At 60.6% G+C, this 57671-nt stretch carries 42 protein-coding genes, 1 tRNA gene and 11 pseudogenes (1 of these 54 running past the window's edge); 27 read left to right on the top strand and 27 right to left on the bottom strand.

Annotation, left to right across the window (positions count from 1 at the left end; genetic code table 11):
- Together JCM25146_RS18055 and JCM25146_RS18050 are read right to left on the bottom strand one after the other, a co-directional pair.
- Window positions 1-354, bottom strand: a pseudogene (locus tag JCM25146_RS18055) (ABC transporter ATP-binding protein) (it extends 434 nt beyond the left edge of the window).
- 11 nt (window positions 355-365) lie between these two features.
- Window positions 366-1150 (bottom strand): annotated as a pseudogene (locus tag JCM25146_RS18050) (MlaE family ABC transporter permease).
- A gap of 212 nt (window positions 1151-1362) precedes the next feature.
- On the opposite strand from JCM25146_RS18050, the gene radA reads away from it, so the two are divergent.
- The 4 genes from radA to JCM25146_RS07700 all read left to right on the top strand — a co-directional run bounded on the left by radA (window position 1363) and on the right by JCM25146_RS07700 (window position 6437).
- Window positions 1363-2754 (top strand): DNA repair protein RadA, encoded by a 1392-nt coding sequence (gene radA / locus JCM25146_RS07715; protein WP_025827082.1) that lies wholly within the window; start codon window positions 1363-1365, stop codon window positions 2752-2754.
- Window positions 2755-2821: 67 nt separating this feature from the next.
- Window positions 2822-2895: transfer RNA gene (locus tag JCM25146_RS07710), tRNA-Gly, on the top strand.
- 818 nt (window positions 2896-3713) lie between these two features.
- The gene (locus tag JCM25146_RS18040; protein ID WP_242400994.1) at window positions 3714-4997 is read left to right on the top strand and encodes a hypothetical protein; all 1284 of its coding nucleotides are present in this window, start codon (window positions 3714-3716) and stop codon (window positions 4995-4997) included.
- A 69-nt stretch (window positions 4998-5066) separates the two neighbouring features.
- The gene (locus tag JCM25146_RS07700; RefSeq protein WP_025827081.1) at window positions 5067-6437 is read left to right on the top strand and encodes an amino acid permease; all 1371 of its coding nucleotides are present in this window, start codon (window positions 5067-5069) and stop codon (window positions 6435-6437) included.
- A gap of 92 nt (window positions 6438-6529) precedes the next feature.
- Here JCM25146_RS07700 and JCM25146_RS18035 read toward each other — a convergent pair.
- The 3 genes and pseudogenes from JCM25146_RS18035 to JCM25146_RS07685 form a co-directional block, all read right to left on the bottom strand.
- Window positions 6530-7212 (bottom strand): annotated as a pseudogene (locus tag JCM25146_RS18035) (YoaK family protein).
- Between the two features lie 203 nt (window positions 7213-7415).
- Window positions 7416-11141, bottom strand: coding sequence for a bifunctional proline dehydrogenase/L-glutamate gamma-semialdehyde dehydrogenase PutA (putA, locus tag JCM25146_RS07690; protein ID WP_025827080.1), 3726 nt, complete (start codon window positions 11139-11141; stop codon window positions 7416-7418).
- 104 nt (window positions 11142-11245) lie between these two features.
- Entirely contained in the window at window positions 11246-11950 is a 705-nt protein-coding gene (locus JCM25146_RS07685) for a GntR family transcriptional regulator (RefSeq protein ID WP_025827078.1), read from the bottom strand.
- A 564-nt stretch (window positions 11951-12514) separates the two neighbouring features.
- Between JCM25146_RS07685 and JCM25146_RS07675 the strand changes: the two genes are divergently transcribed.
- Both JCM25146_RS07675 and acs read left to right on the top strand, forming a co-directional pair.
- Window positions 12515-12955: a hypothetical protein gene (locus JCM25146_RS07675; protein WP_025827074.1), complete on the top strand. Its 441-nt coding sequence runs from the start codon at window positions 12515-12517 to the stop codon at window positions 12953-12955.
- A gap of 249 nt (window positions 12956-13204) precedes the next feature.
- A pseudogene (gene acs, locus JCM25146_RS18030) lies at window positions 13205-15102 on the top strand (acetate--CoA ligase).
- A gap of 46 nt (window positions 15103-15148) precedes the next feature.
- Here the strand turns inward: acs and JCM25146_RS07665 are convergent.
- The gene (locus tag JCM25146_RS07665) at window positions 15149-15397 is read right to left on the bottom strand and encodes a DUF1653 domain-containing protein (RefSeq protein ID WP_025827072.1); all 249 of its coding nucleotides are present in this window, start codon (window positions 15395-15397) and stop codon (window positions 15149-15151) included.
- Window positions 15398-15456: 59 nt separating this feature from the next.
- Between JCM25146_RS07665 and JCM25146_RS07660 the strand changes: the two genes are divergently transcribed.
- Window positions 15457-16023 (top strand): hypothetical protein, encoded by a 567-nt coding sequence (locus JCM25146_RS07660; RefSeq protein WP_051544119.1) that lies wholly within the window; start codon window positions 15457-15459, stop codon window positions 16021-16023.
- 128 nt (window positions 16024-16151) lie between these two features.
- On the top strand, window positions 16152-16322 hold the full coding sequence (locus JCM25146_RS22420; RefSeq protein WP_159101970.1) for a hypothetical protein: 171 nt from the start codon (window positions 16152-16154) through the stop codon (window positions 16320-16322).
- Window positions 16323-16358: 36 nt separating this feature from the next.
- Here the strand turns inward: JCM25146_RS22420 and JCM25146_RS07650 are convergent, their stop codons facing one another.
- Window positions 16359-17324 (bottom strand): SAM-dependent methyltransferase, encoded by a 966-nt coding sequence (locus tag JCM25146_RS07650; protein ID WP_025827068.1) that lies wholly within the window; start codon window positions 17322-17324, stop codon window positions 16359-16361.
- Window positions 17321-17635, bottom strand: coding sequence for a DUF423 domain-containing protein (locus JCM25146_RS07645; RefSeq protein WP_242400992.1), 315 nt, complete (start codon window positions 17633-17635; stop codon window positions 17321-17323). The genes JCM25146_RS07650 and JCM25146_RS07645 overlap by 4 nt, the downstream gene beginning before the upstream one ends.
- A 204-nt stretch (window positions 17636-17839) precedes the next feature.
- Between JCM25146_RS07645 and JCM25146_RS07640 the strand changes: the two genes are divergently transcribed.
- The 3 genes from JCM25146_RS07640 (at window position 17840) to JCM25146_RS07625 (ending at window position 19829) form a co-directional block, all read left to right on the top strand.
- Window positions 17840-18418, top strand: coding sequence for a cob(I)yrinic acid a,c-diamide adenosyltransferase (locus JCM25146_RS07640; RefSeq protein WP_025827064.1), 579 nt, complete (start codon window positions 17840-17842; stop codon window positions 18416-18418).
- A gap of 322 nt (window positions 18419-18740) precedes the next feature.
- The gene (locus JCM25146_RS18020; protein WP_242400991.1) at window positions 18741-19331 is read left to right on the top strand and encodes a hypothetical protein; all 591 of its coding nucleotides are present in this window, start codon (window positions 18741-18743) and stop codon (window positions 19329-19331) included.
- Between the two features lie 33 nt (window positions 19332-19364).
- Window positions 19365-19829: a hypothetical protein gene (locus JCM25146_RS07625; RefSeq protein WP_025827062.1), complete on the top strand. Its 465-nt coding sequence runs from the start codon at window positions 19365-19367 to the stop codon at window positions 19827-19829.
- Between the two features lie 94 nt (window positions 19830-19923).
- Here JCM25146_RS07625 and JCM25146_RS07620 read toward each other — a convergent pair whose 3' ends face one another.
- The 4 genes and pseudogenes from JCM25146_RS07620 to cysQ form a co-directional block, all read right to left on the bottom strand.
- Window positions 19924-21318 (bottom strand): FAD-binding oxidoreductase, encoded by a 1395-nt coding sequence (locus JCM25146_RS07620; RefSeq protein ID WP_035372194.1) that lies wholly within the window; start codon window positions 21316-21318, stop codon window positions 19924-19926.
- 99 nt (window positions 21319-21417) lie between these two features.
- On the bottom strand, window positions 21418-21981 hold the full coding sequence (locus JCM25146_RS07615; protein ID WP_025827059.1) for a hypothetical protein: 564 nt from the start codon (window positions 21979-21981) through the stop codon (window positions 21418-21420).
- A pseudogene (locus JCM25146_RS18015) lies at window positions 21978-22978 on the bottom strand (L-threonylcarbamoyladenylate synthase). Before JCM25146_RS18015 ends, JCM25146_RS07615 begins: the two are co-directional and overlap by 4 nt.
- Window positions 22979-23086: 108 nt before the next feature.
- Window positions 23087-23856, bottom strand: a pseudogene (cysQ, locus tag JCM25146_RS18010) (3'(2'),5'-bisphosphate nucleotidase CysQ).
- Window positions 23857-24016: 160 nt separating this feature from the next.
- Between cysQ and JCM25146_RS07600 the strand changes: the two are divergent.
- On the top strand, window positions 24017-25489 hold the full coding sequence (locus JCM25146_RS07600; protein ID WP_025827057.1) for a leucyl aminopeptidase: 1473 nt from the start codon (window positions 24017-24019) through the stop codon (window positions 25487-25489).
- A 69-nt stretch (window positions 25490-25558) separates the two neighbouring features.
- Here JCM25146_RS07600 and JCM25146_RS07595 read toward each other — a convergent pair whose 3' ends face one another.
- The gene (locus JCM25146_RS07595) at window positions 25559-26005 is read right to left on the bottom strand and encodes a DNA polymerase III subunit chi (protein ID WP_025827055.1); all 447 of its coding nucleotides are present in this window, start codon (window positions 26003-26005) and stop codon (window positions 25559-25561) included.
- 100 nt (window positions 26006-26105) lie between these two features.
- Between JCM25146_RS07595 and JCM25146_RS07590 the strand changes: the two genes are divergently transcribed.
- Window positions 26106-26960, top strand: coding sequence for an aldo/keto reductase (locus JCM25146_RS07590; RefSeq protein WP_025827053.1), 855 nt, complete (start codon window positions 26106-26108; stop codon window positions 26958-26960).
- 120 nt (window positions 26961-27080) lie between these two features.
- On the opposite strand, the pseudogene JCM25146_RS18005 reads toward JCM25146_RS07590, so the two are convergent.
- The 7 genes and pseudogenes from JCM25146_RS18005 to JCM25146_RS07555 all read right to left on the bottom strand — a co-directional run bounded on the left by JCM25146_RS18005 (window position 27081) and on the right by JCM25146_RS07555 (window position 35653).
- Window positions 27081-28197, bottom strand: a pseudogene (locus JCM25146_RS18005) (S1C family serine protease).
- 210 nt (window positions 28198-28407) lie between these two features.
- A pseudogene (gene hrpB / locus JCM25146_RS18000) lies at window positions 28408-30987 on the bottom strand (ATP-dependent helicase HrpB).
- A 93-nt stretch (window positions 30988-31080) separates the two neighbouring features.
- Window positions 31081-31995, bottom strand: coding sequence for a hypothetical protein (locus tag JCM25146_RS23645; RefSeq protein WP_025827051.1), 915 nt, complete (start codon window positions 31993-31995; stop codon window positions 31081-31083).
- 124 nt (window positions 31996-32119) lie between these two features.
- Entirely contained in the window at window positions 32120-33088 is a 969-nt protein-coding gene (gene hslO, locus JCM25146_RS07570; RefSeq protein WP_025827049.1) for an Hsp33 family molecular chaperone HslO, read from the bottom strand.
- Between the two features lie 34 nt (window positions 33089-33122).
- On the bottom strand, window positions 33123-33440 hold the full coding sequence (locus JCM25146_RS20720) for a hypothetical protein (protein WP_025827047.1): 318 nt from the start codon (window positions 33438-33440) through the stop codon (window positions 33123-33125).
- A gap of 4 nt (window positions 33441-33444) precedes the next feature.
- Window positions 33445-34442: pseudogene (gene argF, locus JCM25146_RS17995) on the bottom strand (ornithine carbamoyltransferase).
- A complete protein-coding gene (locus JCM25146_RS07555; protein WP_025827045.1) occupies window positions 34439-35653 on the bottom strand; it encodes an aspartate aminotransferase family protein in 1215 nt (404 codons plus the stop codon). The pseudogene argF and the gene JCM25146_RS07555 overlap by 4 nt, the downstream one beginning before the upstream one ends.
- Before the next feature lie 265 nt (window positions 35654-35918).
- On the opposite strand from JCM25146_RS07555, the gene JCM25146_RS07550 reads away from it, so the two are divergent.
- The 12 genes from JCM25146_RS07550 (at window position 35919) to JCM25146_RS07495 (ending at window position 47987) form a co-directional block, all read left to right on the top strand.
- Window positions 35919-36548: a RecX family transcriptional regulator gene (locus tag JCM25146_RS07550; RefSeq protein ID WP_408734911.1), complete on the top strand. Its 630-nt coding sequence runs from the start codon at window positions 35919-35921 to the stop codon at window positions 36546-36548.
- Window positions 36545-37015, top strand: a complete 471-nt coding sequence (locus JCM25146_RS07545; RefSeq protein WP_025827041.1) for a CHAP domain-containing protein — start codon at window positions 36545-36547, stop codon at window positions 37013-37015. The genes JCM25146_RS07550 and JCM25146_RS07545 overlap by 4 nt, the downstream gene beginning before the upstream one ends.
- Window positions 37016-37143: 128 nt before the next feature.
- Window positions 37144-37395, top strand: coding sequence for a twin-arginine translocase TatA/TatE family subunit (locus JCM25146_RS07540; protein WP_025827039.1), 252 nt, complete (start codon window positions 37144-37146; stop codon window positions 37393-37395).
- Window positions 37396-37422: 27 nt separating this feature from the next.
- Window positions 37423-38046, top strand: coding sequence for a methylthioribulose 1-phosphate dehydratase (locus JCM25146_RS07535; RefSeq protein ID WP_025827037.1), 624 nt, complete (start codon window positions 37423-37425; stop codon window positions 38044-38046).
- Window positions 38043-38588, top strand: coding sequence for a 1,2-dihydroxy-3-keto-5-methylthiopentene dioxygenase (locus JCM25146_RS07530; protein WP_025827035.1), 546 nt, complete (start codon window positions 38043-38045; stop codon window positions 38586-38588). The genes JCM25146_RS07535 and JCM25146_RS07530 overlap by 4 nt, the downstream gene beginning before the upstream one ends.
- A gap of 14 nt (window positions 38589-38602) precedes the next feature.
- Window positions 38603-39316 carry an acireductone synthase gene (mtnC, locus tag JCM25146_RS07525; RefSeq protein ID WP_025827032.1) on the top strand — a complete coding sequence of 238 codons (714 nt, stop codon included), beginning with the start codon at window positions 38603-38605 and terminating at the stop codon, window positions 39314-39316.
- A 7-nt stretch (window positions 39317-39323) separates the two neighbouring features.
- Entirely contained in the window at window positions 39324-40268 is a 945-nt protein-coding gene (locus tag JCM25146_RS07520) for a bifunctional riboflavin kinase/FAD synthetase (protein WP_025827030.1), read from the top strand.
- 155 nt (window positions 40269-40423) lie between these two features.
- Window positions 40424-43342, top strand: a complete 2919-nt coding sequence (gene ileS / locus JCM25146_RS07515) for an isoleucine--tRNA ligase (protein ID WP_025827028.1) — start codon at window positions 40424-40426, stop codon at window positions 43340-43342.
- Between the two features lie 11 nt (window positions 43343-43353).
- Entirely contained in the window at window positions 43354-43836 is a 483-nt protein-coding gene (gene lspA / locus JCM25146_RS07510) for a signal peptidase II (RefSeq protein ID WP_035372203.1), read from the top strand.
- Window positions 43837-43892: 56 nt separating this feature from the next.
- Window positions 43893-44414, top strand: a complete 522-nt coding sequence (locus JCM25146_RS07505) for a DUF3035 domain-containing protein (RefSeq protein WP_081774786.1) — start codon at window positions 43893-43895, stop codon at window positions 44412-44414.
- A gap of 15 nt (window positions 44415-44429) precedes the next feature.
- On the top strand, window positions 44430-46349 hold the full coding sequence (mutL, locus tag JCM25146_RS07500; RefSeq protein WP_025827023.1) for a DNA mismatch repair endonuclease MutL: 1920 nt from the start codon (window positions 44430-44432) through the stop codon (window positions 46347-46349).
- A gap of 117 nt (window positions 46350-46466) precedes the next feature.
- Window positions 46467-47987 carry a complex I subunit 4 family protein gene (locus JCM25146_RS07495; RefSeq protein ID WP_025827021.1) on the top strand — a complete coding sequence of 507 codons (1521 nt, stop codon included), beginning with the start codon at window positions 46467-46469 and terminating at the stop codon, window positions 47985-47987.
- A 172-nt stretch (window positions 47988-48159) separates the two neighbouring features.
- Here the strand turns inward: JCM25146_RS07495 and JCM25146_RS17990 are convergent, their stop codons facing one another.
- From JCM25146_RS17990 to JCM25146_RS07480, 3 genes and pseudogenes are all read right to left on the bottom strand, one after another.
- Window positions 48160-48915, bottom strand: a complete 756-nt coding sequence (locus tag JCM25146_RS17990; protein ID WP_242400990.1) for an EamA family transporter — start codon at window positions 48913-48915, stop codon at window positions 48160-48162.
- A 57-nt stretch (window positions 48916-48972) separates the two neighbouring features.
- A pseudogene (gene parE, locus JCM25146_RS17985) lies at window positions 48973-50996 on the bottom strand (DNA topoisomerase IV subunit B).
- 94 nt (window positions 50997-51090) lie between these two features.
- A complete protein-coding gene (locus tag JCM25146_RS07480) occupies window positions 51091-51609 on the bottom strand; it encodes a hypothetical protein (RefSeq protein ID WP_025827019.1) in 519 nt (172 codons plus the stop codon).
- Between the two features lie 379 nt (window positions 51610-51988).
- On the opposite strand from JCM25146_RS07480, the gene JCM25146_RS07475 reads away from it, so the two are divergent.
- Window positions 51989-52528: an Ig-like domain-containing protein gene (locus JCM25146_RS07475; RefSeq protein WP_025827018.1), complete on the top strand. Its 540-nt coding sequence runs from the start codon at window positions 51989-51991 to the stop codon at window positions 52526-52528.
- A 97-nt stretch (window positions 52529-52625) separates the two neighbouring features.
- Here the strand turns inward: JCM25146_RS07475 and JCM25146_RS07470 are convergent, their stop codons facing one another.
- Window positions 52626-53075, bottom strand: coding sequence for an RrF2 family transcriptional regulator (locus JCM25146_RS07470; RefSeq protein ID WP_025827017.1), 450 nt, complete (start codon window positions 53073-53075; stop codon window positions 52626-52628).
- 154 nt (window positions 53076-53229) lie between these two features.
- Between JCM25146_RS07470 and cysK the strand changes: the two genes are divergently transcribed.
- Window positions 53230-54216 (top strand): cysteine synthase A, encoded by a 987-nt coding sequence (gene cysK / locus JCM25146_RS07465; protein ID WP_025827016.1) that lies wholly within the window; start codon window positions 53230-53232, stop codon window positions 54214-54216.
- 86 nt (window positions 54217-54302) lie between these two features.
- Here cysK and JCM25146_RS07460 read toward each other — a convergent pair whose 3' ends face one another.
- From JCM25146_RS07460 to JCM25146_RS17980, 3 genes and pseudogenes are all read right to left on the bottom strand, one after another.
- Window positions 54303-55538: an OmpA family protein gene (locus JCM25146_RS07460; protein WP_025827014.1), complete on the bottom strand. Its 1236-nt coding sequence runs from the start codon at window positions 55536-55538 to the stop codon at window positions 54303-54305.
- Between the two features lie 130 nt (window positions 55539-55668).
- A complete protein-coding gene (locus JCM25146_RS07455) occupies window positions 55669-56016 on the bottom strand; it encodes a DUF1491 family protein (protein ID WP_025827012.1) in 348 nt (115 codons plus the stop codon).
- Window positions 56013-57671, bottom strand: a pseudogene (locus tag JCM25146_RS17980) (S41 family peptidase); the annotation flags it as partial. The pseudogene JCM25146_RS17980 and the gene JCM25146_RS07455, both read right to left, overlap by 4 nt.

The raw sequence follows: 57671 nt of genomic DNA, 5'->3' as shown, positions 1-57671 counted from the left end.
CTTGTTGAGTGCGAGCAGGCCGAAGGTCACGTTTTCCCAGACTGGCAGGCTGTCAAACAGTGCGCCGTTCTGGAACAGCATGCCAATTTCGCTGCGGAGCTGGTCACGCCGCTTGGCGGAGGCTGCCAGAACATCCTCGCCATCAATTTCGATAGAGCCAGAATCCGGGGTCATCAACCCCAGAATACAGCGCAGCAGGACGGATTTGCCCGAGCCCGAACCGCCAATAATGACAAACGACGTTCCCTTGGGCACATCAAGCGAAATGCCGTCGAGCACCTTTTTATCCCCGAAGGATTTGTGCAGGTCGCGGATGCGGATCTTGGGGGGAGCACTGGTCATGCTCTGGTCCATGGCTGCGGCACTCATTGTGAGAAAAACAGGTCGGTAATCAGGTAGTCAAAGGCAAGCAGCAGAATGGACGCCACCACCACGGCCGATGTGGTGGCCGAGCCCACGCCCTCGGCCCCGCCTTTGCTGTTGTAGCCGTAATAGCAGCCCATCAGCGCGATCAGGAACCCGAACAGGGCAGCTTTGACCAGCCCGACCGTGACGTCCATGACCTTAACGGAGTTCATTGTCGCCGTAATATAGGCCGTGGATGAAAAACCGAGCTTGACCACAGCAACCGTAAAGCCCCCCGCAACTCCCAGTACGTCTGCTACCAGCACAAGCAGGGGCAGGGCGATTATGCCGCCAGAAGGCGGGGGGCGACCAGATACTTCATGGGATTGGTGGAGAGGGTGCTCAGCGCGTCAATCTGGTCGGTCACGCGCATGGTGCCAATCTGTGCCGCCATGGCAGCCCCGACACGACCGGCGACCATAAGCCCCGCCAGCACTGGCCCCAGTTCGCGGGTCACGGCCAGCACCACAATACCTGCAATGGCGCTCTGGGCATGGTACTGCGCAAAACCCGTATAGGATTGCAGCGCAATAACCCCGCCAGAAAACAGGGCCGTAAGGGCCACGACCGGCAGGGAGAAGAACCCTGTCTCCATAAACGTGCGGATGAACACACGCCCATAGAACGGTGGCCGCATGATGTGGGACAACCCGGCAAGGGCGAACAGCGACAGAGCGCCCGCACTGCGGATGAGCGAGAGTGTGGCGCGGCCTATGCGGGCCACAAGATCAAGCACCATATCCATGGGTTCGGGCTGTCTGTTCCTGTTGTGTGTGGTCTGGGTCTGCTGTGGTGTGAGCCGTAACCCGTTCAGGCGGGGTTCGTCAAAGCATGGTTTTGTTCTGTCTGCTTTAATGGAGTGTTCCAGCGCTGTGGGGCGGTCTGGGTCGGTCTTGAGTTTGTTCTTGTTTTATTCCATTTATGGGCTTCCAGCAAGGCAGGAACAGGGGAATGTCCGTGGCCAAAAAAACCTCCCGCCAGTATGTGTGCAGAGCCTGCGGGGCTGTCCATGCCAAATGGGCGGGCCAGTGCGATGCCTGCCAGGAATGGAACACGCTGGAGGAAATGGCAGTGGAACCCCTTGCCGCGTCTTCCGCCACAACCCGCTCAGGCAAGGGGCGGCGGGTGCAGTTGCATGGGCTGGGGGGCAAGGTGGAACTGCCGCCACGCACGGGAACAGGCATTGCAGAGCTGGACCGCGTGCTGGGTGGGGGGCTGGTGCCAGCCTCGGTCGTGCTGGTGGGGGGGGACCCCGGTATTGGCAAATCCACCCTGCTGTTACAGGCAGCCAGCCGTCTGGCGGGCAAGGGGGAGCGGGTTCTCTATATTTCAGGCGAAGAGGCGGTGGACCAGATTCGGTTGCGCGCCATGCGGCTGGGTGTGGTGGAGAACAGCCTTGATCTGGCAGCCTCCATTAATGTTGCGGATATTGTGGCAACGCTGGAGGCCGAACCAGACGTAAAAGTTGTTGTGATCGATTCCATCCAGACCATGTGGCTTGAGACGGTGGACAGTGCGCCCGGCACGGTCTCGCAGGTGCGGGCCTGCGCGTTTGAGCTGATCCGGGCTGCCAAGCGGCGCGGATTCAGCCTTATTCTGGTCGGGCATGTGACCAAGGAGGGCGCATTGGCTGGCCCACGTGTGCTGGAGCACATGGTGGATGCGGTCATGTATTTTGAAGGGGATCGGGGCCATCAGTTCCGCATTCTGCGGGCTGCCAAAAACCGTTATGGCGCCACGGACGAAATTGGGGTGTTTGCCATGACCGACCGTGGGCTGGAGGAGGTGAGCAACCCTTCCGCCCTGTTTTTGGCCGAGAGGCGGGGCAACATAGCGGGCTCTGCCGTATTTGCAGGGCTGGAGGGGACACGCCCCGTCTTGCTGGAAGTGCAGGCCTTGCTGGCCCCCAAAGGGGGAGATGGCGCGCCCCGCCGGGCTGTGGTGGGGTGGGATACAGGGCGGCTGGCCATGCTGCTGGCGGTGCTGGAGACCCGGTGCGGGGTCAAGCTCTCTGGCATGGATGTGTATCTGAATGTGGCGGGTGGGCTTAAAGTGGCCGAGCCTGCGGCTGATCTGGCGGTGGCGGCGGCTTTGGTTTCTGCGGCCACCGGGGTGCCGACCAGTCCCGGCGAGGTGTATTTTGGCGAAGTGGGCCTGTCGGGCGAGGTCCGGCAGGTTGCGCAGGCGGATGCGCGGCTCAAGGAGGCCGCCAAGCTCGGCTTTACGCAGGCCGTTCTGCCGCGCCGCATAGCACGTGGCAACGCGCGCTCACGCCCCCCCGAGGGCATGAGCCTGCGGGAGCTTGGCCATATTTCCGATCTGGTTGGCCCGGATGTGGAGGCGGAATAATTGCCAGCTCTGCCGGTAAGGCATTGCACGCAGGGCGGGGGCGCGCTATAAGCCGCCCACGCGCTATGCGGATGTAGTTCAATGGTAGAACGGCAGCTTCCCAAGCTGCATACGGGGGTTCGATTCCCCTCATCCGCTCCATGCGTTTTCCCCTTTATAGCAAAATCATGCTTTTGCTGCGCCGCTCTGGCATGCCGCATGTATATCTGCTCGCCATTTGCTCCGGGTTCTGTGCTGAAACCGTAATAAATATGCTGGGGCGTGTGGGGGCAATGTATCCGTGTGGGCACGGTTGGCTTTGTATGCCCAAAAGGGTGTAATTTATTGTCGTGTATATTATTTCGATTTCGGTACATTTAATCCTTTTTTCAGTCAAAAACGGAAAAGAAATGATATGAAATTCAATAATTACTTGCCTGTATAATAATATAATTTAAAGAATACACAAAAGTCTGGCAGGCATATTTTTCATTATATCATCTTGAACATATTATAATATAATGCAATCATTATAAATAATTGCTCCATTCCCACTGTGGGGAGCGCAGGCTCTATAGCTTATTTTGGAGGGGAGTGCTTCTGAGCGTGAATGGTCTGCTAAAAAAAACCAAAAATCACAATGGACTGTTCTGTAACCCCATACGCCGGATGCAGCGTTCCGGTACGGGACGTAAGGTAGGGGATCGTTTGTCTGCTCATGTCGGGGGGCGGGTTTCTGGTGCCTTCAGGTTCGGGGTCTGTTCCCTGCTGCTAGGCACAGCGGGGGAGATCCTGCCAGCCAGAGCGGAGCAGACTCTGATCTCCGTCAGTGGGGTCAAGATTCAGAGCGGGCTGGATATTGGCGGCGCTGCGTTTCATCTCCCCAACACCAACTTTGGGGGCGGTCCTATACCGCCCATCCATCGGGTGGGTACACGCGGCACGCAAACACCACCTATGGCGAGTTGTATGCCAAGCCCATGCTCAAGGGCGAGTGGCAGACCGGCTGGGGGTTTGACGTAATTGGCAGTGCCTCGGCAATCGGGGCAACGACCCTTGGGGATGGGGATGCGCAGCAGGTCTCGCAAACATCTGGCACGCCGCGCTCAGTTTATCTGGAGGAGGCTTATGCGGGTGTCCGGGTGCCGGTCAGTCTGGTGGGGAGGCATCAGGTGCTCACCGTACAGGGCGGACGGCAGGCCTTTGCGGTGGATGACGGCTTCCTGATCGGTAAAGGCACGTATAGCGCCGGGGAGCGTGGGGCATGGTGGTACGCGCCACGCTTTGCCTTTTCTGGTCCCGGTGTCATCAAGCTGGAGGGGGACCCCGTCCGCGCGGATGTGTTTATGCTGGAAAGCAATGCGGACAACAGCATTGACCGTGGTTACGACCGGCCCAAAACCAGTTTTGTCGGGTTTGACGTAACGTGGTTTGTCAATAAATCGGGCGGGCATGGTGCTTCTGTTTATGCCGACCGTGCTGCCTATGTGACGCTCACCTATTTTCATGTGCGCGACGCCGATACATCGGCCCATTATAACTATTCAACCCGTGCGGACCGTGACGGCATGAATGTGGCTGCCCTGAGCTGGGGCGGTACGCTGGTGCCGGTCAAGGCATTGGGTATTTCCAAGAACTTTACGTTCTATGGCAATTTTGTTTCGGAACAGAACAGCCATCCCGGCAATGGGTACACGGGTGTTTCGGCTTTTGGTATGTATTTTGAGCCGGGGTACACGTTTTCCACGCTGCCGTGGACGCCGCACCTTTTTTACCGGTACACCCGCTTTGGTGGTGGCAGCAATGCCGAGGGCGGCGTCAAGCATAACTACGACACGTTCTTTTTGTATGACGGCAAACGCTACACCTATGGTGGCTACTGGCCGGGCGAAATTGTGGGCATGTACCTTGCCCCCCTGTCAGACCTTGAGGACCACCAGATTGATCTGACGGTCATCCCCCCCGTGCATCTGTTCCGCCGGAAGGATTCGCTCAAGCTGGGTCTGCATTTTTATGACCTGTCCCTCATCCATGCCTCGGGCATGGGGTTGAAGAACACCGGCCGCCATGTCTCGGACGAGCTGGATGCCTCCGTTGAATACACGTTGGATGAAAACACATCTGCAGCCCTTGCCGGGGGGGCGGCCTTTGCCGGACCTGCCGGTCGGGCGCTGTCCAAGGCCGGGGTGCCGGGGGATCAGCCCATGCCAAACATCAGCCACCACGCCGGGGTGATCGAAGCTTATTTTTACAAGCATTTCTAGGGGGCATTTCCCAGTTTGTTCCTCTTGAGTTAAGAATGCACCGAGCCAACAAGAATAAAGGACCTCTCCATGGCCGAGCCGAACACCAAGTCTGTTGTTAAACCCGCGACAGGTCTGCGTAGCCGACACATCGCAATGATCGCACTGGGCGGGACAATTGGCGCAGGGCTGTTTGTGGGGAGCGGGGCTGCCATTCAGGCCACGGGGCCTGCGGTTTTGCTGGCATTTTTGCTGGTGGGGCTACTGGTTATTCTGGTCATGCGCATGCTGGGCGAAATGGTGGTGGCGGACCCCGGTCGTGGCTCATTTGTGGAATATATCCGTGCAGCACATGGGGACAGGCTGGGCTTTACCTCGGGTTGGCTTTACTGGTTCTTCTGGGTTGTGGTGCTGGGCAGCGAGGCAATAGCCGGTGCAATTTTGCTACAGGACTGGATTCACCTGCCCATATGGGTTTTGTCCATTGGATTGATCGCGCTGCTCAAGCTGGTCAATTTTGCCGCCCCGCGCGTGTTTGGTGAGTGCGAGTTCTGGCTTTCTGCCATCAAGGTTTTCAGCATTCTGGCGTTTGTGGCCATTGGTGCGCTGTATGTGGTGCATGCGTTCGGCCCCGGTGTGCCCGTGTGGCACAACCTGATTGGCCATGGCGGGCTGATGCCGCATGGTATTGTGGCGGTTCTTTCCATTATTCCCACCATTCTGTTCACCATGATGGGGTCCGAAATTGCAACGGTAGCAGCCGGGGAATCCCCCGAGCCGGACAAGAACGTTGCGCGTGTTACGCGTAGCCTTGGCACACGCGTGACCCTGTTCTATCTGGCTTCTGTCGCCATGATTCTGCTTGTGGTGCCGTGGAGCAGCATTGTTGCCGGTCGCTCTCCTTTTGTCACGGCCATGGATACAATGGGCATTCCCGGTGCGGGTATGATGATGCGCATTGTGGTGCTGAGCGCCATTCTGTCGTGCCTGAACTCTGCGATGTACATCACCTCACGCGTGCTGACTGAACTTGCCACACAGGGGGATGCTCCTGCCTTCCTGACCCGTCGCTCGGCCAGTGCGGCCCCCCGTATGGCCATTACGGTCAGCAGCGTGGCGGGTACGCTGGTCGCGTTTTCGTCCATTCTGGCACCGCAGACCATTTTTGCTTTTCTGCTCAGCTGTAGTGGTGGGGTTATCCTGCTGATCTACAGCCTGATTGTAACGGCCTACATCACAACCCGCTTTGCAGCCCGCCGCAATGGAACGGAAAAAGACAACTACACGCTGTTCCTTTTCCCGCTGTGCAATTACGCAACCCTTGCGGGTGTGGTGCTGGTGTTTGTTGCCATGCTGATCAACCCGGCAGAGCGTATGACCGCGCTGGCCACATTAGGCACCTCGGTTGTCTGCTATGCCATGGCCTCCTATTTTGCGGCGCAGAATAAACGACAGGCCTGATTATTTGTAACACCTTACGCATCCAAAAAGGCCCGCCAGATTCTGGCGGGCCTTTTTGGTTTGTATGTTCAGGTCTGCTTACAGCCAATGCATCAGGGGATGCTCATTCGGTCCAGATGGAAGGCCAGTGGGTGTTTGCGCAGGAGCAGCAGGCCGCCTGCAACAACAATGGTGCCTCCCGCCAGAGCAATACCAAGCGAGACACTCCTGCTGGAAACCAGCGTGCCAATGGCAGCACCCGCAAATAGGCTGAAAATGGCAGCGACGCGGCGCAGGGTACCCGAACTGCTCCCCCCGGCAGCAGAGCTGTTGTGGGCTAGCCCATGCAGTACCATTGTCGCGGCGGGCAGAACCATGTCGGGCAGTTTGGCGTGCCGTGTGGCTGATGTCTGCAACCCCATGGCGCAGGACAGCAGGGCAAGGGTAACATAAATGTCGCCCGGAATATTGGCTGACCAGATCCATGCGGCAATGCCAACCATGGCGCCTACGCCCAGCAGAATATCGCCCACGGTGGCTCGTATGCTGCGCTGGCGGCGCACAAGCCGCCCCCCGACCATGGCGCCCAGAAAGTAAAAACCAATTGCCTCAAGCCCCGACAGCACAATGGCTTGGGAAGTAGCGATGTTGACAGCCATCAGAATAATGGTGGCGGTCATGTAGCCTGCAAAAATCTTGAGATGCAGCAGAGAAATGGCGTCCAGCATGCCCATGGCCATGGTTACAAGCAAAATGGCGATGACCAGTTTGGCATCATGCCCCGCGCGGTTGTCATTGTATCTCCTGAGAACAAGGGGTGGAAAATGGACCTGCGGCTTACGCCATAGTGTCCGTCTGGTGTTGTAACACTCTGCATGGTCACGGAAAAATGATCTTAATTGGATGGTGCCATGCTCCATGCCCAGAACATGGGCATGCAGGGTCGAACAAAAAAGGCCCGGCGGAAGGCCGGGCCAGTAACAGGGTTTATGCGCCCTGTCAGTTCAGGGTCATCAGGCTGGCGTTGCCGCCTGCCGCGGTTGTGTTGATGCTGCGTGACTGCTCCTCCAGCACCGCCTCAATCGAAGGCAGGCCACTGCCCGTAATATAGGCCGATACAATGGGGCCGTTCCCGGTGCTGAGTAGAGCACGTGTTGCGCAAAATGCGCTGTTGTCCTCCTCACTCAGGAGAATGCTGCACGCAACGGACTGGGCTGAGGAGACAGGGCGGACAAACTGCCCGATGGATGCGGGCAGGCTGGCAATGGCGGCAAGGAGTGTGGCGTCGGCCATAATGGCCGCAGTGTTGCCCCCTGCCAGCGCGAGCGAAATCTGGTCATACAGGCCAGACTTGGTCTGGGCCATGCACAGCACGGTGCCACGGGCACCCAGCCTGTACAGGTTCTGCTCACCAACCGGGCCGGGCAGGGTGATCTGCCCGTTGACAACCGGCTGGCTGGCAAGGGTATGGGCGCGTTGGGCGGCCTCGCTCTCGCCCTGTGTGCGCAGCCAGTCGGTCCAGCCTGCCATGGCCAGTGGAGTGCTGCCCCGTACAATCTGTGCCAGCGGCGGCACCTGCGCTAGGAGGCGGCGCAGAATAAGCGGGCCACCAGCCTTTGGTCCTGTGCCAGACAGGCCACGCCCGCCAAAGGGCTGCACGCCCACAACCGCGCCAATGGTGTTGCGGTTCACATACAGGTTGCCAGCATGCACATGCTCCAGAACGTTCTGTACGGTGGTGTCCAGACGTGTGTGCAGGCCAAAGGTCAGGCCGTAGCCGGTTGCGTTAATATCCTTCAGCACTGTGGCCAGTTGCGCACGCGGATAGCGCAGAACATGCAGGACCGGGCCAAACACCTCCTGCCCGACCTCCTGAATGGACATGACCTCAATCAGCGTTGGCGGCACAAAGCTGCCGTTGGCGCAGCTGTCTGGCAGAGGCAGGGCATGCACCGGCGCATTTTTGCTACGGAATGCCTGAATATGCGCTGTAATGCCAGCCGCTGCCTCGGGGGTGATAACCGGGCCCACATCAGTTGCCAGTATGGACGGGTTGCCCAGCCGCAGCTCGGCCATGGCCCCACGGAGCATGGCCAGAACATGGTCTGCGCAATCATCCTGCACGCATAGGATGCGTAGTGCGGAGCAGCGCTGGCCTGCACTATCAAAAGCCGAGGCCAGCACATCGGCCACAACCTGTTCAGCCAGCGCGGACGAATCCACGATCATGGCGTTCTGCCCCCCGGTTTCGGCCACAAAGGGGACTGGCTGGCCCGTAGCTGTCCGGCGGTCCTGGAGCTGGCGGTTGATAAGCTGGGCCACGGCTGTGGAACCGGTAAACATGACCCCCATAATTCGCGCATCACCAACCAGAGCTGCCCCCACATCGCCCTCGCCGGGTAGCAGGTGCAGCGCGGTGGCGGGCACGCCCGCTTCATGCAGGATGTTGACGGCTACGGCTGCGATCAGGGGTGTTTCTTCCGCCGGCTTGGCAATAACCGCGTTGCCTGCGGCCAGTGCTGCGGCAATCTGGCCGATAAAGATGGCGAGCGGGAAGTTCCACGGGCTGATACACGCCACAACACCAAGGGGGATGTGGGTGGTGTTGGTAAAGTCGCGGCGGATGGTGGCTGCGTAATAGCGCAGGAAGTCCACAGCCTCGCGGATTTCGGCCACGGCATTGGGCAGGGATTTGCCCGCCTCGCGGCAGATCAGGGCCATAAGGGCGGGGTGGCGTTCTTCCAGCAGGTCGGCGGCGCGGAGCAGGCAGTCCGCCCGTGCGGCGGGGGAGGTGCTGGCCCAGTCTGGCTGCCCCTGCTGCGCTTGCTCTGCCGCCAGTGTTACGGTCTCGGGTGTTGCGTAGGTCACGTGGCCAACCACATCACGCCGGTCGGCAGGGTTGGTGACCGGGCGTGCCGTGCTCTGCACTGGTGCGCCCGGAACAATGGGGGCAGCCGTCCACTGTTGTGGTGCGGAGGCCATGCCCGCGGCCAGAGAGTCCAGAACACTGTCATCGGCCAGATCAAGCCCGGCGGAGTTCTGGCGTTCTGGTGCAAACAGGTCAAGCGGCTTGCGGATTTCGGTATGGGGTGCACCAAAAGGCGTGTAGCGTTGGGCCGATGTTACGGGGTTTTCAATCAGCGAGGAAATGGCAATGGCATTATCCCCGATCTGGTTGACAAAGGATGAGTTGGCGCCGTTTTCCAGCAGGCGGCGCACCAGATAGGCCAGCAGGGTTTCATGCGTGCCAACAGGTGCGTAAATGCGTGCGGGGCGGTTGAACTTGTCTGCCCCGACGACCTGACGGTACAGGGGCTCGCCCATGCCATGCAGGCACTGGAATTCGTAAGACCCGATCTCGTATTCCTGCCCTGCCAGCGTGTAGATGGTGGAGAGGGTGCGCGCATTATGCGTGGCAAACTGTGGAAAAATCACATCCCGTGCGTCCAGCAGTTTACGGGCACAGGCAATGTAGCTGATATCCGTGTGGCACTTGCGGGTATAAACGGGATAATCCGTCATGCCCTCAACCTGCGCCTTTTTAATTTCGCTATCCCAGTAAGCGCCTTTTACAAGGCGGACCATAATGCGGCGGCTTGTGCGCCGTGCGAGGTCAATAATGTAATCCAGCACAAACGGGGCGCGTTTGCCGTAAGCCTGCACAACAAAGCCAATGCCGTTCCAGCCTTCCAGCCCCGGTGTGGCGCACAGGGCCTCCAGCAGGTCGAGTGACAGGTCAAGGCGCTCGCTTTCTTCGGCGTCAATGTTAATGCCAATGTCATACTGGCGGGCCAGCAGGGTGAGTTCTTGCACAATGGGCAGCAACTCGCCCATAACCCGTGCATGCTGGGCGCGGGCGTAGCGTGGGTGCAGGGCGGAAAGCTTGATGGAAATGCCGGGCCGCTCGTAAACATTGGCCCCCTGAGCGCTGCGGCCGATCACGTTAATGGCGTTAATATAGTCCTGCCGGTAACGCTGGGCGTCTGCTGCGGTGTAGGCGGCCTCGCCCAGCATGTCGTAGGAATAGGAAAAGCCGATATCTTCGAGCTTTTTGCTGTTCTTGCGGGCCTGCTCAATGGTCTGGCCCAGCACGAACTGTTCGCCCATCAGGCGCATGGCCGCATCGACTGCCTTGCGGATAACGGGGCGGGTGCTCCGTTCCACAAAACCCATAAGGGCGCCACTCAGGGTTTTGTCATTATGTTCGGCGACAACACGGCCTGTCAGGGCCAGCCCCCATGCAGCGGCGTTGGCAAACAGTGGTTTGCCCCGCCCGGCGTGGGCAAGCCAGTCACTCTCCCCGATCTTGTCCTGAATAAGCGCATCGCGGGTTGCCATGTCGGGAATACGCAGCAGGGCTTCTGCCAGACACATGAGTGCCACACCCTCGGCGGAGGACAGGGCAAATTCCTGCACCAGTGTTTCCACCAGTCCGGGGTTGCGCTGGTTGCGCAGGGTCTGGGCCAGTTGGGTGGCCATGTCCGCCACGGCACGGTCCTGTGCTGGGCTCAGGGTGGCGGCGGGGGCCAGAGCGTCCATGCATGTCTGCTCGGGGCGGCGGATGGCTTGGATAATGGCTTTGCGCAGCGGGGTACGGGATGCGAAGTCAGGAGCAAATGTATTGGTGGAGGACATGGCGTTGTTCATCCGGATCAGCCGCCAAACCATGGTCCTGCGTTCATGCAGGTTGGTTTTGGCTTCATAATGATTTTTTCGCTCTGACACGATAATATACGATTTGCAACAACATATATTATAATATCAGCCGTGCGATGGAACGCCCTTGAGTAAGCCCCTGTAAATTATGGTTTTTTAAGCGCTGAAAATGCTTAGCAGACAGTCAGGCCAGCGTGCCTGCGTCGGAAGACCTCGACCGAGATTCTGGATGCTTCCAAAATATGTACACGGGTCAGGCGTGCACACAGGTCGGCATCACGGTTGCGGCAGGCGTCCAGAATAGCCTTGTGCTCGTCGTGGGTTATCTCCGCGCGGCCTTCAATAATCAGATGGCCGCGTATGTAGCGGTCCAGTCTGGTGTTCAGGTCGGCGATCATTTCCAGCAGGCGGGGGCGGGAGGCCGCCGCGTAAATGGAATGGTGGAAAGCACGGTTGAGCGCTCCGGAGCGGACCATCCCCTGTGGTCCTTCCACGCCTGCTACAAAGGCCTCGTAGGCGTCTTCCACACGGGCAAAGTCCACGCGGCTCATGTTGCGCACCCCTTCGGCTGCGGCCTGCTCCTCCAGCATTGCGCGGATCTGGGAGTATTCCAGAATATCGGCTTCATCCAGCCCGATCACCAGCGCGCCCTTGTTGGGCATGAACGCGACCAGCCCTTCCGCCTCCAGGTGCTTCAGCGCCTCACGCACGGGAATGATGCTGACCCCAAACCCCGCAGCAAGTTCTGACTGAGGCAGGGCGCGCCCCGCAGGCAACAGGTCTTCCAGAATAGCCTTGCGCAGGGCGGTACAGATATTTTCCGACGCGGTGCCGTGTGGCGCGGTCTCAACACTCATAAAAAGGCTGGCAGGTAGCATGTTGGTCATAAGCTCCCGCTTAAATTGTTACGGACTCGTTAAGGTTGTTATAGGATGGAAGGCCCAACTGTTCAATCGGCCAGCCTGTTTGTGGCCCGCTTGCAGAGGGCTGCGCATGGGCCAGAGCGGTGTGTAGCGTTATATCACCTGATCGTGATTGCGGGAGGGCAGGGGGATGCAAATCCATGTCCGGCGTAAGTGATGGTGCCTGTAAACGGCTGTGCGGGTCTGCTGGAACAGGGCTGTAAAGCTGGGGGCGGGGGCTCCATGCGCACGGTAGGGCGGGTGGCTGGAGTTACAGAAGACAAAGATAATATCGTAATGTTTCAACACCCTATGTTTGTACGGTGCTGGCTGTGCGGGCGTTTGCAGTCTGTTTGCACAGGCGTGTTGGGGGGCATGTTGGCGTGCGGTTACGTTGGTGTGTTTTTGTTATGACAGTCCTTCTATTCCCCCATATGGACAAGGCTGTGGTCTGCCATGTTTTTTGTGCGCGTGGGGGCTGCTTGATCTTTGCGGGGGTTACGGGGCAGTTTGGCGCATATTCCGTTTGGGAGATTCTGAATGAAACTGTTTGCCGTGCGTGCCCTGTCGGCGCTAGCCCTTACCACGTCCGTGCTGGCATCCGTGCCCGTACTTGCTCATGCCGAGGACCAGACCCTCAATATGCCGGTTATTCGCGGGGGAGATACGTCTCTTCTCTCCACCGTGGACCCATCGGGGTATGTGGCCTCCGTTGACCCGAAGGAAAATGCAGGTCTGCTGAACTACTGCGTGCAGAATGAATACGTCCCTGATTATGACGATGCCTTCCGCACGTTGCAGGAATACAACAAGAAGACCAACGCGGTCTCCGATGGTGCTGACGGCAACATGTTCTATGCCATCGGTTCTGCTGGCCAGATTCGTGTGAACGACCATACGTACACCGTGGCAATGGCAACCCTGCCGCTGCGCCAGAAGACCTGCAAGGCTGTTCTGGAACGTGCCAAGGCTGCTCTGTAATACAGAGGCTGGCCCTTATTTCCGCGCCGACCGGATTTAAGGCTGAGGCGTAAAACGGCATCATGGAAAAGGCTGGTCACGTACGTGACCAGCCTTTTTTTATGCGCGATCTGGCACATTTGTGCATGGGGGAGATGGACGCACCTTTCCTCGGGCCGCGCGATATGGTCAAAGACCATCTGGTTCGGGTGCAAAATAAGAACGTAAATGAAAGGACCAGTCCAAGTGGAAAACAGTGTTCCCTGCACAATGGAGACAGGCGTCTCCGATCGCTATGTTGAGCAAGTGCAGCGCGCGCAACGTGACCCGGAAGCTTTCTGGCTGTCGCAGGCGCGCCGACTGGTCTGGCATAAAGCGCCTTCCCACGCCTCCCGCTCCGATTTTGGGGGGGATGTGCGTGTTGCATGGTATGAGGATGGGCAGCTCAATGTTGCCCAGAACTGCCTTGACCGGCACGTTCTGACCCAGCCCGACAAACCCGCCCTGATCTGGGAAGGGCAGGAGGATGGGCAAAGGCTGGTCCTGACTTACCGCGAACTGCACGCTCAGGTCTGCCGTCTGGCCAATACGCTGCGCAGGCTGGGTGTGGGCAGGGGCGACCGCGTGGCCATCCATCTGCCCATGGTGGCGGAGGGTGTGGTCTCCATGCTGGCCTGCGCGCGTATTGGCGCAATCCATGTTGTGCTGTTTGGCGGCTTTTCGGCCGAGGGGCTGGCCGAGCGGCTGGTGGACAGTGGTGCTGTTGTGGTGATTACGGCAGATGTGGCCCGCCGTGGCGCCAAGGCCATTCCCAGCAAGGTGACCATGGACGAGGCACTGCTGGCCTGCGGGGAGTCCAGCCATGTGCGGCATGTGCTGGTGGTGCCTGTAACCGGCACGGATGTTCCCATGCAGCCGGGTCGGGACCTGTCCTACGCTGCTGAGGTAGCTATGGAAATACCCGACTGCCCGCCCGAGGTCATGGATGCGTGCGACCCGTTGTTCCTGATGTACACCTCTGGCAGTACGGGGCGGCCCAAAGGCGTTGTGCATAGCACAGGCGGGTATCTGGTCTGGGCGTCCTATACGCATGAGCTGGTGTTTGCTGCCCAGCCGGGGGATGTGTTCTGGTGCACGGCGGATACAAGCTGGATTACCGGGCACACTTATGTTGTGTACGGCCCGCTGTGTAATGGCGCGACAATCCTGATCTACGAGGGTCTGCCCTCATGGCCCCAGCCGGGCCGCTGGTGGGATGTAATCGACCGTAACAATGTGAGTGTTTTTTACACCTCTCCCACCGTGGTGCGTGCGGCCATGCGTGAGGATGCGGACGTGGTGCGCAGCCGCTCGCTGAGCAGCCTGCGGGTGCTGGGTACTGTGGGAGAGCCAATCAGCCTGAAGCGTGGCAGTGGTTCCATGATGAGGTGGGCAAGGCCTGCTGCCCTGTAGTGGATACATGGTGGCAGACCGAAACAGGCGGCGTCATGCTCACGGCCAGCGCCGGACAGGTCCCGGGCCGACCGGGTGCTGCGGGCCTGCCATTGCCGGGGGTTGATGCCGTGCTGGTGGATGCCCAGAGCCAGACAGTGGTCGAAGGCGCAGGCGATGGTCTTTTGTGCATGGCCCGCTCATGGCCCGGTCAGGCCATGACCTTGTGGCGCGACCATGAGCGTTTCCGTCAGACCTATTTTACGACATGCCCGGGCCGTTACTTCTCGGGGGATGGCGCACGCCGGGAGGCGGACGGGTATTTCTGGATTACTGGCCGCGTGGATGACGTGGTCAATGTCTCCGGCCACCGTATTGGCACGGCGGAAATAGAAGATGCCGTGGCAACGGATGCAGAGGTGGTGGAAAGTGCAGCCGTTGGCGTGCCGCATGACCTGAAGGGGCAGGGGCTGGTTGTGTTCGTGGTGCCCCGTACCGAGGGGAGTCTGGACCCTGCTGCGGTGCGCCGCGCCATTGCCGAAGGCGTGGGCCGCTATGCGGTGCCCGAGCAGATTTACGTTGTGCGTGACCTGCCCAAAACCCGCTCTGGCAAAATTGTCCGCCGTCTGCTGCGCAAGATTGCAGCGCACGACCTGAGCAATCTGGGTGATCTTTCCACCTTGTCTGACCCAGATATTGTGGAGGACATTATTGCTCAGGTGGCTGCTCAGGCCTGAGTATGGGGGCGTTGTGGCGCGTTGGCCTGTGCCTGCGCGCCCGTGCCTAGTTATCCTGCCCGGGTAAGGGTGTGCTGACAAAAGCAAAGCGCGGTGTGCCATCTACACATTGCTGCCACATGCTCAGGGGGCGTACCCAGTAGGTTCCCTGAGCGTCGCACCTGTAGGTAACCAGCCATTCCTCTGTCTCGCTGTGGCGTCCTACGCACAGGAGTGTGTACAGTCCTCCCTTGTAATGGCGGTACAGGCCGGGCTTGGGGTGCTGGGGGTTATTTGGGCTTGTCTGTTCGGACATGCTTGGGGTCTACTCCAGTTTGGAACGTCTGGTTCGGATAAAACACAGGGAATGTGCGCTTGAAGCATCGTGTGGGGTTGTATTGCGTGTTGGCGGGGTTGTCTGCCCTGTCCAGCGGTGTTTCCGCTCATGCGGGGGCGCATGGTGCAAAATCTGCGGCGCACGGGCGGGGGGAGGTCGTTGCCCTGACGGACCAGCGCGGTAGCACGCTGGACAGTGCCGCACGGGAGTTGAATGCGGACGATCTGGCCGCCGCTGCCCGGCATAACGACAAACCTCTGGTGCTGGTGGGGTCTGCTCCACTGTCGACCAATGGCAAGAACACGGGGCTTTTTGTTCAGGTGCAGGCTGCCAGCCTGTGCGGCTCCGCAGGCTGCTCCACCGATGTGTACCTCCAGCGTGGTGGTGCATGGACCAAGGTGCTGGATTCTGTCAGCGGGCCTGTGGAGTTACTGCCCACAAGCCACGGAGGGTACAGGGATATTCTGGTCGATGGGTCGGATCGATGGGTGTGGAAGAACAACACCTATGTGGACACGCTGGCAGCGCAGGATGTGCCTGACCTTAAGTCCTCCGTGCGGGAGCATCAGGCGCATATGGGCGAGCAAGCCCACGGCTGGCGTTAAACGGCCATGGCACAGAATGATGGTAGCATCCGCCTGACCTTGCTCAAAACAGGAGCGACAGTAGGCTGAGTGCCCTGCTGGTTCTGCTGCTACGGTGGATTCTGGGCTTTCTTCCCCGACTGGATGCCATGACCGGAGGACACGTAGGGGGCGATGTACTGCGCTTTCTGGCCTCTAACGGGCAGGCGCAGGCGCAGCAGACAGTCTCCATTGTCATGATCGTCGTGTGTTTTGTGCTTGCGGTTCTGGTGGTGCATGGCACCGAGCGCCTGCTACGGCGCAGGCACAACCGCAGGTAGAAGTTGCCGAGTGGTCCCACCTCCCCCCCGCAAGGTTTAGGATAATATGGTGCTAGGTAAGGGAGATACGCCCTGAAGGGCAGCCTCCTGCGACCAGAAAAACGTCAGTTCGTGCTTGTTGTGGGCCAGGTGGGCCAGTGCCCCACCGGGTATGGCCTCAAAAGCTGCTACGGTTTCGTGGTCGGTTTCGCCTTGGAATTTGACTGTCAGCACAATGTTTTTGGTCTGTCCTGCCTCAATCCATGCACGGGTCAGGCGTAGCAGGCGCTGGGGGTAGGCAATAATATCGGAAAAAACCCAGTCAGCCGCAGGGAGCAGCTTGGGGTCCAGCCCAAACGCGCTGGCTTGTTCAAAGCTGACACCGGGCATGGCGGCAACTGATGGAGCAAGGGGCGCACGGTCAAATGCAGTGACCTCTGCACCAAGGCTTGCCAGCGCCCATGTCCAGCCGCCCGGTGTGGCCCCCAGATCGTAGCATCGCTCCCCTGCCACGGGCCACCGGCCCAGACGGGTGCAGGCCTCCCACAGTTTAAGGTAAGCGCGGGAGGGAGGGTCTGTCCGGTTTTCCACAAACTCGGGCGCGCCATTGACAAACGGACTGGTTTTGGTGGCTGAGAACAGCAGGGTAGATGTGTCTAGCAGGGTCCATGCCCCCAGCGGACTGGTCGGTGCCGGGGTAGGGAACACCAGAGGAGCCGCTTTGACCGGGGGCAGCTTTTGCACGATCAGCCCGGCCCGGCGGAAGTTGTCCGCCGCATACAGGCTCCAGTTCCGCTGGATGGCGCGCAGCGTGTCCGACGCATTGCGGATGGAGGTAATGCCCGCACGTTGTGGCGCGGTCCATATGTCCAGCGCCCATGGGGAATAGACAGGGCGTTGGGTGGAAAGGGCCAGCATGCCATGCCAGTCCATAATTTCCACACCACGGAGCAGCAGATCTTCTTGCAGGACGTGCTTTAGCCCGTCTGCGGCAAGCCATGCGCCCTGTATGGAGGTGCTCATGCCCGGAGCACCCAGCCCGCAGCCAGAACCAGCCACGAAAGAATGAGTATGCTGCCGCCAATAGGGGCAATATGGCTACCGTGGATGCCAGTAAAGGCCGTGTTGTAGACGCCCGCACAGAACATGATGGTCCCTACCAGCGCCCCGCAGCCGCCCAGAAGCAGCAGGCGGCTGGTGCGCTCGCGCAACCCCAGACCAAGGGCAAGCAGGGCAATGCCCTGCCACATCTGCATGTCCATGGCGCTGCGTGCCATGACCCGCCCGCCTTCGGCAAAGTGGGGGTCTGGCAGATGTGCGGTCAAAGCGCCCATAATAGTTCCCGTGGCAATAAGAAGCGCACCACAGATCCGCCACAGACGTGTAAGAAAAGGTCCAGTCAGCATAATGGCGTGTATAGGCGCGTCTGCTGCAAACGGGAATAGTGCAGACGGCTGGTGCTTCAATTTTAGTGCTGGAAACGCCGGGAGCCATGGTGCGTTTGCATCAGGTAATCCAGAGCCGGGGGGATTCGGGGTATGAGCATACGGATTGATAAAGTTGTCACGCGTGGCGGGGATGGCGGGCAGACATCTCTTGGGGATGGTACGCGCGTTGCCAAGGATCAGGCCCGTGTGGAGGTACTTGGAACACTTGATGAGATCAATGCCCTTGTAGGGCTTGTGCAGGCCCACACGCCAGCCGGGGATGACGTGGTGCACCAGTTGACCATGGTGCAGAACCTGCTGTTCGATATGGGGGCGGATATCTGCCTGCCAGAGGATGGCCCCATGGCCGAACGCGCACACCGCGTGGAAGAGGCTGCCCTGCTGGTGATTGAGAGCAGGCTGGAGGAGCTCAGGAGCCGCCAGTCACCGCTTGCGGGGTTTGTGTTGCCCGGTGGTTCCGTGGCTGCGGCATGGGCGCACCTGACCCGCACGCAGGTCCGCAGGGCCGAGCGCCGCATGGTGGCCCTGTCACGGCAGGAGCGGGTGAACCCTGTTCTGCTTAAAATACTGAACAGATTATCTGATTACTTTTTTGTGCTGGCCCGTCACTTCAACCATGATGGTCAGAGCGATGTTGTGTGGCAACCCGTGCCAAAAGGCGAAAAATAGCCAAAACCCACACAACCCCTTGGAAAAAGGGGGGGCGTGTGGTATCTATAGCTACAGCAGACATTGCCTGTTACGGTAATGTGTAAAATACCCTGCTGCCGGTGCTGCGGCCATATCTCTGTTTTTATTCTGTCGTCTGGTTGTAAAGCATTTGCCTAGCATCTGTTTTGCCCCGATGTATAAAAACACACTTGGTTTTCTGGCAGCTTTTAAACAGACCATAAAATATCTGAAACGTGACATCTGAATTCATGAATACATCATCTTTTCTGTCTTCCCCCGTAGCAGACAGGGATAATGAGGAAGGGCTTGAAGAAGCTCCATGCGCAACGCTCTTGAGCGCCTTGGACATTCTGCCCGTTCCCGCCAGCCCGCCCCTGCGCCTCAGCCTCGTACTACAGCCGAAAACGCCAATAACAAGCGCCGTCGCTTTGTGCGGGACGGAGAAGTGCAGGTGGAAAAACACTCGCTTGCACGCACAACACCACGCACCGTGGCCCTGCCGCGTGTGGCAGGATCCTCCCGCGCTGTGCATTTTAATGAAGAGGACAATAGCGAGCTTACCCGCCTGCGCCGCCATCTGGCAGAAGAAAAACTGAAGGTGGAAGACAGCGAGCGCCAGTTGGCTGACCTTCAGGCTGCCCAGCGTGGGTTGACCACCCGCATTGGCCACGCAGATGCGCTGATTGCCGAACAGAAGGGCAAGTTGGCCGAGCGTGAGGCGGAGCTGGCTCAGGCCGGGCGCGAAATCCGCGCTGGCCGCCGCCAGATGGAGGCGCTGGAAGCAGAAGTGGCAGACCTGCGCCGCCAGCTGGAAGCCAAACCCCGTGGTCGCCCCCGCAAGGAACTGGACGTGGTTGAGGATGCTGCCGCCGAGGCAGAACCCCAGCCCGTTAAATGGTGGAAAGACTGAGCCCCCAGAACGTATGGCTTGGGGATCCCGCACATGATCGGTAAAACCGCAACACCCGCACTTGCCTTTCTGGTTCTGGATGTCGTGGTTGGGGTGGCATGCATGCTCCTGCCACCGGTGGTCATGGGCTTTGTTGGCCTGCTGCGGGATGTGTTTGGCGTACTTGTGTTGCCATTCAGCTTTCTGTTCGGGCTGGCAGGCTGGTCCTCCGACCTTTCTACCCTCTCCAGTGTGCAGGATGGTCTGGCACCACAAGCGGGTGGCTACCCGCTTTACGCCATTATGGCGGCAGTATTGCTGGGCGTTGGGGGGGTATGCTCCGTTCTGGCCTGCAACACACCTAACGGGGCGCGGGTAGAGCGGGTTGTGGCCCCCATTCTGACCGGCCTTGCCATAATTATGGCCGGGTGGGACCCGGGGCTTATTGTCCTGCCAGCGTTTATTTTGCAAATACTGTGTTTTTGGCGTCCAACTTTGGCATTTTCTGCTCGCGGATAATAAACCCCGCATCTGTATTTGGGCAGTATTGTTCCAGATGCAGGCTGGTCTGGCCGGACGCAGTTAACTGCGCCCGGCCAGTGCCATGGTGTGCTCAGGCGGGCGGAAGCACCTTGCCCGGGTTCATCAGGTTCTGCGGGTCAATGGCGGCTTTAATCTGGCGCATGGTCTGTAGTTCGGCCCCACCCCGCCAGGACGGCATCATGTAGGTTTTGAGCTGCCCCACGCCATGCTCGGCCGAAAAAGACCCACCCAGTTTGCGCACAATGGCTGCTACCGTATCCATCATGGCATGGTCCTGTGCCAAAAACGCGGCTGGGTCGGCTCCTTCGGGCTGCACAAGATTGAAGTGAATATTGCCATCACCAATATGGCCAAAGGGTGCCACCCGAATACCCGGAATCAGCGCCTCGCAGGCCTTGGTGGCATCTGCAATAAACTCCGGTATGGCAGCCAGTGGGACGGAAACATCGTTTTTGACCGATGCTCCAGCACGTTTCTGGGCTTCGGCGTGTTCCTCACGGATCATCCACAGGCTCTGGCGCTGGCTTTCACTCTCAGCCAGTACGGCGTCTGTTACCAAGCCGTCTTCCAGTGCGCTGCCCAGAATATCTTCCATAAGGCTGCGCAGGCTGTCATCCGCGCGGGGGCTAGCCAGTTCCACCAGAACATAGGCGGGGGCCGGGGCTTCCAGCGGTAGGCTGGCACCATCAATTAGGCTGTTGACCAATGCCATGGACGTGCCGGACATGAACTCGAACGCATGAATAGCGGATGGGTCCTGCTTGCGGAATGCGGCAAACAGATTGAGCGCGCCCTGCGGGTTTTCTACCGCGCATAGCGCAGTCTCGCGCGAGCGGGGGGCAGGCTGGAGCTGGATAACGGCCTGCGTAATCAGGCCCAGCGTCCCCTCCGAGCCGACCAGCAACTGGCGCAGGGCATAGCCTGTATTGTCCTTGCGCAGCTTGCGCATCAGATCAAGTACACTGCCGTCGGGCAGAACTGCTTCCAGCCCAAGGGCCAGCTCACGCGCATTGCCGTAGCGCACGGTGTTGTTGCCGCCTGCGTTGGTGGCCAGAATGCCGCCAATGTCGGCCGAACCTTCGGACGAGATGGAAAGCGGGAGCAAAAGCCCCTGTGCACTTGCGGCATCCTGTGCGGCTTTAAGGGTGACCCCTGCATCCACAGTCATGGTCAGGTCCGCATGGTCAATGCTGTGGATCTGGTTCATGCGGGTGGTGGAAATAACAACGGCAAGCCCGCTCGAATCCGGGGTGGCCCCCCCAACCATGCTGGTGTTACCCCCCTGCGGCACCATGGGCACCTTATGCGCATGGCACAGGGCAACGGCCTGTGCACATTCCGCTGTATTGGCCGGGCGCAGGACAGCCGCACATCTGCCGTGGTAGAGGGCGCGCCAGTCCACGCAGAACGCTTCCGTATCCGCCGGGTCGGTCAGTACGCCTGATGGGCCAAGGATCTGCACCAGCGCATCATGTAGGGGCGGGGGAAGGGGCGTTTTGTGTCATGGCTCTGGTTTTCCCTGCAAAAGCACAAAAGACAAGGGGAGGGCAGTCTGCTCCGCCCTTCAGTAAAGGTAGCGGATGTTATCGGCCAGGGTATGGGCGGGAATGGGCGTTGGCCACAGGGCATGAACCGCCTGTGAGCCCGCAACCCCTACCAGCAGGCCGACAAGCAGGCTGATGACAATGGTGAGCGGTTTTTTCTGGCGCTTGCTGGACTGAAGCGTCGCCAGATGGGTCTGGAGTTCGGCGCGCGACTTCTGGGTCAGGTAGAGTTCGGATTTCAGTGTTTCATTCTGCGAGTGGGCAACCCGCAGGTTGCGGTCCAGCCGGGTAATGCTGTCGGCCATTTCGCGCAGTTGTACGCGGTATTGGTCTGGCATGTCCGTTGTTTTGGACTTGCTGGCCGAAGCGCGCGTACCAGTCTGGCGGGTTGTGGTGCGGGCCTTCGAAGGGTTGACCGCAATGGTCTGGAACAGGTTTTTGAGTGCGCCGCCGGTTGTACTGTTCTTGCGCGCCCGGTTGCGCAGGGCCTGCAGGGCCGTATCCGACTGGCCGGGATGGTCTTCAAGCACCAGAGCCAGAATGTCTGACAGGATCTTGAGTTCTTTGGGGTCAATCTCGCTCATGGTGCGGCGTCTTCCACGCCGTCTTGCGGGCGGGGGGCGGCGGCACGGTTCAGGCGGTCCTGTATGGCGCGGCCCAGACCATGCTGGGGTATGGGGCTGACGGCAATCCGCTCCAGCCCAAGAGCCCGGCCCTGATGGTCCAATGTGCGTAGGCCAGTAAACAGTCTGGCCGCGGCCTCTTCCAGATTGCCATTTTCACTCAGGTTCCACACCAGAGGTGCCTCGGTGGGGCGGGGGGCACCAAATGCCAGCAGGGCCTCGTCCGCCTGTGCGTGCAGGGCGTTGAGTCGTACTGGCAGATGGGGGGCGTAATGCGAGATCAGGCGACCGGGAGAATGGGGGAGCACATCACTGCTGGTCTGCGGCAGGCGGATATGGGGGCAGATGGCCTGCAACTCTTCCAGCGTCACACCACCGGGCCGGAGCAGACAGGGGGCCTGTGGGTCGGTCAGGTCCACCACAGTACTTTCCACCCCGACCATGCAGGGGCCACTGTCCAGCACTGCGTCTATGCGGCCTTCCAGCTCCTCCAGCACATGGGCGGCATCTACCGGGCTGATGCGGCCCGAGCGGTTGGCTGAGGGTGCGGCTATGGGACGGTCCACCTGCTCCAGCAATGCACGGGCCGTAGCATTGGCGGGTACGCGCACCGCAAGGCTGGAAAGACCATCTGCTGCCAGATCGCTGATGCAGCATGCCGGTGCGCGGGGCAGGATGAGTGTGAGTGGACCCGGCCAGAATGCCTGCGCCAGCCTGTGGGCCATGGCATTGGGCACAACCTGCGTAAAAGCGGCCTGTGCATGGGCAAAGTGGCTGATAAGCGGGTTGAAGCGGGGCCGGTTCTTGGCCTCGAAAATACGGGCAACGGCCTGCGGCTGACTTGCATCTGCTCCAAGCCGTAAACTGTTTCCGTGCCAAACGCCACAAGGCCCCCAGCACGGAGAATGCTGGCGGCTGCGGCAATGCCGCTTGGAGTGGCATCCAGACGTCTGGTCATGGTCTTCTCATGGCAACAGGGTGCAATCCGTAGGCCGATCGGTGGGGCAGGCAATGTTTTGGCAACAGGCAAACCCTGCGTAAAGGGGCTACGGGTGGACTGCGCTGGTCATAGTGTTCCGGTACAGACAAATGGCGGATTTTTCCAGCCCGTTTTACCATAAACAAGGGGCGTCCCGTCCAGCAGTGTAATGTGTCCGCCAGCGGCTTCTACAATGGCCTGCGGGGCGGCTGTATCCCACTCCATGGTCGGGCCGAGGCGGGGGTACAGATCGACCAGCCCTTCTGCCACACGGGCAAATTTTACGGCTGAACCGATGTTGCCAGATGTGCAATTTTTTTGCTGTTCAGGTATTCGGCCAGACGTGTGTCATCCGCATGATGGCGGGATGCCAGAACACTCAGCCCTTCCTGCGGGGCCGTGCGGACATGAATGGCCTGCACGCCGTTTTTGTCCTCGCGGTATGCACCAAGGCCCACGCCCCCGGTGTAAAGCTGGTGGTAGGCGGGCAGGGCCATAGCCCCCAGTGCCGCGCGGCCATTGCGCACAAGCCCGATATTAACGGTAAAGTCGTCACGTCCTGCCGCAAACTCACGCGTGCCGTCCAGCGGGTCGACCAGCCAGTAGGCCGGGGTTGCGTAGGCTTGCAGGCCCGCAGCCACTTCTTCTTCCGCAATAACGGGAATGTCGGGTGTGGCCGCACGCAGGCCCCGCAGAATATGCGCTTCCGCTGCGTGGTCCGCCTCCGTTACGGGGGAGGAGTCGGTTTTGGTCACAGTCTCAAACCCCCGCGCGCGAATGGTGCGGATGATTTCGGCGGCTTCGTTGGCCAGTCTGGCGGCAAGGGCCAGCAGGTCTGTATCTGCAAAGGTGCTCATGCGCCTAGCATACGCCAGCTTGGGGCCGCCGTCATGCCCTGCTGGTGCGGTGTTGGTGTTTATCATGCAATCGGGTCGCTCAGGGGGCGTGGCTATTGCCAAGACGGGGTGGGGGACTTAGGCAGAAAAGATGTGGTTTTCAGGGAGATCGGTCAGAACCATGCTACAGATTTCATTTTCCACCCACACACAGCCCACGGCTGGCGCGCTGGCTATTCTGGTGCCCGAAGGAGACGCGCAGTCTGCGGCTTTTCAGGCGTTTGACGCGGCAACACATGGTGCACTTGGCCGTGCCGCCAAGGCCGAGGGGTTTAAGGGCAAGGATGGCACAAGCTGTGTTGTGCTCGCTCCATCGGATAGTTTTGAGCGCATTGTGCTTGTCGGGATCGGCAAGGCGGACGACGTGGATGCATGGGCGGCCGAAAAGGCAGGCGGACTTGCCGCGTCCCTGCTGGGGCGGGCTCCCAAGGCTGCGCTGGCCGTAGGTGCACTGTCCGGCGTGCTTGCGGCACATGTCGCGCTGGGTGCTGTTCTGGGGGCTTATCATTTTGGCCTGTACCAGACCGAGGACAAGGACGATAAAAAGCGTGCTCTGGCCGAACTGAGCGTGCTGAGCGCGCACAGTGCCGAGGCGCAGGAGGTTTGGCCCTCCCTGCTGGCCGTTGCGCGCGGCGTTGTGCTGACGCGCGACCTTGTAAGCGAGCCAGCCAATGTACTGTCCCCGGTTGAATTTGCCGAGCGGGCGACAACCCTGCGCGCCCATGGGGTCGAGGTTGAGGTGCTGGACCGCGCTGCCATGACTGCGCTGGGCTTTGGTGCGCTGCTGGGTGTGGCACAGGGGAGTGCCAACGAACCGCGCACGGTTGTCATGCGCTGGAACGGCGGCAAGGAAGGGGACGCCCCGATTGCCTTTATTGGCAAGGGCGTCACCTTTGATTCGGGTGGTATCTCCATCAAACCCGCCGCTGGCATGGAAGACATGAAGTGGGACATGGCCGGGGCCGCAACGGTAACCGGGCTTATGGCGTCACTTGCATTGCGCAAGGCTGCGGTTAACGCTGTTGGTGTGGTGGGTCTGGTCGAGAACATGGTCTCCGGCACGGCCCAGCGTCCGGGGGATGTGGTGCGCAGTGCCTCTGGCCAGACTATTGAGGTGCTGAACACGGATGCCGAAGGTCGTCTGGTTCTGGCAGATGTGCTCTGGTATGCGCGTGACCGTTTTGCCCCCCGGCTTATGGTCGATCTGGCAACCTTGACGGGGGCCATTATTGTGGGTCTTGGCCACGAATATGCGGGTCTGTTCTCCAATGATGATGCGCTGGCCGTGGGGTTGGCCGATGCCGGGGCGTTTACAGGGGAAAAACTGTGGCGCATGCCCTTGGGCAAGGAATATGACGCCCTGCTGAAGTCTGATATCGCAGATATGCAGAACATCAGCGGTGGTCGTGCTGGCGGTTCCATTACTGCGGCACAGTTCCTCAAGCGGTTTGTGGGTGAAACCGCATGGGCACATCTGGACATTGCCGGGGTTGCATGGGCCTCCAAGGCCAAGAATGGTCAGCCCAAAGGCGCTACCGGCTTTGGCGTACGTCTGCTTGACCGGTTTGTGCGTAACGGGTTTGAGCAGGGCTGACGCCCGGCCAGACCTTTGCCTGCCCGGTTGTTCGGCCAGGCATTTTTTATTCTGCTTTTATTGCCGGGGCTAGCGGGCGCGCTTCCAGCCCCTGTCCTCCTGCCGCCAGTAGGCCAACTCGTGCCCGGCTTTGTGTGCCTGTGCCCACCGCTCCCGCGCAGCGGCTACGGCGGTCTCATCATGCCCGTCAAACAGATCGAATATCCGCTCAAAACGGGTGGGGTCCGTGCACTGCCTGTTCTGCGTCAGAAAAAGAAAGCGGGCCTCGTTGGGGCAATCCTCCCCGGTACTGAGCCAGACAGGTTGCAGGTCGGGGCAGGCTATGCCCGCACTGCCATGGGGGAGCCATCTGGGCGTTGCAACCTGCCAGAGTGTTTTGTCCAGTTCTTCCAGCAAGGGTTTGTCGGCACACCAGACCACAGCCTTTTGCCCACTGTCCAGCGTGCGGGTCAGCAACTGTGGCAGGGCTTCGCTCAGGCTGGTGCGGGTCAGGTGGTAAAAGCCGATCTGGGTCATATATCAACCATAACAGTTTTGCCCTGAGGTGGAACAAAGCAGGGAGCAGGCCTGTTTTATGCTGTCTGATGGTGCAAGGACACAAGGAGTTAAAACGGTCATGACCAGAACCATATCCCTGCCAGATGGAACATGCCTGCCAGCACTGGGCGTGGGCACATGGAACATGGGCGATTCCACAGCCCGCAGGGAGGAGGAGATAGCAAGCCTGCGCTACGCCGTGGAGCAGGGTGTGCAGGTGCTGGACACAGCGGAAATGTACGGCAATGGCCGCTCGGAACATCTGGTGGGGGAGGCCATAGCCCCCCTGCGTAAACAGGTTTTTCTGGTCAGCAAGGTTCTGCCCAGCAATGCATCGGCCAAGGGGGTTGCACAGAGCTGCCGCCAGTCACTCCGGCATTTGGGAACAGACAGGCTGGACCTGTATCTGCTGCACTGGCGTGGCAACGTACCGCTGAGCGAGACGGTGGAGGCCTTCCGCACCCTCCAGCAGGAGGGGCTGATCCGCTACTGGGGAGTCTCCAATTTTGATACCGATGACATGCGCGACCTTGAGCGCTGCATCCACCCCGGTGAATGCGTGGCCAATCAGATACTCTACAGTCTGGAGCATCGGGGCGTGGAGTATGACCTGCTCACCGCAGACAGGCAGCGCCGGGTTGTAAGCATGGCTTATTCTCCCATTGGTCAGGGTGGTGCGCTGCTCCACAACCCGGTGCTGGGGCGGGTGGCGGCGCGCCATACCACATCGTTGGGGGTGGCAACGCCCGCACAGGTGGCGCTGGCCTGGGTGTTGCGCCAGCCCAATATGCTGGCCATTCCCAAGGCGGGAACGGTTGCGCACATGCGGCTTAATCTGGCCGCGCAGGAACTTGTGCTCAGTGCGCAGGATTTGGCGGAACTGGACGGCGCTTTTGCTCCCCCCCGGCGCAAGGAGCCACTGGCCATGATTTGAGCAGAAGCACGGATCCCATATGCCAGTGTGTTCGTGCAATCTGTCGTCTGCGGCTGAGTGCTGGTTATGGCACAAGCCTCAGTCTTAAGGCTAGGCCTTGTACCCGTTATTGCGTCGACCTTAATGGAAGCCCCCATCCTCGGACAGGGGGCGGAGGCCCACGTGTATGCTTAGCGTCTGGGGGTGCGTGTTGCGCAGGATGGCCAGTGTGGCCTCACTCCCAGGTTTGGCTGCGGCTATGGAGCGGATCATGGCGCGGGCGGTATACACATGCTCCCCGTTCAGCATGGTAATAATGTCTCCCTTGCGCAGCCCACCACGGGCTGCCGGGCTGTCACGGTCTACCTCGGTGACTTTTGCGCCGTTATGGAGGGTAATGTCGTCCAATGTCGCACCCAGCCAACCCCGGTCTATGTGCCCGGTCTGGCGCAGGGTCTCCACAATGGGGATGACAATTTCGGACGGAATGGAAAATCCCAGCCCCACCGACCTCCGGTGGGGGAGACAATGGCGGTGTTAAGAGCCACAACCTGCCCGGCAAGGTTAAAGGTTGGGCCGCCGGAGTTGCCGGGGTTTATAGGCGCATCAAGTTGCAGAAAATCATCAAATGGGCTCGCACCAATATCGCGCCCGCGGGCAGACACAATGCCAGCCGTCACGGATGAGCCCAGACCAAACGGGTTGCCTGCCGCCATGATCCAGTCGCCCACCTGCACCTGTCTGCTGTCCCCCCATTCCACATAGGGCAGGGGCTGGGGCTGATGATCTTGATAACCGCAATATCAGTCAGCGGGTCCATGCCCACCAGTGTTGCGGTAAACTCCTTCCCGCTGGCAAGGGACACGGTAATGGTGTCCGCATCCTCCACGACGTGACCATTGGTCACAATAACGCCGCTGGGATCGATTAAAAAACCTGACCCTGCTTCCAGCAGTTCATCCCCATGATGGCGCATGCGCTCGCGGTAGCGCCGCTCCAGTGGTGTGCCTTTGACCGAGGATGGCAGTCTATGGTGGCTGTCGGCCGCAGAATCATCACGTGTAACGGCAATATTGACCACGGCAGGAACAACCTTGCGCACAAGTGGGGCAAAGCTGACTGGTCCGGTTGTAACAAGGGGTGCTGCCGGGGTGGAGGAGGAAGGCGTATCGGCCCATGCGGCACCCGTGCCGTAGAGCGGCGCACAGCACAGGTAGGCCAGCGCCATAGAGGGCAGGCCGTGGAGCAATCTGTTCATCAAATGTGGTGCCATGGAGCCAAGCATATAAACTTTAGGCCATGTTTGGCGGGCTTGTGCAACCTTGTGCTGTGCAGGGGTGCGTTTGGGCGTGCTTTTTAAGTCTTTGGCGTGGCTAAAACCCTGCGGCAAGTCGTCCAACATAGGAGCACAGACGACGGGCATGGCAAACCTGCCTGTCGTCTGTGCGGGACTGTATGGCGGGCCCGCCTAACCGGGGCGCGAGCGTGGTTTGGCAGGGGCAAGGGCAGGGTTTTCCGGCCAGTCATGGCGGGGGTAGCGACCGCGCATGTCCCGACGCATGTCCGCCCATCCTCCCTGCCAGAACCCGCCCAAATCTGCCGTAATGGCCTGTGGCCGCCCGGCGGGGGAAAGGAGTGCCAGCCGCAGTGCACCTGCCCGCCTGCCAGTAATGGCGTGCGCTCCGTGCCATAAAACACCTGTGCGCGGGCAGAGGCTACGGGCACGGGCTGGGTATAATCCACCTCCGCGCGACCACCGGGGAAGGGGAGATGGGTCGGCAACTGGCTCTCCAGCCATTGGTATTGGCTGTAGGTCAGCAGGTTACGTAAAAGGGCATGGCAGTCCAGAGCCTTGAGGGTGGCAACAGAGGTGCAGCCTGCCATGTAGGGGGCCAGCCACTCGTCACACGCGCAGCCAGCGCGGGGGAGGAAAAATCGGGCCATGCCTGTGTCTCTTCCACTGCGCCGGTATGGGGTATGGTGGGGGCGGATATGCTGCGGGCCAGTGCAACGCGGGCCTGCAACTGCTTTACGGCGTCTGTCCAGTTCAAGGCGCTTTCCATCGCGTCGCGCGCATGGAGCAAAAGGAGAGATGCGGCTTCCTCTGGTTTGACCTTTTCGGTCCGGTCCTTGAGCACAAGGCAGCCAATGCGTGTGCGCCTGCGTGCAAGAATATTGCCCGAGACAGGGTCTAGCGTGGTTTCCACCTGCTCATGTGTGCGTGCCAGTAGGGCGGGGGGTAGGTCGTTCAGGTCCAGCGGGGCAGCCAGCCGGATTTCGGCTGCTGTGCGCAGGTGCAGCCCGGCTACGGCCAGCAGGCGGCGGGTGGCGAGTGTGTCATCTCGTTTCAGGCGTGCGTTGCTGCCGTTAGCCAGCCGGTAACTGCCCGGCTCGCCCCGGCACAGGGCAATACGGTCGGGAAAGCCAGCCGCCAGCAGGGCCGCAGCATTCCCCTGTGCACGCAGGTGCTGGGGAACATTCAGCCGGGAACGAAAGCGCTTGGCCGCCAGTCTTATGCGGCTGAGTGCGGCCCGGTCTGCATCCGGGTGATCCTCTCCCGCGATCAGGTCCAGCCTTAGCCCAATATCGGCAGGGGGCGTTACCGGGGGACGGCCCTGTGCGCTGTGGCGTGGCCGCAGGGGGTCGCGCTCTTCCAGCAGGGCGGCCATGTCTGCGGCCAGTGCGGCTTCCTCCGCTGTGCGTGCGGCCAGTAACATGGCGGCAAGGCGCGGGTGTGTGCCAAGGTGGGCCATCTGTTTGCCAAGCGGGGTAATGTCTCCCGCGCTGTCAAGCGCTCCAAGGTGTTCGAGCAGTTTCCGCGCTGCGGCCAGTGCGCTGCCGGGGGGCTGGTCTGGCAGGGGCAGGGGGTCGGTGCTCCCCACAGTGTCGGCCCACAGGGCTGTAGCCAGAACGTAATCCGCCAGATCAGCCTCTAAATTTCGGGGCGATCATGCTGTGGCATGGCGCGTTGCGTGTTCGCGCTCCACAAGCAGTAGGCCGTTCCCGGAGCCTCGCGCCCGGCACGGCCTGCGCGCTGGCGTGCTGCTGCCTTGGAAATGCGCAGCGTATCCAACCGCGAAAGCCCGGCACCGGCATCAAACTGGGGGGCGCGGCGGTACCCGCAGTCCACGACCACACGTACCCCCGGTACGGTGAGCGATGTTTCCGCAATGGAGGTGGCCAGAATAACCCGCCGCTCGCCAGCGTCTGCCGGGCGGAGCACGCGGGCCTGTTCTGCCGGGTGCAACTCGCCATGCAAAGGCAGGACCGTGGCCGCTATCCCATCCAGCAACTGGGCGGTGCGCCTGATTTCACCCGTGCCGGGTAAAAAGGCCAGAATGTCGCCCTGTGTTTCTGCCAGTGCGAGCCGAATACCCGCAGCGGTAGCTGGTGCAATGTCACGCAGGGTGGGGATGTCTTTTTTGGCGTGGTGCACCTCCAGCGCAAACATGCGGCCCTCGCTGGTCAGGACGGGTGCGTTCATCAGGCTGGCCAGCCGCTCGGTCTCGGCTGTGGCAGACATGGCGACAAGCCGCAGGTCCGGCCGCAGGGTGCGTTGTAGGTCCAGACAGAAGGCAAGAGCCAGATCGGCTTCAAGCGAGCGCTCGTGAACCTCGTCCAGAATAACGCAGGCCACGTCCTCCAGCATGGGGTCCCCCAGCAGGCGGCGCAGGAACAGGCCTTCTGTCAGCACCTCTATGCGTGTCCGGGCCGATACGGCGCTGTCTATGCGTGTGCGGTAGCCTGCAAACCCGCCGACCTCCTCGCCCATAAGGGCTGCAATGCGCTGCGCGGCAGCCCGGGCAGCCAGCCTGCGGGGTTCTAGCATAATAATCCGCCCGCTCTCCCCACGCCATGTGCAGGCGGCAAGAACGGGCGGGATAGAGGTGGTTTTGCCTGCCCCCGGTGGGGCGACAACTATGGCGCTGGCAGGGCGCTGGGGTGTTGGTTCCACCGCCAGAACTGCGCGCAGCTGTGGTAGAATCTCCTTGACCGGCAGGCCATCGGCAATCTGATCAGGGTCGGTGGGAATGGGCTGTGGCGTCATGACGCCTTTTATGGCGCTGCCACGGGCACGCTGCAATGCCTGGGCCCGCCTCACATGCCCTGTGTCAGGGCCGGAGGCGGAGTAAAACGGGAGTTAGTGCGTTGCTTTTGTGCTGGACGGGAGGGTGAGAAAACCGGCTTTGGGGGAGAGGGTTTTCTTGGTTGGTGCCTGCGTGGTGCTATCATCCATTCCAGCGGGGAAGATGGCACTGAGTTCACTATCCTGCGCAGTGGATGCGGCGGTCGGTGCGCTGGTGCTGGATGCTTCCGTGCTGGCAGGTTCCACAGTAGTTGCGGCTGTTGTTCCTGCGCTGCTGGCAGCAGTGGTGCCGGAGGGGGTGCTCAGGCCGCTTGCATCCGATGTTGTGGCCGCGGCTGGTTGGGCATCGGGCGTGCCAGTCAGGGACTGGGTCTGGATGGCATTGTTCATGGGGGTGCCACCGGCATCCACCAGCCATTTGTTCAGGGAATGACGGATCTGGTACTCGAATTCGACATTGATGGTCTGCATCATGTCTTTTGTAATTTCGTACAGATTGGCCGGGCTTTCCACATCCTGCGACGGGTCAGGGTGCAGGGTCTGGGTTGCCTGGGCGGAGGCCGTGGCCACGCGCTTGCCCTCGGGGTTGAGCAGGTCCAGATGAATGTCCATCTGCCCGTCCAGCGTGCCGCCGGGCTGGTGGAGGATAAACGCCCGGTCAATAACAAAATGGGCTGTGGTTGCTGCTGCGGTGTTCCCTACCGCGACCAGCCTGTCCGATGCCATCTGCCGCAGGGTGTGGTCGGGCGGGGAGGGGGATTTGTAGCCAATATCGCCCGGTTCGGGGTTGGTTACGGAATTGTCCACAATATCCAGCGTTGCAACATTGAGGTGGATTTTGCCCAGATAGTCATAGTTCAGCGGTGCAAACTGGGTTGGCTGTGGCTGCCCCGCGCACCCTGCAAGGGCTACGGGCAGAACAAGGGACGTCACCAGATGAGAAAGACGCATACGGGGGAACAGCATCATGGCACAACCTCTTTGCAGCCGACTTGTAACGATCCCGCACAGCGCCTGTGCAGGGGTATTTTATGGCCCCGCCAATCTGCTCCGGGGCAGGTGGGGCGTCAACCATGTGGCAGGCAGGAGTGCCTCAGCCCATGGCCGAGGCAATATCCTTGCGCGGGAAATGAAAGTCCTTGTTACAGAACTCGCATGTCATGACGATTGTGTCGTTACTCACGCACATGTGGTCCAGATCATCCTCGGGGAAGCGCTGGAGCACGTCCACCAGCCGTGCGCGTGAGCAGCGGCAGCCAAAGGCCAGTGCGCGGGACTGGCTGACATGCAGGTCTTCCTCGTGGAACAGGCGGTGCAGCAGCTGGGGGGCTGGCAGGCTGTCATCAAGCAGTTCGGCTATGGTGAGTGTCGTGGCCAGAATGGTTGCAGTTTCCCATGCGCTGTCATCATGTGCTGCGTCGTCGGGGGTGCTCAGTTCTGTATCAGCCAGTCCACCTGCCCCGGCAATGCGTTCAAGCACCAGTGCACCGGAGCGCCAGCCCGCATCGGTCAGGGTACAGGCCAGCATAATCCAGCAGGCATGTTGTTCGCTGGTGGCAAAGTAATGTGTGGCCATGGCGGACAGGTCATCGCCAGCAATTTCCACAATGCCCTGATGGCGCTCCATGTCCGCCCCCTGATCAACGGTCAGGGCAAGATAACCATTTCCCAGCAGTTCGCGGTCGGTGGGCGCGGGGTTGCTGGCCAGCAGGCTATCCAGTGCTGCATCGTCCTTGCGGGCATAAAAGCGCAGAGCACCATCATGTGTGCAGTCCGCCACCAGCATGGAAACGGGGCCGTCCCCCTTGATTTGCAAGGAGAAGGAACCCTGAAATTTAAGGGCTGAGGCCAAGGCCGCAACAAGGGCGAGCGCCTTGCCAGCAAGGGCTGTGACCTGTGCCGGGTTGTCATGGCGGGTGAGCATGGCGTCCGCCAGTATGCCTGTGCGGATCAGCCGCCCGCGCACGGGACGCCCTGCCAGATAGAAGGGCGTTACACCGCCCGGAACCACCAGACCGGGCACATCGGGGCGGTCGCGGTCGAGAAAAGCCGGTTTTTCCATAAAAACGTTCTATCCTGCCAAAAACAAAATCAGGTCAGACCTGAGCGGAAATATCCAGCTCAAGCTTTTCAAGCTGCTGCTCAAGGGTGCGGGCTGCGGCGGGGGCAAGGTCCAGAGTGTCTGTCAGGGCGCGGAGCAGGCCCTTACGGCAGGCATCGTGCTCCATGTCCAGATCTTCCGCACGACCACACCCGGCCAGACAGTCCAGATAAGAGGCGCGCAGCGGTGCCAGCTTCTCGCGCTCAATGGGGAGTGTCGCCAGAATGTCATCCAGTGCGGGTTCCACCCAGCCGGGAACCGACGGGGTTTCTTCCGTAGTGGTGGGGATGGCGCCTTTTTGCACGTTGGTCATCGGCTTATTCCTTGCCAAAGGAGGTCCAGTTCGTCCCTCCCATTGTCCATGCCAGAATACCCTTTTGGGCGTGCAGGCGGTTTTCGGCTTCGTCAAACACAACGGAATGGGGGCCTTCAAACACATCCTGCGTGACTTCCTCCCCAATATGGCAGGCAGGCAGTGCATGAACAGGGCATCGGGGGCGGCAAGGGCCATAAGCCCTGCATCCACACGGTAAGGCTCAAGCCGTGCCATGCGCGATGCAGCCTCCTCGTGTGAGTCGGACATGCTGACCCATGTGTCGGTAACAATGCAGTCTGCTTTTTCTACGGCTGCGCGGGGGTCTTCCATCCACTCCACATTGCCGCCTTCCTGCTTTGCCCAGTCGAGCACGTCCTGCGGGGGTTTCATTTTTGCAGGTGTCGCCGCCCGGAGGGTAAAGCCAAAGCGCACTGCCCCTTCAATGAGCGAGACCAGCACGTTGTTGCCGTCCCCCGTCCACGCAAAGGTGCGGCCACGCACGGGGCCGCGGTGCTCCTCAAATGTCATGATATCGGCCAGAATCTGCACGGGGTGGGAGTGCGGGGTCAGGCCGTTGATAACCGGGCTTGTGCTCCAGCGTGCGAGTTCGTGCAGGTTTGTGGTGTTGCCTGTGCGCAGCACAATAGCGTCCACAAAGCGTGAGAGCACACGTGCCGTATCGGCCAGAGTTTCCCCCCGCCCGATCTGCATGTCCTGCGGGCTGAGCACCACGGCGTCGCCCCCAAGCTGGCGCATGCCCACTTCAAAGGAGACGCGTGTGCGCGTGGAGGGCTTGGACAGAATAAGCCCAAGCTGCCGCCCGGCCAGTGGCTGGCGTGGGTGCAGCGGAAAGCGGCGGTTCTGCTGCATCCGCTTCATGCTGCTGGCAACGTCCAGAATCTGCCGCAGGGTTGCCCCGTCCAGGTCCCGGAGGTCAAGAAAATGGCGAAGACCCGTCTGCACCGGTGTTATGGAGGAGGTGGAAAGGGCAGCACTCATGGGGTTGTCTCCAGCACGGGCTTGTTTTTGTTATCAGGTGTGCCGCGCAGGGCTGTTACCGCCTGCACCAGCATGGCCACGGCCTTGCGGCAGTCTTCTTCCGTTACGGTCAGGGGCGGGACAAGGCGCAACACGTTGTCCCCCGCTGTAACGCACAGGAGCCCGGCTTGCTGGGCTGCGGCCTGCACATCCCCCACGGCAGGGACGCAGCGCAGGCCAATAAGCAGGCCAAGGCCACGGCGCTGCGCAAAAATATCCGGTGCATCGGCTACAAGGCTGTCAAGCAGTGTGTCCAGCAATGCAGCACGGGTGCATATCTGGTCCATAAAGCCCGGAGCCAGCAGCACGTCCAGCACGGCATTGGCGGCAGCACAGGCCAGCGGGTTCCCGCCAAAGGTGGTGCCATGCGTGCCTGCGGTCATGGCCTGGGCCACGGTCTCGGTCGCCAGAATGGCCCCGATGGGGAACCCCCCGCCCAGCCCTTTGGCCGTACTCATGACATCGGGGGTAATACCTGCCCACTGGTGGGCAAACAGGCGGCCGGTGCGGCCAACACCACTCTGCACCTCGTCAAGGGCGAGCAGTACGCCGGTCTGGTCGCACAGGGCGCGCAGGGCGCGCAGGTAGTCCACGCTGGCGCATTTAATGCCGCTTTCGCCCTGCACGGGTTCAAGCATAACGGCTGCGGTACGTGGGGTTATGGCGGCCTTTACGGCCTCAATGTCATTAAAAGGCACATGCACGAAGTCGCCTACCGGCGTGCCAAAGCCTTCCAGATACTTCGGGTTGCCCGTGGCGGAGAGCATGGCCAGCGTACGGCCATGGAACGCACCGTCCATGCAGATAATTTCGGTCCGTTCGGGGTGGCCTGCCAGCATTTGCGCACGGCGGGCCATTTTGACCATGCCTTCGTTGGCTTCCGCGCCGGAATTGCAGAAGAACACGCTATCGGCAAAGCTGTTGGCGACAAGCCGCTCGGCCAGTTTTTCCGCCTGCGGAATACGGAACAGGTTTGAGACATGCATGACCCGCCCGGCCTGCTGGCTTATGGTTTCCACCAAATGGGGGTGGGCATGGCCAACGGAGCAGGTGGCAATGCCTGCTGCAAAATCCAGGAATCGTCGCCCGTCCGATGCGTACAGCCAAGAGCCTTCGCCCCGCTCAAAGGCGAGATCGGCACGCTTATAGGTCGGCATCAGGGGAGGAATCATGGAATCTGGTCTTTACGTTGGTGGTTATCAAACCTGAATGAGGGAGTCTGGAGCAGAGCAAAACAAAAAAACGCCCGCTACCGTAAAAGGGTGGAGCGGGCGGCCCGTTGCGCATCTGGGTATAATGCCGCGTTCATGTTGTGGGTGTCAAACTTCTGCATTGAGCAATTTGCATACCTCATATGCGGTTCTGAACTTTAAAGTGTGGAGGCGTAGTGGTGTGGAGGGGCAACATGGCATAGTATTCGTTCCCATGGACAAGACCGTGCCCCTTTCCTTTACCTGCCCGCCGCCGCAGCGTTCCACCCTGCGGGAGGCGGCTTTGGCGCATCTGGCCCGTTTTGGCACGACCCGGCAGGGGCTTGAGCAGGTTCTGCTGCGCCGGGTAGCCCGCTGGGCACAAAAGGCCCAGCGCGCAGGCGACTGTGCGGAGGCCGTGGCCGAACATGCGGCGGAACTGCGCCCTGTTGTTACAGGCATTGTGGATGACATGGTGCGCCTTGGCGCGGTGGATGACGCGGTATTCGCCCGCTCACGTGTGCGCAGGCTTGTGCGCTCGGGGCGCTCGGGGCGTGCTGTGGATGCGCATCTGGCAGCAAAAGGTGTGGCCTCCACCGTGCGGGATGAGGCGCTGGAGACAGCGGTAGGCACGCTCGGCCCCGCAGAGCGGGAGGTCTGTGCGGCTCTGGTGCTGGCGCGCAAACGCAGGCTCGGCCCTTTTGCCCCTGCCGACATGATGGATCATGAGGACGAGGCCGCAGCCATGGCCGCGCGGCACCGGGCGCTGGGGGTTCTTGCGCGTGCAGGCTTTGCGCGTGACGTAGCCCAACGTGTGCTGGACATGCAGGCTGAGGAAGCGGAGGCGTGGATGGATCGTTTGAGGGCCGAGTCGTGAAAGGCGGGCGCTTCTGCCTTGTTCTTCCGTTGCTGCTGTCGGCCTGCGCGGGTTCGGGTAGCGGGCATGGTAGCTGGCATGGAGCCGTGCAGTGCGCGCCCTACGCCCGTGCGCATTCGGCCATCAACCTGCGGGGAGATGCCGCAACATGGTGGTGGCAGGCGCGTGGGCAGTATGCGCGTGCGGCCAGCCCAAGGGAGGGGGATGTGCTTGTCTTCCGCTCTTCACACCGTTTGCCTTCTGGGCATGTCTCTGTTGTCAGGGAAGTGCGTAGCAGCCGTCTGGTGCTGGTAGACCATGCCAACTGGGAGCCCGGGGAGGTTACACGCCACGCCCCGGTGCAGGATGTCTCCCCCAGTAATGACTGGACGCGGGTGCGGGTGTGGTGGTCGCCCGTCCATGCGTTTGGCAAGACGGTTTATTCGACCTACGGGTTTATAGAGCCCTACGCACCGGGAAATAGCTGAAAAGGCGGTTTGGGCGCGGCTGAAAAGGAAAGACTTGCATCCCGGCGTGTTCGCCTCATGTAAAACAGCAAATTCAGGTCATGCAGACTGGCCGCATCACGCGCGCCGCAAGGTTAAGGAAGAGTGGAATGGGCAGCTTGAGCATCTGGCACTGGCTTATTGTTCTGGTGGTCGTGCTGGTGTTGTTTGGTGGTGGCGGCAAGATCAGCACCATCATGGGGGATATGGCCAAGGGCATAAAATCCTTCAAAAAACATATGGCTGATGACGAGCCGATGGACGACACCTCCCCGCGTGCGGGCTCTGCCCACATTGCTCCTCCTCCGGCTTCCACCGCCGAGCGGACCACCGCTCCGGCGGACAAGCCGGTCCAGCACTGACCACCGCCGGGGAAGGCCATCACCATTATGACGGATAACGCCACCACGGATTTTGTCCGCGGCGCGCAGGATATTGTCCACGCCGGACAGCGGATGGATGCGCGCGGCTGGGTGCCCGCCACGGCTGGTAACATCAGTTGCCGGCTGCCAGACGGGCGCATCGCCATTACCCGCTCGGGCTGCCACAAGGGGTTTTTGACCGAGGCGGACGTTATTACCGTGGATCTGGCAGGCCAGCCCCACCAGCCGCAAAACAAACCGAGTGCAGAAACCCTGCTGCACTGTCAGGTTTACCGTTTGTTGCCCGATGTCGGGGCTGTGCTGCACGGCCACTCCGTGGCGTCCACCGTTCTGTCCATGACGGAACCTTCGCCAGCACTCACGTTGCAGGACTACGAAGTCCAGAAGGTGTTTGAGGGCCAGACCACGCATGACGCCAGCGTGCGTGTGCCGCTTTTTGCCAACGATCAGGACATTGCCCGTCTGGCGCGTGAGGTTGAGCCGCACTTTGCCGACATGCCCGCAGGTTACATTATTCGTGGCCATGGTGTGTATGTGTGGGGCAAGAACATGGCCGCAGCCCTTGCCCGGCTGGAAGGGCTGGAGTTCCTGCTGGCCTGTGTTCTGGAGAGAAGGAAGCTGGGCATATGAGCAGCCTGAGTGTGTTTGAGGATACCCGCCCCGGCACCCCCCTGTTACAGACGCATGATGCCGCCGAAATTGCGGAAGCACTGGCCCCTTTTGGCATCCGCTTTGAGCGGTGGGACGATGTACAGCCCCCTCCCAAAGAGGCAGACGAGGCGACAGTTCTGGCAACCTACCGCCCATGGCTGGACAAGCTGATGGGCGAGACTGGGGCAGGTTCGGCCGATGTGCTGCGCGTTAATGCCCAGACCCCCAACAAGGAGGCCCTGCGCAGCAAGTTCCTGTCCGAACACACGCATAGTGAAGACGAGGTACGGTTTTTTGTGCATGGGGGTGGTCACTTCATCATGCACATCAACGACCGGGTGTATGACGTGGAATGCACGCAGGGTGACCTGATTTCCGTGCCCGAAGGGTATAAGCACTGGTTTGATGCAGGCCCCACGCCCGATATGGTGACGCTGCGCATATTCACCCACAAGGAAGGTTGGGTGGCGCAGTACACGGGGGCGGATATTGCCCGCCAGTTCCCCTCCTTTCCCAGCTAGGCGAAGATACGACCATGACGCAGAATACGGGCCCAGCCACGCCACGTGTGGTGCTGCTGGATATTGAGGGCACAACGCTGCCAGTCGCCTTTGTGCACAAGGTGCTCTTCCCCTATGCGCGCGCGCATCTGCCTGCACTGCTGGTGCAGCAGCATGATAATCCGGTGGTTGTGCAGGCTCTGGCGGAAACGGCGCAACTGGCCCCCGGCGTACCAGCAGCCGAACAGCTGGAGCGCTGGATGGACACGGACGCCAAGGTTGCGCCGCTCAAAAGCCTGCAGGGGCTTTGCTGGGAGCAGGGCTACCGTCAGGGCGAACTGGTGGCGGATTTATATGCCGATGTGGTGCCCACCTTGCAGGCATGGAAAGCCGCCGGGCTCACTCTGGCTGTCTATTCCTCCGGCTCGGAAGCGGCGCAGAAGCTGATTTATGGTTATACCGAGCAGGGGGATGTCACGCCCCTGTTCAGCGCGTTTTTTGACCTGAAGGTCGGTGGTAAAAGAGAGAGCGCGAGCTACCGGGCTATTGTGCAGCAGGCAGGCTGGGTTGCAGCGGATGTGCTGTTCCTGTCCGATGTTGTTGCCGAACTGGAGGCAGCGGAGCAGGCTGGCTTGCAGGTCTGCCAGATTGCCCGGCCGGAGGATGGTACGGTCTGTGGTGTCCGCCACCGGGTTGTGGCCTCCCTGCCGCAGGCTGCCCGCCTGTTTGGCCTGCCCGAAGGAGCGTAATGGGGCAATGACGATCAGCCTGCACACCAACTGGCGGGATATTCCCGCAGCGGCCCACGGCTGCGCTGCCGCACTGGGCAATTTTGATGGTGTGCATCTGGGGCATGCGCATCTGCTGCGCTCTGTGTTTGCCGCCCGTCCAGACCTGCCGCCTGCTGTTGTCACCTTTGAGCCGCACCCACGTGAGCTTTTTCGTCCGCAGGACCCGCCATTCAGGCTGACCCTGTGCACCGAGCGGCTGGAGGCCCTGCGTGCGCTGGGTGTGCGCCATGTGTTCCAGATCGGGTTTGACAGGGCTTTTTCCGAACTGACTGCCGAACAGTTTGTGGATGATGTGCTCCATAGCGCTCTGCACCTGCGCCATGTTGGCTGTGGTCCGGATTTTGCCTTTGGGCACCGGCGTGGTGGGCATGTCGGGTTTTTGGCCGAGCGTACCCGCCAGCTTGGCATGGGGTTTACCGCCGTGCAGGCTCTGGCAGATGAGGGCGGGCCTTTTTCCTCCTCCCGTATCCGCCGACTGCTCCAAGATGGCTACCCGGGCGAGGCCGCGGGTGAACTGGGGCGGCCATGGTGCATCCGTGGCGTTGTGCAGCATGGGGACAAGCGCGGCAGGCTGCTTGGCTTCCCCACGGCCAATATACCACTTGGCCGCCACCTTGAGCCTGCGCGCGGTGTGTATGCGGTGACAATCCGCCTGCCAGATGGGCGCAGCCATATCGGTGTTGCCAACATAGGCCGCCGCCCTACCATAAATGATGGGCAGCAAAGCAGGCTGGAGGCGCATCTGTTTGACTTTGAAGGGGACCTGTACGGCCAGGAACTCTCGGTCTGCCTGCACACCCTGCTGCGTGAGGAAAAGCGGTTTGACGGGCTGGATGCATTAAAAAACCAGATTACGCTGGATGCCGCACTGGCGCGTCAGGCGCTGGCCGCATCCCCTGCATCTCACTGATCAGGAAGGGGCAGGCAGGGCGGGGTTGAACCCGGCAGCCCGGTTTGGCGCTTGACCCTGAGCTTTTCCTTTTTGATAAGACAGTAACGACCAAGGTGGCGTGGGGGTAAAACTCCATATGCCATGAACCCGAACCGAAGTGATCTTAGCCTCCCATGACCTCATCGAGCAGCGAACCCGACAAGACATCCCTGGCCGATCAGTATCGCGATACGGTGTTTCTGCCACGGACCACGTTTCCCATGCGGGGCAACCTGCCCCAGCAGGAGCCAAAATGGCTTGAAAAATGGCGTGCAGGCGGGCTGGATGAGCGGTTGAAGCAGCAGGCACAGGGCCGCCCGGTCTTTACCCTGCATGATGGCCCGCCCTACGCTAACGGGCACCTGCACATTGGTCATGCGCTCAACAAGATCAACAAGGACGTTATCAACCGTGCCCACCGTATGGCGGGGTATGCGGTGCGTTACGTGCCGGGCTGGGACTGCCACGGCCTGCCGATTGAATGGAAGGTGGAGGAAGGGTACCGCAAGGCCAAGCGGGACAAGGATTCCGTTCCCGTTCTGGAGTTCCGTGCGGAGTGCCGCAGCTATGCAGGCAACTGGCTGAACATCCAGATGGAGGAGTTCCAGCGTCTGGGCGTTCAGGCGGAATGGCAGAACCGCTACGCCACCATGGATTTTTCCTCCGAGGCGGCTATTGCGGAAGAAATTGGCCGGTTCCTGCTCAATGGCAAGCTGTACCGTGGCCTGCGCCCGGTCATGTGGAGCCCGGTTGAAAAAACCGCGCTGGCCGAGGCGGAAATCGAATATCACGACCACACCTCCACCACCATTCTGGTCGCTTTTCCCGTCGTCAAGGACCCCACACCAGCGCATGCGCTGGCCGATGTGTCTGTCGTGATCTGGACCACAACGCCGTGGACCATTCCGGGCAACCGCGCACTGGCATATGGGCCGGAGATCACCTACGTGGTCCTGCGGGTGGACGAAACGCGTGAGGGCGCGATGCTCGAACCCGGTGCGCGGGTTCTGGTGGCTGAAGCACTTGTCGAGTCTTTCTGCTCCGAGGCGCATGTCAGCGCGCATCATATTCTCTACACCCTGCCCGGTAGTGCGCTGGCGGGGGCTGTCTGCGCCCATCCGCTGCGGGGGGCGGGGTATGATTTTGACGTGCCTATGCTGGCGGGCGAATTTGTGACCACCGATGCCGGGACCGGCCTTGTGCATCAGGCCCCCGCTCATGGTGAGGATGACTTCATGCTCTGCCGCGCCAATGGCGTGGATGTGCCCGAAACGGTGCTGGATGATGGCACATACGCGCCGTGGGTTCCCGGGTTTGCAGGCGTGCATGTGTTCAAGGCGGCCGATGTGGTCTGCACGACCCTTGCCAGCGTGATGGAGCGGGCCAATGCTGCGGGTACGGCCCCCGCAGGGCTTGTGGGCCGGGGGCAGATTGTGCACTCCTACCCGCATTCATGGCGTTCGCGCGCGCCGATCATCTACCGCGCTACCCCGCAATGGTTCATCCGCATGGATGGGGAAAACGCGCTGCGTGAGAACGCGCTCAAGGCGCTGGATAACGTGACCTTTGTGCCCGCACAGGCCCGCAACCGCCTGACTTCCATGATCCGCACCCGCCCAGACTGGTGCATCAGCCGCCAGCGTGCATGGGGCGTGCCTATTGCTGTGTTCGTGGAAAAACGCACGGGTGAAGTGCTGCGTGACCCCGCCGTCATGCAGCGTGTGGTGGATGCGTTCCGCTCCGAAGGGGCCGATGCATGGTACACCTCCGAGCCATCGCGCTTTCTGGGTGAGGGGCGTAACCCGGATGATTATGAGCAGGTGTTCGATATTGTGGACGTCTGGTTCGAGAGCGGGTCAACCCACGCCTTTGTTCTTGGGCGTCCGGGGTTGAGCTTCCCCGCTGATCTGTATCTGGAAGGTTCGGACCAGCACCGTGGCTGGTTCCAGTCCTCCTTGCTGGAAAGTGTTGGCACACGTGGTGTCTCGCCTTTCAAGGCCGTGGTCACCAATGGCTTTGTGCTGGACGAGCAGGGGCGCAAGATGTCCAAGTCCCTGGGCAACGTGATTGCCCCGCAGGACGTAAACGACAGCATGGGGGCAGATGTTCTGCGCCTGTGGGTCATGAACTCCGACACCAATGATGACCTGCGGATTGGCAAGGAAATTCTCAAGCAGCAGGGTGAACTCTACCGCCGCCTGCGCAACACGCTGCGCTGGCTGCTGGGTGGGCTGGACGGCTTTACCGATGCCGAGGTGGTTCCCTATGCCGAACTGCCCGAGCTGGAACGCTGGGTACTGCACCGCCTGAGCGAACTGGGCGGGCTTGTGGCCCGCGCGGTGGAAACGCATGAGTGGGTTGGTGTTTACCCCGCGCTGCACGGCTTCTGCACTACCGATCTGTCTGCTTTCTACTTTGATATCCGTAAGGACGCGCTGTACTGCGATGCACCGTCCAGCCCCACGCGCCGTGCTGTGCGTACGGTGCTGGATGTGCTGCACCGTTGCCTGAGCACATGGTTGGCCCCGGTGCTGGTCTTTACGGCGGAAGAGGCATGGGCAGCGCGGTTTGGCGAGCAGGCCAGCGTGCATGAGCAGGCCTTCTTCGACCTGCCAGCGGAATGGACCGATACCGATCTGGACGAACGCTGGGCGCGTATCCGTTCCGTCCGCCGCATTATCACAACCGAGATTGAGGGTGCGCGCCGTGCGGGCACCATTGGCTCCTCGCTTCAGGCGCAGGTCGAACTGACCTTCTCGGAAGAAGAAGCCAGCATTTTTGCGGGTGTGAACTGGGGCGAACTGGCCATTGTCTCCCATGTTGAGGTGGTGATCGACCCCACGTCCTCCTCCATTTATGTGGATGGGGATGAAGGGGGAGACCTGCATGGGGCTCCCGTGGTCCGGGTGGCAGAGGGCGAAAAATGCGCCCGCTGCTGGAAAGTCCTGCCCGAAACCGGGTCGAATCCAGCATACCCCGGTGTGTGTCCGCGCTGTGCGGATGTGGTGGCCCAGAGCGGCTTTGCCAGTGTGTCCGCACAGGCGGGCGCGTGAGCAGGCCGTTTATGCTCCGCCCAGCAGGCATTGGCCTGCTGGTGCTGATGCTTGTGCTGAGCGCTGACCAGCTCAGCAAGTTCTGGATTTTATATGGGCTGGACCTGCCTGCGCGGGGCTCCGTGGCTGTGCTGCCCTTCCTCAACTTTACCATGGTCTGGAACCATGCCGTGACATTTGGCATGTTTGGCGGGCTTGGTGGGGCAGGGCGGATTGTGTTTTCCGTCGTGGCAATGGTAGTAGCGTGTTGTCTGCTTGTGTGGATGGCCCGCACACCCAGCAAGCTGACGGCAGCATGTGTGGGGGCCGTGACCGGCGGCGCCATAGGCAACGTTATTGACCGTGTGCGCTATGGGGCTGTGGTAGATTTTTTGCACGCACATGCTTTCGGGTGGTCTTGGTATGTATTCAACGTCGCAGACTCCGCTATAGTGTGTGCGGTCTGTGTGTTGCTGTTGCAGAACTTTCTGTCCGATGGGCAGCAGACATCTTAGGCATAAGGCAGCCCGCGCCAGAGCGCGCGGTTTTCAGGATGAGTGGAAGGCAGATGATAGTGCGCCGTGTTTCGACCCTGATTTCTCCGGTGCTGCTGGTAGGCGGCTGCATGATGCTGAGCGGCTGCTCCGGGCATGAGGCCGCACAGGCATTCGGCCTTGAACGGAGCATGCCTGACGAATACACGGTCACAACCCGTGCACCGTTGTCCATGCCCCCTTCGGACGAACTGGTTAAGCCCGGCAAGGGCGATGACCGCAGGCAGGATGAGAGCGAGCGCCTGCAGGCACTCGAAACCCTCTCCCCCGATGTGGCCCTGCGTGGCACCAATGGGGACACCAGCGAAGGCCAGACCATTCTGGTGAACGAGGCAACGGCAGCGGCGGATGAACCCGATCAGGGCGAACTCGGTGCCGCAGGGTCGGGTTTTGTGGAACAGTTGATGTTCTGGAAAGGTGGCAAGGCCGGAGGCGTTGTGAATGCGGACGAGGAAAATCGTCGGCTCAAGACCAATGCAGCCCTCGGCGCTCCCCCCACCAAGGGTGTGACCCCCACCCAGCACCCCAAAAAGAAGTAGGATACGGGTCTGACCATGTCAGACCGGTCTGATCAGGTGAGTATGTCGGGGGATGTTCCCGTGCAGCCGCATGTAAGGCGGCTGCCGGAGGTTATTGTCAACCGCATTGCTGCGGGTGAAGTGATCGAGCGCCCCGCCGCTGCGGTCAAGGAACTGATAGAAAACGCCATAGACGCCGGAGCCCGCCGGCTGGACATCTCGCTCGATGGGGGCGGTGTGGAACGCATGATCGTGACCGACGATGGTGTGGGCATGGCCCCCGATGATCTGACTTTGGCGGTCGAGCGGCATTGTACCTCCAAGCTGGGGGACGAAACGCTGGTGCATATCAACACTCTGGGCTTTCGGGGGGAGGCGCTGCCTTCTATCGGGGCAGCGGCACGCCTGAGCATTACCTCCCGCCCAAGGGGGGAAAGCGGGGCATGGCGCATCCGGGTTGAGGGAGGCAAAACCTACCCGCCCGAACCTGTGGCCGGGGCGTTTGGTACCAGTGTTGTGGTGGAAGACCTGTTTTTTGCCACGCCAGCACGCCGCAAATTTTTAAAAAGTGCCCGGGTGGAAGGCCGCCACGTGGAAAGCGTTGTGCGCCGTCTGGCTCTGGCCGTACCCCAGACTGCCTTCCGCTTTGTGCTGGATGGGCGCGAGGTACTGGACCTGCCAGCACAGGACATGGCTGCGCGTGCCGCTGCCCTGCTGGATGCAAGCGAGGCAGATGGTTTTTTAAGCGTTGACGGCGTGCGCGATGGCATGACCCTGAGCGGCTTTATCTGCCCGCCATCGGTCCACCGTTCTACCGCCAATGGGCAGTTCATGCTGGTCAATGGCCGACCTGTGGTGGACCCGGTGCTTAAAACCGCTGTGCGCGTGGCGTATCGCCGGGTGATAGAACCCGGTCGCCACCCCGTTGTGGCCCTTATGCTCAGTGTGCCGCCAGAACAGGTGGATGTGAACGTACATCCGGCCAAAACCGAACTGCGCTTTGCGGATGAAGCGGCTGTGCGCTCCCTTGTGATTGGTACACTCCAGCGCGCGCTGGAGCATGGGGCGGGTGTTGCGGGTGTGCGCCCTGTCCTGTCCTCCGCACCGCGGGCAAGCCGCATCTGGTACCCGCCGGAGCAGGGGCAGGGTGCTCCCACGCCTGCTCCGGCCTATCCATCTGCTACGCAGGTCTCTGGCATGGCTGAGCCGAGGCTGATGTTTGGGGATACACCGGCCGCCAGAACCCTCCCCCCCGTATCTCCCGCCATGTCTTTTCCTTCCATGAGTGAGCAGGACATCAGCGCGTTTGGCAGAGACGCTCAGCAGGTGCCGGGGCAGGCGGCGGACAGTGGGCCGGACCATCCGTTGGGTGCAGCCGTGGCGCAGGTGCTGGATACGTATATTCTGGCCGTGGCGGCAGATGGCGCACTGGTGCTGGTTGACCAGCATGCAGCCCATGAGCGGCTGACACATGAGCGGCTGCGGGAGCAGTATCTGGGCGGGCGGGTGCAGGCCCAGCGTCTGCTTGTGCCAGATGTGGTGGAACTGCCCCGTGTACAGCAGGACCTGCTGCTGGCGCGCCAGCCCATGCTGGAAAAGCTGGGTGTGGAAATAGAGGAGTTTGGTGGAGGCTCCATTCTGGTCCGGGCCCTGCCTGCCATGCTGGGCAGGAGTGATGCCGTCAGTCTGCTGCGCGATCTGGCCGATGAGCTGGAGGCGGATGAAAACGGCGCTCCGGACGAAATGGCGTCCCTTGATGGCAAGCTGGATGCGGTGATCGCGCGCATGGCCTGCCACGGCAGTATTCGGGCGGGAAGACGCCTGACGCCGGAGGAAATGAACGCCCTGCTCCGCCAGATGGAGGCGACGCCGCGAGCCGGTACCTGCTCGCATGGACGGCCCACATGGCTACGGCTCAGCCGCAATGATCTCGAAAAATTGTTTGGCCGGCGCTAGGCGCTTCCGCGCGGCAAAGCGTGTGATCGGCGGAACGTGAACAACCCCCTGCTGGCCTCATGCGGTAAAAAGGCGCACTCTTAAAAAAGTGTCATTAAACCCGGATGGTGAGAAGCCGTGCAGCCAATCCTGCTTTCGCTGGTAACCTATCTTCCTCTTGCAGGCGCGGTTGCGGCCTTTCTCTGCCCCGGTCAAGGGCCGGAGCGGGACCGCACTGCCCGCTGGCTGGGGCTGTGGACAACGCTCCTGACATTTGGGTTGAGCGTGTTGATGTGGGTCGGTTTTGACCCCAACCAGCCCGGCCTGCAATTTGAAACGCGGCTGAACTGGTTGTCCGACTACGGTATTTCTTACCATACCGGGGTGGATGGGATCAGTCTGGTCTTTATTCTGCTGACGGCCTTCCTTACGCCACTGGCGTTGGGGGCGGGCTGGCGCAGTGTGCAAACACAGGGGCGGGATTTTGTGGCGGCCATGCTGCTGCTTGAAACTGCCCTGTTTGGCCTGTTCTCCGCGCAGGATCTGGTGCTGTTTTACGTCTTTTACGAGGCAACGCTTATTCCGGGCAGCCTGATGATTGGTATATGGGGGGGCAGCCGGCGGGTCTGGGCATCGTTGCAGTTCTTCCTGTTTACCTTTGGCGGCTCGCTGTTCATGCTGGTCGGGCTGATTACTATGTGGCTGCATGCGGGCACGACTGACATTCCCGCGTTAATGCATGCTGGTTTTTCCCACTCGTTGCAGGGCTGGCTGCTTTTGGCCTTTCTGCTGGCTTTTGGCGTCAAACTCCCGCTTTTTCCGCTCCACGCCTGGTTGCCCGATGCTTATACGGAGGCCCCAACTCCCGCCTCGGCCATGTTGTCGGGCGTTCTGTCCAAAACAGGAGCTTACGGGTTGCTGCGTTTTGGGGTGCTCATGTTCCCCGATGCAGTGCGTACATTTGCTCCCTATGTGCTGGCACTGGGTGTTGTGGCCATTCTGTACGCAGCCTTTGTGGCCTTTGCCCAGACGGATATGAAGCGCCTTATCGCCTATTCCTCTTTCTCTCACATGGGCATGATTGCGGTGGGGCTGTTTACACTTACAGCCGAGGGGATTGATGGGGCCATCTTTCAGATGCTCTCCCACGGTGTGGTGATCGCTGCCCTGTTCTTCTGTGTGGCGGCTGTGGCATGGCGGGCGGAAACGCGCGATATTGATGCACTGGGTGGGGTTGCGCGGCAAATGCCAGTGCTGGCTCTGCTGGCCATGCTGTTCACCATGGCCAATGTGGGGCTGCCGGGTACGGGGGCCTTTGTGGGTGAGTTGCTGGTGCTTATGGGGGCGGTGCACGTGTCCATATGGGTGGCGCTGCTGGCTGGTGGCACCATGATTATGGGCGCGGTTTACATGCTCTCGCTTTATCGGCGCGTTCTGTTCGGCAGTGTGCGCGGCACAGTAGGCCTGCTCCGTGACCTGACCGTGGGGGAACTTGCCGTTCTTGCGCCGTTGGCCGTGGTAACTGTGTGGATGGGCGTGCACCCGGGTACTTTCACCCGGCTTTTTGACCCCATGATTATGCAGGCCGTGCACGGCGGCATGGTCAACGTGGCCTCTTCTTCCGTGCATGACACGGTGCTGCATCTGGCCAGCAGGTAATGGTAGCGTATCGGGGCAAGTCCGCGTTACTACTCGGGAAGGGCTGGTCCGTCGGGTGCTGTGGCTTTGGTCCGTTGGGGCATAAGCACGGTACCCACAGACGCCAGAACAACACATAAAATACCGCACAAACGCATAAGAGACGGTGCCTCATGCAGCAGTATTGCGCCTGCTAGTGAGGCGGAAACGGGTTCCAGCTGCACAGCACGCCAAATTCACGGGCCGAGAGCTTTTGCATCGCCTGCATTTCCAGCGTGTAGGGCAGGGCGGACGAGCAGAGTGCAACAATAACGCTCACACCCAGCAGCAGCGGGGTCTGTATGCCCACCCAAAGGGCAGGAATGGTGCAGGGCATAAAAACAGCAGCTCCCCCGCACAGCATACCAAGCGAACATGCCTGCCCGGATGGGAGTTTACCGGCAATATTGCGTGCAAAAACAATATACAGCGCCCAGCACAGGGCTGCCAGCAGGGCAAAGACAATGCCAATGGGGTCTGGCCGTACAGCAGATTCGGGGCGCAGCAGCAGCACAAGCCCCAGCACGGTCAGGCTTGTCCACACCACATCGGTCCAGCGGCGGGTATGGATAAAGGACAGGACCAGCGGGCCGGTAAATTCGAGTGCCACGGTTGTGCCCAATGGCAACCGCCCCAGCGAGAGGTAGAAAAAATAGTTCATCGCCGCCAGCGACAGCCCATAAGGCAGAACCAGCCAGAGCACCCTGCGTGACAGGCTGTGCCATGAGCGAAAGAACAGCATGAGCATAATGGCGGCAAAAAAGGTGCGCAGCCCCACCATGCCCGCAGCCCCAAAAGTGGGGAACAGCATTTTGGCGTAGGATGAGCCAAATTGCAGGCAGAGCATGCCACCTACAACCTGCACGAGTGCTGTAAAACGCTCCCGTGCCGAAAAAACAGCAGTGCTCATGAACGGCTCACTTTATGGCCCTGTATGTGGCGGAACCGAAGGCTATAGGCTGATGGGTCAGATATCCAGCAGTTCATCAACCGAGCGGGCATGTTCCTGAATAAAGGCAAACCGGAGTTCGGGTTTGCGACCCATCAGACTTTCCACCCGCTCGCGCGTGCTCAGCCGGTCTTCTGGCGGGGCAATAACGCGCAGCAGGGTGCGGCTGCGCGGGTCCATTGTGGTTTCCTTCAGGTCCGCCGGGGGCATTTCCCCCAACCCTTTAAAGCGGGAAACGTCAATTTTGCCGCGTTTTTTGCTCAGGGCGGTCATTTTGCGTTCGCGGTCGGCATCGTCCATGGCGTACACGCTGTGCGCGCCCTGTGTCAGGCGGTACAGGGGAGGCTGCGCCAGATACAGATGCCCGTTGCGAATAAGCTCGGGGAGTTCGCGGTAGAAAAACGTCATGAGGAGCGATGCAATATGCGCCCCATCCACGTCTGCGTCGGTCATGATAATGACGCGGCCATAACGCAGCTTGGTCAGGTCGAATCGCTCACCCGACCCGCAGCCCAGTGCTTCAATCAGATCACGGAGTTCCTGATTGGCGCGCAGCTTTTCCGTTGTGGCACTGGCCACGTTCAGAATCTTGCCGCGTAGGGGGAGCACGGCCTGTGTTTCGCGGTTGCGGGCCTGTTTGGCAGACCCGCCAGCCGAGTCCCCTTCCACCAGAAAAATTTCGGTGTCGGGGGCGTGTTCTTTTGTGCAGTCAGTCAGCTTGCCGGGCAGGCGCAGGCGGCGGGTGGCACTTTTGCGCGGTGTGTCCTTGAGTTCGCGGCGCCGCAGACGTTCTTCCGCCCGGTCAATGGCAAAGCTGAGCAGCGAATCTGCCTGTGGTGGGTTTTGGGCAAGCCAGTGGTCAAAGCGGTCCCGCAAGGCGGTTTCGAGCAGCTTGCTGGCTTCTGCTGTTGTCAGTTTTTCTTTTGTCTGGCCCTGAAACTGAGGGTCACGGATAAAGGCGGACAGGCGGGCGGCAATCATGCCCAGAATGTCCTCGGCGGTAATGCTGGCCGCTTTTTTTATCGACCGCTGGTCCCCCCATGCGCGTAACCCCTTGAGTAGCGCATTGCGGAACCCGGTCTCATGCGTGCCGCCAAGTGGAGTCGGAATAGTATTGCAGTAGGAGATCAGCGATGCCGGGCCGCTCTCCAAAAAAGCGACAGCCCATTCCACCTTGCCGTTATCCGTCCCGTCCGCCTGAGGGGGCAGTGGGGCTTCCCCAGACCAGAAGGGGGTCAGCAGGGGGGCATTGGGGCCAAGTTCATCAGCCAGACTGTCGGCCAGCCCACCGGGGAAGTGCAGAACAGCTTCTGCTGGCGTGTCATCCCCTGCCTTGATCAGGGAGGAGTCGCAGGACCAGCGGATAGTGACCCCACGGAACAGAAAAGCTTTGGAGCGGCATAGCTTGTACAGGCGGGCGGGCACAAAAACATGCGTGCCAAAAATTTCCGGGTCGGGCTGGAAGGTAATCTGCGTGCCGCGCCTGTTTGGGGCAGCTCCCGCTTTTTCTAGTGCGGTTACAGGTTTGCCCCGCTCGTAGGACTGCTGCCACAAGGTGCGGTCACGCGCGATTTCCACATCCATGCGAGAAGAGAGTGCATTGACCACGGATGAACCACGCCATGCAGACCGCCCGAGGTCGCATAGGCCTTGCCCGAAAACTTGCCGCCTGCATGCAGGGTCGTCAGGATGACTTCCAGCGCTGAACGGTCGGGAAAACGCGGATGCGGGTCTACGGGAATCCCCCGCCCGTTGTCGCGTATGGCAAGCCGGTTGCCGGGGGCCAGATGCACGTCAATGGTGTTGGCGTGGCCCGCCACGGCCTCATCCATTGCATTATCAAGAATTTCAGCGGCCAGATGGTGCAGGGCACCTTCATCTGTTCCGCCAATATACATCCCCGGTCTGCGGCGGACTGGTTCCAGCCCTTCCAGCACCTCAATGGCGCTGGCGTCATACGCCTCTGGCTCCTGCCCTTTTGGGCGGGGTGCTGTGCTGGCGGGTTTGCGGGGCGGTGTGGGGGCGGAAAACAGATCGCTCATGCGGGAAGTCTGTCCCGCTTTGGCGTTGATTCGTCAAGCACCAGAGGCGGCCTGAGCGTTAAAAGCCCGGCATGCCGCCTGTGGTCGCCTGTCATTACGCGCCTTTGTGGGCTGCCCGACGGCGGACTGGTGCGCGTGTGGTGGTGGGGGCTGCGCAGCTTTCAAACGATGCAGGCTGGGTAACGTCCTTGGCATCGGAGTAATTGGAGAGGTCTTCCCCGGTATCCAGTGCATTGACCTCATCAAACATGGCCATGCGCTGCTGGCAGAAGATGGTGCCTGATTGCAGGCCACGCTCGGACTGCACATTGGCGAGCTGGGTGATGTAGTCATCATGCTCACGCTGTGCGCTCCGGCCAAAGGTGGAGCGGAAGTAGCCATTCAGCTTGTCTTCCTCGTTGAGCAGCACGGTGCGGAACTTGGCTACAAACGCATTGTAGCGGTCCTGCGCGCTGCACGAGAGAGCGGTTACCATCAACTCGCTTTTGAGCCCCTGCACGTTGAAGGCTTCATGCGCGGGGGAGTGGCCGCACGGACTTGCGGCAAAAGTAACGGAACCATGCAGAATGCCCGCGGTAAGAACACCCGCGGCAAGAAGACGGGAAAGGAACATACGGTAGGACCTCCGACAGATGCTGCTGAACGCAATAGCCTATTCGTGCAGGAAAGGAACGGCCTAATTTGTCATACCGTCATTTCCGGGGAGGGGGGCACATGGCCGTATTATGCATACATGGCCATTTCCTCCTCGCTGATCGTGGAGTTGTGTTGTGGCAAAATCTTGTTTTTGCCCCGACCTGTCTGGAAACAGAGAGGCAGGGGTGCCAAAAGGTGCGACCGGTACCTCTTTCTTCCTGCGACGGGATGATTTAAAGGCAGGGACGACCCATGCGGTCCTGTAGCGTGTTGCGCGGGTTGTGCCCGTGGGTGGCTACAGAATGGAACGCACCGGGTTGATGGTTGTATTAACAGGAATGAAGCGGAGCTGTGGAGTGCGCTTACGAGGAATTGCCGGGCTGACGCTAACTGCTGGCATGCTTGCCGGCTGCGCGACAACCGTGGGCCCTGTCCATGTCGGATCTCCCAATCCGTTTGGGTATCTCAAAAAGTCTGCCGTGTGCAGCACAACCCCCATCAAGAAAGAGGCCGACGGCCAACTTTCCACCACCATGACGGTCCGCTCTGACGACGGTCTGTGCGAGGTGCTTGTCTCCCAGCCCGATGGCAAGCCTTTCCTGTCCTTTGGAGTGGCGCCCGCTCCCGAGCATGGCAAGGCGTTCCTCTACTCGCTGGATAACGATACGCACGTAACCTACACGCCTACACTCGGTTATGCCGGGCAGGACAAGTTTACGGTTATTCTTATCCCCGGTCCCGGCCAGCAGCGTACCCGCCTGACCGTTACCGCGCAGGTAGATGCCACAGGCGTGTATATTCCGCGCCCTGCTGTTACGGCTCCCGTTCCCACAGCACCGGAAAAGAAAGCCACTACCAAGCGGACCTCTCGCTCGGCCAAGACCAGCAAGAACTGAGCAGGTCAGACAGTTTTATAAAAAAGAGCGGCACCGTATGTCACGGTACCGCTCTTTTTTGCCTGCTCCAGACCGGCTGGAGCAGCGTGGCAGATACTCAGATGGAAAAGGTAATGGGTTCGCTCTGCGGGCGCTTGAGCCCGGCTTCCTCAGCTTGACGGACCAGTTCGTCCAGTGTGGTCTGGCGCATCTGTTCGGTCAGTTTTGTGTCAAACCCACCCCAACAGGGTTCGATGACTTTATGGAAGAGTGGTCCCTGTGGGCCATCACTGCTCTCGGGGTCGTCATTGAGAACGGCTTCAATAATATTGATCAGGGACACATCACGCCGTGGGCGGCCCAGCCGGTAACCACCACGGGGGCCACGAATACTTTCCAGCAACCCTGAGCGCGAGAGTGCCTGCAGGAGCGGTTCAATCCCCCGGCGGGCCAGACCGGACCGCTCGGCAATATCTGCCGCACTGACTGCATTGGAGCGCCCGGCATGGAAAGCCACGTCCAGCATGATGAGAACAGCGGTCATTGCCCTGTCACGGCGGAGAATCATGCACGAAGTCCTTCCTGCTTGGCTTACGGTCTGGCCCATGCTGTGCCAGCCTTGCTGTGTTGAGTGCTTTATAGCAGGGGAATGCCTGTTTATCTACGTTGGAAATTCGTATTATAAGGCAGTTGAACATATAAACAGTTCAGGTAGGGACCAAATGCCATCAACAACGCACGATAACGAGGAATACGGCTTTGCAGCGCCTCGTGGGAGAGTTTACGACTCGGTTTTGAATGTGGTGGGTGGAACGCCTCTGGTCGCCCTGCCGCGTATCATGCAGGAAGATAAACTGAAAAGCCGCGTGCTGCTCAAGCTTGAGTTCTTCAACCCCCTCGGCTCGGTCAAGGACCGAATCGGCACGGCCATGGTGCTTGATGCCGAACGTAAGGGGAAGATTGTACCCGGGCGCACCCTGCTGGTGGAACCAACATCGGGCAATACCGGTATTTCTCTTGCATTTGTTGCCGCCGCACGTGGTTACAGGTTGATTGTGACCATGCCAGAGGGCGCATCCATTGAACGGCGGCGCATGGTGCGGCTGATGGATGCACAGGTGGAACTGACCCCCGCACGCCTTGGCATGGCAGGTGCCATTGCCCGCGCGAACGAAATTCTGGCGGAAACACCGGATGCGTGGATGCCCGACCAGTTTGACAACCCGGCCAACCCGGCCGTGCATGCCGCGACCACCGCGGAGGAAATCTGGGCAGATACCGCAGGAAAGGTCGATATTGTTGTTGCAGGTGTGGGGACTGGTGGTACCGCTACGGGCATTGCAGAATCGCTCAAACCCCGCGGTAAGGGCATACAGGTCTTTGGTGTGGAACCGGCTGAAAGCGCGATTCTGAACGGGGATGAACCCGGCCCCCATGGTATTCAGGGTATTGGTCCGGGCTTTTGCCCCGCAACCCTGCATGTCAAATCTCTGGATGGGGTTCTGACCGTCTCTGAGCGCGAGGCCATTGCTGCAGCCAGACGCTGCGCGCGGATAGATGGTATTCCTGTTGGTATTTCTTCTGGGGCGGCACTGCATGCAGCATTGCAACTGGCCAAGAAAAAAGAAAATACAGGCAAGACTATTGTGGCCATCGCTCCGTCTTTTGCAGAGCGTTACCTGTCCACCTCTCTTTTCTCCGGTTTGTAAGGCAGCTTACCCGCAGGAGTTTGCCGCGCATAAAAAAGCCCGCCTCCAAAGGGCGGGCTTTTTTGGGCAGGCTGAAAAGCTGCCAGTTAGCGGAAGATAATTTCCACCCGTCGATTCTGGGCTTCCTTGGTGTTCGGGGCCGTCTGCACCAGCGGGTGTGTTTCCCCATAACCATGAATATCAATGGTGGAGCCTGCAATGCCATCACGCATCAACTCGGCCTTCACCACCGTTGCGCGGCGGAGGGAGAGCTTCATGTTATACTCTTCCCCTGCCTTTTGGCCAGGATGGGCGGAGGAACTGTCCGTGTAGCCCGAAACGGTAATGCGGGTCAGCGCTACATGGGCTGCGGCCTGTGCCGCCTCATTGACAATCGAGCGCGCCCTGTCGGTCAGGTCAGCCTTGTCCCAGTCAAAGAACACCAGATAGCTGCGTGCGGCCTGCGGGGCAGGGGCAACGGTATTGGTAACCGGGGGAGGCGGGGGCGGTGCCGGATTGAACTCGTAGCGCAGACCCAGCATCATGGAATGGTTGAAGTCTGTTACGGTCTTGTGGGTGCCGCTCATGGTGGAGGACACGCCTGCAACGGCCGCTGTGGTGCCGCCAATGTCCCCGGTGGAGGTCACACCATGGGACTGCGGGCCAAACATGGTCCAGAATCGGTATTCCGCTGTGGCGGACAGACCAACAACCCAGGGAACGGGGAAGGACAGACCAAAGATACCCTGATAGGTCGCGTTGCCGTACGTACCACCCATACGCTGCGTTGTGGTGCCACCCGCTGCATTATGCCCGACCAGAGAGGCGGTGGTGGATGTCCAGCCATAGCCGACACCCGCCCCAAAATAGGGGAAAAGCCATGGCTTGCCGATATCCAGATCAAACAGGGCATTGACCATCACGCCATAGGTCTGGCGTCGGCCATCCCCTTTTGTGGTCATGGTGTTGGTCACAAGGCGGTTATACCCCATGTTGCGGTAGTCGCCTTCGACTTCAACACGGAAACCATTGCCAAGCCCCCAGCCGACAGAGCCGATTCCCACAGCGCCTGTCTTCCAGCGGTCCCGGCCATCGGGGAAGTTGGCCGAGCTTTTGACCCGCTGGTCCTGATTAAGGGATGCACCGCCTTCTCCGGCAATATACAGGCCCTGAACAGGCTGCGCGTGCGCGATAACGGCGGACAGCAGGAGGCCAGCCGCAAGCGGCGCAGAAAGCAGCGTTTGCGCAAGCAGTATCTGGCGCGGCTTCATGGTCTTCTCCCTGCTGTGGCAAAGGTTGTGCGATACATCACGTATGGCGTCTGATGGTACGAGGGCACACATGCCTGCCTTCTTTGCTGTAAAGTTGTGTATGACGCAACAGGCAGAAGCCAGAGTTTTCCCAAAGATATGGATTTTATGCGTCATAAATACCGCAGGCGTGTGGGTTAAGCCACAATACCTGCCTTTCTTGTCAGATCAGTATTGCTTCAAACGGAGGGCTGAAGTCCGTGGTTTCAATTTCAAGTACCCACAAGTCAGGGTCGTATTTGAGCTGGCGGTCAATGTAGGTCTGTATCTGGTCCGGGGGGACCGGGTCTGTGCCTGTTCCGCGCCGCCAGGCGGGTTCTCCCGCATCCGTACGGGTCTGGGAGAGAACAATGCCCTCCCCGTTGCGCCCGGCCAGCACAACCAGAATTCCCCCGGCATCGGGGTCCCCCTTGCGCAGCAGCATGGCCGAGCGTCCATCCAGTCCGGACTGGCGCAGCAGGGCGCGGGCAACAAGATCGGTGCGCAGGCGTGGGGGTGTGTCCGAACTCATGGTGCGGCAGATACCTGCGGGACGGAGGCCACGTCGTCGGGTATGGCGGTCGTGGCGGTTTTGTACCACGCGGGGTGGTTAATAAGCTCACGCGCAACGCTGACATCCCGGTCATTGCCCAAGGCCGCAGGGCATGCCTTGCGAATGGCCAGAATACTGGGGACCGTGAGCGGGTAGCGTGCCGCGCGGGAGGCGGTAATGGCTGCCTGATTGGCCAGCTTGCCAGTGGCGAGCATGTGCAGGGCGTGGTTTGTATCGGCCTCCCCCAGACTGGTGCAGATCTGGGGCATGACGCCTAGCCCCTGCAAGGGCCAGTGCAGCGGGGCTATCACACGGCTCCATGTGACAAACAGTTCGCCCTCATCAGGGAGTTGGGCCACGGTCTGCACCAGCCCTTTGCCCAGTGTTTCGCTGCCAATCACAACTGCGCGCCTGTGGTCAGCCAGAGCGGCTGCCAGAATTTCGGCCGCACTGGCGGTACGGCCATCCACAAGGACTGCAATGGGCAGGCCGTTGGTCATGTCCCCGCCCTGTACGGCCCAGATATGGTTGGACTGCGGGTCCCGTCCGCTGGTTACGGCGGCCACGCCGTGGTCAAGCAGCAGGGCTGCGGCAGTAACTGCCTGTTGCAGCACACCACCCCGGTTGCCGCGCAGGTCAATAATAAGGCCGCGGAGGTTTTTGTCCTGCGTGGCCTGATCCAGATACTGGCTCATCTCCTCCGCCGTGTCGGAGGAAAAAGCGGTGACTTTGAGAACAACAATCGGCCCGCTGGCAAAGGCGAACACCGTCTCCGGCGGCACCTTGGTGCGCCGCAGGGTAACCGTATGCGCCCGCCGCCGCCCCGGTGAGAGCAGGCGCAGGATAAGGGCGCTATCCTCTGGGCCACGGAGCCAGTCAGTTACGGTTGCGGCTGACTGGCCCGCCGTCAACTGGTTGTTAACGGCGATAATCCGGTCACCTGTATCAATTTCAGAGGTCCAGGCAGGGCCATTGGCGTTAATGGCGGAGACCACAACGTAGCGCCCACTCTGGGCAAGCGTAATGCCGGCATCTGCCTCGCCCCCGGTCCGGGCTTCTCGGTCGGTGCTGGCGGATGAGGGGCCGATATAGCGCGAATAGGGGTCCAGATGATTGAACAGCTCGTCAAAAAAAGCCTGCAACAGATCATCACGCCCGGCTGAGCGTACGGCAGCGGAATGGGCGCGTGCGGCTTCTAAAAAATCGGTGGCCAGTCTGGCCCACTCTTCCGTGCTGTCGGCCGGGGGAGCCGGGCGGGAGAGCAGGGGCTGCGGGCCTGCGAGCAACTGAATGCTCGCTCCACGGGAATCGAAGGTCAGCGTCGGGTCCAGAGCGCTCAGGCACCCCAGCCCCCATAGGGTAAAGTCCCGGCTGCTATGCGGCTCAAGGTGCGTGGCCCCAGAAATTCCAGTGCCGTGGTAATGACCGAATGCACGAGCGACATGTCCACCACAGGTGCCGGGGGCGGGGCAGGAGTATCTGCCTGTGGTTGCGGCGTGGGCACAGGTGGTGGTGCACTATTGCCCGGCTGGGTGGTGCTGGTTGCGTCAGTGCCAGCTGGTATGCTGGGTGGTGCGGGTGCCTGTGCGCTGGCGGGGGCACTGGCCGGGGCGGGTTGTGGTGTTGCTGGCGGG

The sequence above is a fragment of the Acetobacter okinawensis JCM 25146 genome, from assembly GCF_000613865.1.
Lineage (GTDB): Bacteria > Pseudomonadota > Alphaproteobacteria > Acetobacterales > Acetobacteraceae > Acetobacter > Acetobacter okinawensis.
The sequence above is the reverse complement of the archived record's forward strand: the minus strand, read 5'-3'. Positions and strand labels throughout refer to the sequence as shown.

Excerpts from the sequence above, each read along its gene's own strand:
- ileS (WP_025827028.1), top strand. The coding sequence starts at position 40,424 with ATGACCTCATCGAGCAGCGAACCCGACAAGACATCCCTGGCCGATCAG.
- JCM25146_RS07665 (WP_025827072.1), bottom strand. The coding sequence starts at position 15,397 with ATGTCCGAACAGACAAGCCCAAATAACCCCCAGCACCCCAAGCCCGGC.
- JCM25146_RS07640 (WP_025827064.1), top strand. The coding sequence starts at position 17,840 with ATGAGCATACGGATTGATAAAGTTGTCACGCGTGGCGGGGATGGCGGG.
- JCM25146_RS07540 (WP_025827039.1), top strand. The coding sequence starts at position 37,144 with ATGGGCAGCTTGAGCATCTGGCACTGGCTTATTGTTCTGGTGGTCGTG.
- mutL (WP_025827023.1), top strand. The coding sequence starts at position 44,430 with ATGTCAGACCGGTCTGATCAGGTGAGTATGTCGGGGGATGTTCCCGTG.
- JCM25146_RS07595 (WP_025827055.1), bottom strand. The coding sequence starts at position 26,005 with ATGACCCAGATCGGCTTTTACCACCTGACCCGCACCAGCCTGAGCGAA.
- JCM25146_RS20720 (WP_025827047.1), bottom strand. The coding sequence starts at position 33,440 with ATGACCAACGTGCAAAAAGGCGCCATCCCCACCACTACGGAAGAAACC.
- JCM25146_RS18020 (WP_242400991.1), top strand. The coding sequence starts at position 18,741 with ATGCGCAACGCTCTTGAGCGCCTTGGACATTCTGCCCGTTCCCGCCAG.
- JCM25146_RS18040 (WP_242400994.1), top strand. The coding sequence starts at position 3,714 with ATGCTCAAGGGCGAGTGGCAGACCGGCTGGGGGTTTGACGTAATTGGC.
- JCM25146_RS07600 (WP_025827057.1), top strand. The coding sequence starts at position 24,017 with ATGCTACAGATTTCATTTTCCACCCACACACAGCCCACGGCTGGCGCG.
- JCM25146_RS07590 (WP_025827053.1), top strand. The coding sequence starts at position 26,106 with ATGACCAGAACCATATCCCTGCCAGATGGAACATGCCTGCCAGCACTG.
- JCM25146_RS07650 (WP_025827068.1), bottom strand. The coding sequence starts at position 17,324 with ATGAGCACCTCCATACAGGGCGCATGGCTTGCCGCAGACGGGCTAAAG.
- JCM25146_RS17990 (WP_242400990.1), bottom strand. The coding sequence starts at position 48,915 with ATGAGCACTGCTGTTTTTTCGGCACGGGAGCGTTTTACAGCACTCGTG.
- JCM25146_RS07645 (WP_242400992.1), bottom strand. The coding sequence starts at position 17,635 with ATGGGCGCTTTGACCGCACATCTGCCAGACCCCCACTTTGCCGAAGGC.
- JCM25146_RS23645 (WP_025827051.1), bottom strand. The coding sequence starts at position 31,995 with ATGATGCTGTTCCCCCGTATGCGTCTTTCTCATCTGGTGACGTCCCTT.
- JCM25146_RS07535 (WP_025827037.1), top strand. The coding sequence starts at position 37,423 with ATGACGGATAACGCCACCACGGATTTTGTCCGCGGCGCGCAGGATATT.
- JCM25146_RS07615 (WP_025827059.1), bottom strand. The coding sequence starts at position 21,981 with ATGAGCGAGATTGACCCCAAAGAACTCAAGATCCTGTCAGACATTCTG.
- JCM25146_RS07480 (WP_025827019.1), bottom strand. The coding sequence starts at position 51,609 with ATGTTCCTTTCCCGTCTTCTTGCCGCGGGTGTTCTTACCGCGGGCATT.
- hslO (WP_025827049.1), bottom strand. The coding sequence starts at position 33,088 with ATGGAAAAACCGGCTTTTCTCGACCGCGACCGCCCCGATGTGCCCGGT.
- cysK (WP_025827016.1), top strand. The coding sequence starts at position 53,230 with ATGCCATCAACAACGCACGATAACGAGGAATACGGCTTTGCAGCGCCT.
- JCM25146_RS07455 (WP_025827012.1), bottom strand. The coding sequence starts at position 56,016 with ATGAGTTCGGACACACCCCCACGCCTGCGCACCGATCTTGTTGCCCGC.
- JCM25146_RS07555 (WP_025827045.1), bottom strand. The coding sequence starts at position 35,653 with ATGATTCCTCCCCTGATGCCGACCTATAAGCGTGCCGATCTCGCCTTT.
- JCM25146_RS22420 (WP_159101970.1), top strand. The coding sequence starts at position 16,152 with ATGACCGGAGGACACGTAGGGGGCGATGTACTGCGCTTTCTGGCCTCT.
- JCM25146_RS07625 (WP_025827062.1), top strand. The coding sequence starts at position 19,365 with ATGATCGGTAAAACCGCAACACCCGCACTTGCCTTTCTGGTTCTGGAT.
- JCM25146_RS07700 (WP_025827081.1), top strand. The coding sequence starts at position 5,067 with ATGGCCGAGCCGAACACCAAGTCTGTTGTTAAACCCGCGACAGGTCTG.
- JCM25146_RS07460 (WP_025827014.1), bottom strand. The coding sequence starts at position 55,538 with ATGTGTGCCCTCGTACCATCAGACGCCATACGTGATGTATCGCACAAC.
- lspA (WP_035372203.1), top strand. The coding sequence starts at position 43,354 with ATGCTCCGCCCAGCAGGCATTGGCCTGCTGGTGCTGATGCTTGTGCTG.
- JCM25146_RS07520 (WP_025827030.1), top strand. The coding sequence starts at position 39,324 with ATGACGATCAGCCTGCACACCAACTGGCGGGATATTCCCGCAGCGGCC.
- JCM25146_RS07685 (WP_025827078.1), bottom strand. The coding sequence starts at position 11,950 with ATGCTACCTGCCAGCCTTTTTATGAGTGTTGAGACCGCGCCACACGGC.
- mtnC (WP_025827032.1), top strand. The coding sequence starts at position 38,603 with ATGACGCAGAATACGGGCCCAGCCACGCCACGTGTGGTGCTGCTGGAT.
- JCM25146_RS07675 (WP_025827074.1), top strand. The coding sequence starts at position 12,515 with ATGAAACTGTTTGCCGTGCGTGCCCTGTCGGCGCTAGCCCTTACCACG.
- JCM25146_RS07530 (WP_025827035.1), top strand. The coding sequence starts at position 38,043 with ATGAGCAGCCTGAGTGTGTTTGAGGATACCCGCCCCGGCACCCCCCTG.
- JCM25146_RS07470 (WP_025827017.1), bottom strand. The coding sequence starts at position 53,075 with ATGATTCTCCGCCGTGACAGGGCAATGACCGCTGTTCTCATCATGCTG.